We start from the raw sequence: 54771 nt of genomic DNA, 5'->3' as shown, positions 1-54771 counted from the left end.
ACGAGCTCGTCGACATGCTCGGCGCCGAAGGCGTGGCCATCGACCTCAACGCGCCGGCGCCCGTCGTCGTCATGATGGTCGGCCTGCAGGGCTCCGGCAAGACGACGACCTCGGCCAAGATCGCCAAGCGCCTGACCGAGCGCCAGAACAAGAAGGTCCTGATGGCCTCGCTCGACACGCGGCGTCCCGCCGCGCAGGAGCAGCTGCGCCAGCTCGGCGAGCAGACCAAGGTCGCCACGCTGCCGATCATCGCCGGCCAGAGCCCGGTCGACATCGCCAAGCGCGCCGTGCAGGCGGCCAGGCTCGGCGGCCATGACGTCGTCATCCTCGACACCGCCGGCCGCACCCATATCGACGAGCCGCTGATGGTCGAGATGGCCGACATCAAGAAGGTGTCGGGCCCGCATGAAATCCTGCTGGTCGCCGATTCGCTGACCGGCCAGGACGCCGTCAACCTTGCCAAGAGCTTCGACGAACGCGTCGGCATCACCGGCCTGGTGCTCACCCGCATGGATGGCGACGGCCGCGGCGGCGCGGCGCTTTCGATGCGCGCCGTCACCGGCAAGCCGATCAAGCTCATCGGCACCGGCGAAAAGATGGATGGGCTGGAGGAATTCCACCCCAAGCGCATCGCCGACCGCATCCTGGGCATGGGCGACATCGTCAGCCTTGTCGAGAAGGCCGCCGAGAACATCGACGCCGAGCAGGCGGCGGCGATGGCCAAGAAGATGCAGTCGGGCAAGTTCGATCTGAACGACCTCGCCCAGCAGCTTCAGCAGATGTCGAAAATGGGCGGCATGGGCGGCATCATGGGCATGATGCCCGGCATGGGCAAGATGAAGGACCAGCTCGCCGCCGCCGGCCTCGACGACAAGATGTTCGGCCGCCAGCTCGCCATCATCTCCTCGATGACCAAGGCCGAGCGCGCCAATCCCGATATCCTGAAGCACTCGCGCAAGAAGCGCATCGCCGCCGGCTCCGGCACCGACGCGGCCGAGATCAACAAGCTGCTCAAGATGCATCGCGGCATGGCCGACATGATGAAGGCGATGGGCGGCAAGGGCAAAGGCGGCGGGCTCATGCGCGGCATGATGGGCGGCCTCGCCTCGAAGATGGGCCTTGGCGGCATGATGCCGGGGGGCCCTGGGGGTATGATGGGAGGCGGCATGCCTGACCTCTCCAAGATGGATCCCAAGCAGCTCGAAGCCCTGCAGAAGCAGGCGCAGGCCGCCGGTCTCGGCAAGGGCCTGCCGGGCGGCTTGCCCGGTGGACTTCCCGGCGGCGGACTGCCGGGCCTGCCCGGCGGCATGAAGCTTCCTGGCCTGGGCGGTGGCGGGCTGCCCGGTTTGGGCAAGAAGAAATGATGGGCACGAAGAAAAGAGGGGGGCGATGAACGAGGAGAAAGACATGGCCGACGCACGCGCCATCCTGGCTGGCTACCGCGCTTCGATCGACAACATCGACGCCGCCCTCATCCATATGCTGGCCGAACGCTTCCGCTGCACCAAGGCGGTCGGGGTGCTGAAGGCCGAGCATGGCCTGCCGCCGGCCGACCCGGCGCGCGAGCAGCAGCAGATCGCCCGGCTTCGCCAACTGGCGAAGGATGCGAACCTCGATCCCGATTTCGCGGAGAAATTCCTCAACTTCGTCGTCCGCGAAGTGATCCGTCACCACGAACAGATCGCCGCCAACAACGGCGTGACGAAAACCGGTTGAAGTCCAACCAACAGCAATCAAACGAAATCAGAGCTTTTAGGAGAAAACAATGGCACTGAAGATCAGACTGGCCCGTGCGGGCTCGAAGAAGCGTCCTTACTATCACGTCGTCGTCGCCGACGCCCGTTCGCCGCGCGACGGCCGTTTCATCGAGTCGCTCGGCTCGTGGAATCCGCTGCTGCCGAAGGACGGCGAGCGCATCAAGGTCGATGCCGACCGCGTCAAGCATTGGCTGTCGCATGGCGCCCAGCCGACCGACCGTGTGCTGCGCTTCCTCGACGAGGCCGGCCTTGCCAAGCGCGAGGCTCGCTCGAACCCGAACAAGGCCCTGCCAGGCAAGAAGGCGCAGGAGCGCGCCGCGTTGCTGAAGAAGGCCCAGGAAGACGCGGCCGCCGCTGCCGCCGCGGCGACCGCCGCGCCGGCTGAGGCTGAAGCCGCTACCGCCGAGTAATCATCGTCCTTTTCGCATAGGGAACGGCGGGCCATGTGCCCGCCGTTTTTCTTTGGCCGGCCTGTTGCCTCAGTAGCCGGACGGGCAGCGCGCCACATAAACGCGCCCGTAGCGGTCGCGATAGCGGCACTGGCCGCTTTCGCTGGCATGGCCGATCAGCGCGCCGGCCACCGCGCCGACGGCGCCGCCGACGACCGCGCCCTGCACCGGATCGCCGGCCACCGCGGCACCGACTGCCGCGCCGCCCAGGCCGCCAACGGCCGCGCCTTTCTCCGTTTGCGAGCAGGCGCCGAGAGCCATCGTCAGCACCAGGATGGTAATTGCTTTCTTCATTGTTGGTCCTCTCTCACGCGGATCGCCGTCCTCGCCGCCATGGTCTAAACTCTCAAACGGCTAATTTGATCCCGAAGAGGATGAAGATTGGCGACTGCCGTGCCGGCGCGGGTCGCGCCGGCACTCCACGATCTCATTGAAACTACTGGCTTTTTCTACCGCTCGGTGCCGCGCTTCAGATTGTCGAGCCCAGCCTCGAAATCCTTGCCGATCAGCGTATCGAAATTCATGAACAACCCCATCAGCTTGGCGATGAAGGGCCTGGCGCCGCGCATTGCCCAGGTCACCGTCGTGCCGTCGCCGGACGGCGAGAGCGAGAAATCGACGCTGTTGTTGGCCCTGAACGGCTTCTCGAAGTCGAGCTTCAGCGACACCAGCGACGATGGCGCCGAATTGGTTATCTCCATGCGGCCCTTGCCGGCCTTGGAATTGCCTTCCCAGGCATAGGCCGCACCCTTGCCGCTCTCGGCGCCGGAAAGCGTGCGCTGCATCTGCGGATCGAGCTTTTCGAAGGGCGACCACTCGGGCCAGCGCCTGAAATCGTTGATCAGCGGGAAGATCGCTTCGGCTGGCGCCTTGATGCTGGCCGAGCGGGTGACGACGAAGTCGTTCGGCCGTGTTGCGGCATAGATCAGCACGGCGGCGACGATGATGACGATGATGACGAGAATGGTGGTGAGCATCTTTGCCTCCGGTGCTTAGCGGCTGAACGGGATCAGCGCGCGCACTCTTGCGTCGCGCAGATAAAGCCCGCCCCACAAGATAACACTGAGATAGACGCCGAACAGCGTGTGCGAGAAGAGCGGATTGCCGATCCGCACATGGGTCGAAATCGCGCCGCCCATATAGGCGGTGAGCAGGATGGCGCCGAGCACCGAGGTTCGCGGCAAGGCATAGAGCGCGGTCGAGATCAGGCCGATGATCCCGATCAGCCGCGCGGTGCCGACATCGGCCGGCCAGCCGAGCTCGGTCATCGTCTGGGTGACGATTTGCAGCGGCGGCAGCTTGATGACGCCGTCGAAGATCATGAACAGGACGACGACGGCGCTGAGCGCGCGCCCGGCCCACAAGGCGCCTTTCGAGGCAGGCTCGGCTTCGGAAATGCTCATGATGTTCCCTCCGGTTGATTAAAGGGCCGGCTTTTGCCAGCTTCGAACCAAGGACGGAGAACCACGCAGCGATCCTACAGGGTCGGGCACGCTTCTTTCAAAGGCGTGGTTCGCAGAATATGCGGAACGGAACGAAGCAACATGACCGGCGAGACCGACCTGCCAAAACTGCTCGCGTCGATGACGCCGCAACTGCTTGCCGGAACCTATGTCTTCGCCACGCTGGCGCCGGATACGCCGGTCCCGGCGAAGCTCGATCCCGTCATGCAGTTTCGCGAGCGGGAAGGCCTGACGCTGATCGTGACGGAAGACGAGGCGAAAGCCGCCGGCCTCGCCGGCACCTTCCGCTGCCGGATGATTACGCTCGACATCCATTCGTCGCTGGAGGCCGTCGGCTTCCTGGCCGCCATCACGGCTCGCCTGGCGGCAGCCGGCATGGGCGTCAATCCGGTCTCGGCCTTCTACCATGACCATCTGTTCGTGCCGGCCGACCGGGCCGAGGAAGCGCTGGCGATACTGCAACGGTTGGCGGCGGACAGCGGGAACTTCCCTTCTCTCCTTGTGGGAGAAGGTGTCGCCGAAGGCGACGGATGAGGGGTGTTCCAGGGAACGCCAACGTCTCACTCCGCTGGAACACCCCTCATCCGTCTCGGCGCTACGCGCCGATCCACCGCCCGGGGGCGAGCCACGGGTCTCGCCCCGTCCTTCGGACCCCACAAGGGGAGAAGGAAGAGCGCTCCCGGCCGAAGGCCGAGCCCGCGACTGCGGGCCGCCGGTCGTCCGGCGCGCCCGCGCAGGGCCAGCCGCGGCAGCGGCGATACGGCCCGTGAGCGAGAACTAAGCCGCCTTCTTCTTTGGCTGGATCAGGCCGCGCTCGACCAGGAGCTCGGCGATCTGCACGGCGTTCAGCGCCGCGCCCTTGCGCAGATTGTCGGAGACGACCCACATCGACAGACCGTTGTCGATGGTCGAATCCTCGCGGATGCGTGAGATGAAGGTGGCGTCCTCGCCGGCCGATTCGAGCGGCGTGATGTAGCCGCCATCCTCGCGCTTATCGAGCACCTGGCAGCCCGGCGCCTCGCGCAGGATGTCGCGCGCCTCGTCGGCGGTGATCGGCTTCTCGAACTCGATGTTGACCGCTTCCGAATGGCCGATGAACACCGGCACGCGCACACAGGTCGCCGTCAGCTTGATCTTGGGATCGAGCATCTTCTTGGTCTCGGCCACCATCTTCCACTCTTCCTTGGTGAAGCCGTCGTCGAGGAAGACGTCGATATGCGGGATGACGTTGAAGGCGATGCGCTTGGTGAACTTCTTGACGTCGACCTGGTCGGCGACGAAGACGGCGCGGGTCTGGGTAAAGAGCTCGTCCATGCCTTCCTTGCCGGCTCCGGACACCGACTGGTAGGTGGCGACGACGACGCGCTTGATGGTGGCGAAATCGTGCAGCGGCTTCAGCGCCACCACCAGCTGCGCCGTCGAGCAATTCGGATTGGCGATGATGTTCTTGCGTGTGAACAGCGAAATCGCGTCCGGGTTCACCTCCGGCACGATCAGCGGCACGTCCTGGTCGTAGCGGAAGGCCGACGAATTATCGATGACCACGCAGCCCTGCTTGCCGATCTTCGGCGACCATTCCTTGGAGACGTTCCCGCCCGCCGACATGATGCAGATGTCGGTGTCGGAAAAATCATACTGGTCGAGCGTCTTGACCTTCAGCGTACGATCGCCGAACGACACTTCGGTGCCCTGGCTGCGCCGCGAGGCCAGTGCCACCACTTCGCTTACCGGAAAGCCGCGCTCTTCCAGTATGTTGAGCATTTCGCGGCCCACATTGCCCGTGGCGCCGACTACCGCAACCTTGAAACTCATCTGATATCTCCTGTCCCTCTCCGTTTGGTTGTTGGAGAAAACCCGCCGGCCTCATGCGGGTTTCGTCCCCCGGGCCGGACCCGGGAGAGGGTGGTTAGGCCAAGGGAATCACACCGTTTTGGTGGTGGTTTTGCCGGTTTTCTTGGCCAAGAATGGGGATTTGCTGGAACGGACGGACGCGTCCAGACGCCCAGCCCAATGCTTTACATCGTGGCTGGGGGCATCGAATGCAAGAAGAGCCATCAAAAGGCCGCGCATCGAAAGACGATCCCGTTCGAAGCGGGCTTTTACGCGGTTTGGTAGAAGAGTCAATTGGCGCACCGCTCTCCCGTCTCCCACAAGGAGGGGAAGCTAAAGCCGATCCGGCTTGCGGATGAAGGCGGCGCCGAGGATCGGCCCGGGCATGCCGTCCTTGCCGACCGACTGCAGCAGCACGGCGCAGCCGCCCTTCTTGGCGATCTCGCTCATCGGCAATTCGTAGCGCTGCGCCTTGCCGTGCCACATGCCGGCGGTCTGGATATCGGAAACGGCGTTCCAGTAGGTCAGGCTGCGGCCGCTGTTCTCGCCCTGGCCGATCTTCACCATGTGCGGCGGATCGAAATAGACGATCACCACATGGGCGTCGGCCGGACCATTGCCGGCGTCGCCCGCATCGATCATGACGCGGTCGCTGGTGCGGCTCACCTTGATGCCGACCCGCATGCCCTCGCCGATCCTGTCCATCCGGGCCAGGGCCCCGTCGACGTCCTTGCGGCTGGCGCCGTTGACATGGCTGCGGCCATTGATGACGGCTTGCGGCGTGTAGACCGAGCGGCTGCCGAAGGCGCGCATGTAATCGTACTGGCGCTCGGTGTTTTCCTTGGTGCTCAGCGTGTCCTGCCAGCCGAGATAGTCCCAGTAATTGACGTGGTAAGCGAGCGCGATGATGTCGTCCTTGCCGGCGAGCTCGGCGAAGAATTCGTCGGCCGGCGGACAGGAACTGCAGCCCTGGCTGGTGAACAGTTCGACCACCCCCAAAGGCTTTTCGCTTTGCGCCGTGTCGGCCTGCGGCTTGTCGGTCACGGCCTTGTCAGGCTCGGCTGCCTGGGCCACGCCGCCCAACGCCGCAAGGGCCAGCGCCAGCGCCGCAAGCCGCAATCGTCCTTGAAATGCCATGACTTTTCCAATTCCCGCCGGTGACGCCGGCCTTGTTCTGATTGCTAAAATATGTGGCAGAAGCGACAGTCAACGGGAAGTCACGTTGCGGTGAAATTTTGCTGTTGCAACCGCAGGTAAGGCCGCAATAGGAGAGGCCATTGCATTTCACGGCGCGGTTCGATTCGGGAGCAGCATCCTCACCATGTGGCAAACTCTCCTGACCCCGGTCGATCTCTATTGCGAACGGACCGGACCTGGACTTTGGGCAGAACCGGCTAATGCTTTGAGCAACCTGGCGTTCATTGCCGCGGGACTGTGGGGCGTCTGGCAGGTGCGGCGCTACAAAACCGGCATCTTCGCCGAAGCGCTGGCCTGGTGGGTGGTGGCGATCGGCATCGGCTCGACCCTGTTCCACACCTTCGCCACCAAAGGCGCGATCTGGACCGACATCCTGCCGATCGCCGGTTTCACGCTTGCCTACACGCTGTTCAACCTGCGCCGTTTCCTCGGCATGGAATGGGGCAAGGCGATCCTCGTTTTCGTCGTCTTCTATATCGCCGCGGGCCTGATCACCTTCGCCGTGCCCGACTGGCTGCGCCAGGCCTCGAACGGCACGACGAACTATCTGCCGCCTTTCCTGGCGCTCGCCTTCTTCGGCGCGTGGGTGGCAGCCACCGGCAACCGGGCCGGATGGTACAATCTGACCGGCTCGGCGATCTTCGTTGTCTCTGTCATCTGCCGCATGATCGACCCGCTGGTCTGCGCCAGCTTCCCGCACGGCACGCATTTCCTCTGGCACGTCTTCAACGGGCTGATGCTCGCCGTGCTGCTGGCGGCGACGGCGCGGTATGGGAAGCCGAAGGTAAGTGAGTGAGTAGTGAGTATTCCTACTCACCACCGACTACTCACCACTCACTATTTCTATGCAGCCAAATCACGCAGCACGTATTGCAAAATGCCGCCGTTCTTGAAGTAGTCGAGCTCGTCCAGCGTATCGATGCGGCAGATGATCGGCACGTTCTTCACCGTGCCGTCGCCATAGGTGACCTTGGCGACCATCTTCTGGCGCGGCTTGATCGCCTCCAGCCCGTCGATCTCGACCAGTTCGTCGCCCTTCAAATTGAGGGAGGCCCATGAGGTGCCGTCCTCGAAGACGAAGGGGATGACGCCCATGCCGACCAGGTTCGAGCGATGGATACGTTCGAAGGACTGGGCGATGACCGCGCGGACCCCAAGCAGGTTGGTTCCCTTGGCCGCCCAGTCGCGCGATGAGCCGTTGCCGTATTCGACGCCGGCGAAGATGACCAGCGGCACGCCTTCCTGCTTGTATTCCATCGCCGCGTCGTAGATCGACATCTCCTCCTTCGAGGGATAGTGGATCGTGTAGCCGCCCTCGCGGCCGTTCTCGCCCAGCATGTGGTTGCGGATGCGGATGTTGGCGAAAGTGCCGCGCATCATCACCTCATGATTGCCGCGACGCGTGCCGTACTGGTTGAAATCGGCCACGCCGACGCCGTGCTCGGTGAGATATTTGCCGGCCGGCGAGGCGGCCTTGATCGAGCCCGCCGGCGAGATGTGGTCGGTGGTGATCTTGTCGCCGAACAGGCCGAGCACGCGCGCGCCCTTGATGTCGCCGATCTTGGCGAAGGAGCGCGCCATGCCGGCGAAATAGGGCGGGTTCTGCACATAGGTCGAGTTGTCGTCCCAGGCATAGGTCTGGCCCTCCGGCGCCTTGACCTTCTGCCAATAGGCGTCGCCCTTGAAGACGTCGGCATATTTGCGGGCGAACAGCTCGCGGGTGACGTTCTTCTCGATGAACTCCTGGATCTCGACCGTGGTCGGCCAGATATCCTTGAGATAGACCGGCTTGCCGTCGCTGCCCTCGCCGAGCGGCTCGGTGGTCAGGTCCCTGGTGACGGTGCCGGCCAGCGCATGCGCCACCACCAGCGGCGGCGAGGCGAGATAGTTCGCCTGCACATCCGGAGAGACGCGGCCTTCGAAGTTGCGGTTGCCGGAGAGAACCGCGGCAGCGATCAGGCCTTTATCGTTGATCGTCTTGGAGATCGGCGCCGGCAGCGGGCCGGAATTGCCGATGCAGGTGGTGCAGCCGAAGCCGACCAAATTGAAACCGATCTGGTCGAGTTCCTTCTGCAGGCCTGACTTCTCGAGATATTCGGCCACCACCTGGCTGCCGGGGGCAAGCGAGGTTTTCACCCACGGCTTCTGCTTGAGGCCGAGCCGGTTGGCGTTGCGGGCCAGCAGGCCGGCGCCGATCAAAACGCTGGGGTTGGAGGTGTTGGTGCAAGACGTGATGGCGGCGATGACGACGTCGCCATGGCCGAGATCGTAGCCGGCGCCTTCGACGGCATAGCGCTTCGAAATCTCGGCGGCCTTCTTGTATTCGGTCTCCATCGCCTTGGCGAAGCCGGCGGGAATGCCTTCCAGCGCGACGCGGCCCTCGGGCCGCTTCGGACCGGCCATCGACGGCACGACATCGCCGAGATCGAGCTCGAGCAGGTCGGTGAAGACCGGATCGGCCGAGCCGGTGTCGCGCCACAGGCCTTGCGCCTTCGAATAGGCTTCGACCAAAGCGATGCGGTTCTCTTCGCGGCCGGACATCGTCAGATAACGGATGGTCTCCGAGTCGACCGGGAAGAAGCCGCAGGTCGCGCCGTATTCCGGCGCCATGTTGCCGATGGTGGCGCGGTCGGCCAGCGTCATGTTGGAGAGGCCGGGGCCGAAGAACTCGACGAACTTGCCGACGACGCCCTTCTTGCGCAGCATCTGGGTGACGGTGAGCACGAGGTCGGTGGCGGTGACGCCTTCCTTGAGCCTGCCGGTCAGGCGGAAGCCGATGACCTCAGGCAGAAGCATGGAGACCGGCTGGCCGAGCATGGCGGCCTCGGCCTCGATGCCGCCGACGCCCCAGCCGAGCACGCCGAGGCCGTTGATCATGGTGGTGTGCGAATCGGTGCCGACGCAGGTGTCGGGATAAGCCGTGGTCTCACCGTCTTCCGAGTTGGTCCAGACCACCTGCCCAAGATATTCGAGATTGACCTGGTGGCAGATGCCGGTGCCGGGCGGCACGACGCGGAAGTTGCGGAAGGCCTGCTGGCCCCATTTCAGGAATTTGTAGCGTTCCTCGTTGCGCTCATATTCCAGCTCGACGTTGCGGGCGAAGGCCAGCGGTGTGCCGAACTCGTCGACGATGACCGAATGGTCGATGACGAGGTCGACCGGCACCAACGGATTGATCTTCTCCGGATCGCCGCCGAGCGCCTTGATGCCGTCGCGCATGGCGGCCAGATCGACAACAGCGGGAACGCCGGTGAAATCCTGCATCAGCACGCGCGCGGGGCGATAGGCGATCTCGACGCCGGCGGTGCCCTTGTCGGTCAGCCAGGCGGCGACCGCCTGGATGCTGTCCTTGGTGACGGAGCGGCCGTCTTCGTTGCGGAGCAGGTTCTCCAGCAGCACCTTCATCGAATAGGGCAGCTGGCCGATGCCGGTGAGGCCGTTCTTCTCGGCCTCGACGAGATCGAAATAGACATAGTCGGCGCCACCCGCGGTCAGGGTGCGGCGGCAATTGAAGCTGTCGAGGGATTTTGACACGTGCGATCCGTCCTTGTCTGTTCAGCCTGAAAGGGAACGGACGCCGATGGCATGCAATCACGCGCAAAGGTGCGGGTACGGCCATTTCCGCTGTCCGCTCCCAAGCAACCCGAGCCGTTCAAGGCGGCGCGTGCGCTGGTTCGGCGCTAATTCTGTTCCCGCGCCGACCGCTGGCACGGATGCACCGCATATAGAGAATTTCCTGGAATAGTTCTAGACAGTCGAAAAGCAAATTTGTGCGATGCGGCGGCGGCCGCGAAACGGTGCTTTCGGGACGGGCAAAGAATGCGGCTGATCGCCGAAAATCTGGGCGGCGAGCGCGGCGGCGAGACGGTTTTCTCCAACATCGGCTTCGCGCTCGAAAAAGGCGAGGCGCTTATCGTCACCGGGCCGAACGGCTCCGGCAAATCGACGCTGCTCAGGATCGTCGCCGGCCTGCTGCCTGCCGCAGGGGGCAAAGTGCTTGTCGAAGGCGGCGGCGAGGCTTTCCCGACGGTTGCTTCGGCCGCGCATTATCTCGGCCATCTCAACGCGATGAAGACGGCGCTCAGCGTCGAGGAGAATCTCGCCTTCTGGCGTGCGTTCCAGGGCGAGCCAGGGTTGGGCGTCGAAGAGGCGCTGGAGACGGTGGCGCTCGGCGGTCTCGGGCACCTGCCCTTCGGCTATCTGTCGACCGGGCAAAGGCGGCGGGCCTCGATCGCCAAGCTCTTGGTCGGCCGGCGGCCGGTCTGGCTGCTCGATGAGCCGACGGCAGGGCTGGACAAGGCGTCGGAGGAGCGGTTCGCGGGATTGATGCGGGGGCATCTGCAGGATGGGGGGATTTTGGTGGCGGCGACGCATCTGCCGCTGGGGTTGGGCGGGGCGAAGGCGTTGAGGATGGGGCAGGTTCTTTGATGTCGGCGCGAGGCACCCCCCTCTGCCCTGCCGGGCATCTCCCCCTCAAGGGGGGAGATCAGCAGTTTAGGCGCCCCGCAGATCTTACGATGAAGGTTGGCGAAGGCCGAGGTGACATCCAATCTCCCCCCTTGAGGGGGAGATGGCCGGCAGGCCAGAGAGGGGGGCCTGGGCGCAGGCATCTCAAGCCATGCTAGCCCTCTTCCTGCGCGATATCCGCCTTTCCATCCGCGCCGGCGGGGATGCATTGACCGGCGTCATCTTCTTCCTCGCCGTCATCGTCACCATCCCGTTCGGCGTCGGACCCGACCTCAACCTTTTGTCGCGCATCGGCCCGGCGATCCTGTGGATCGCGGCTTTGCTTGCCTGCCTGCTCGGCCTCGACCGGCTGTTCCAGGCCGATCGCGAGGACGGCTCGCTCGACCTGCTCGTGCTCGACAACGACCGTCACATGCTGGCGCTGACCGTGCTGGTGAAATGCCTGGCCCACTGGTCCGGCAGCGTGCTGCCGCTGGTGGTCGCCGCACCCCTGCTCGGCCTGTTCATGAACATGGAGCCGCTGGGCATCGGCGCCACGGCGCTGACGCTTCTCATCGGCACGCCGGCCATCACCTTCATCGGCGCCGCCGGCGCGGCGGTCGCGGTGGCTCTGCCGCGCGGCGGGCTGCTGATCTCGGTGCTGGTGCTGCCTTTGACCATTCCGGTGCTGATCTTCGGCGTCTCGGCAAGCTATGGTGCGGTGGCCGACCCGGCGCCGTTCCTGCAGCCCTTCCTCATTCTCGCCGCGCTGACGCTGTTTCTTGCCGTGCTCGGTCCCCTGGCGGCGGCATTGGCGCTGCGGCACGGGACGGATTAGGGCGGCGAAGACGTTTCTTCACTGCGGCACCGCGGCAAATTGCGGGACGCCCGGTGTAAGGGTAAGGGAAGGCATGGTCGGAAGGATTGGCATGACAGGCGTGGAGAGCGCGACCGGGGAGCGGCCGGGATGAGCGCGCACGCCCTGTTCGTCACCGCCGCCTATGCCATCACGGCCTTCGTGCTCATCGGGCTGATCGGCTGGATCCTGCTCGACCAGCGGGCGCGCAAGCGCGAGCTGGCGGCGCTGGAAGCGGCCGGCGTGCGGCGGCGCTCCGACAAGGCCGGGGCGACGAAGCCATGAGCATCGAAACCCAAACGCCGGCGCCCCGTCGCCGTCTCTTCGTACTCTTGCCGCTGCTGATTTTTTTGGGCCTGGCGGGATTGTTTCTCTCGCAGCTCCTGTCCGGCCGCGACACTTCGGAAATCCCCTCGGCCCTGATCGGGCTGCCGGCGCCGCAGACGGCTCTTCCGCCGCTCGAAGGCGTCAACCTGCAGGGGCTCGAGTCAAAAGACTTTGCCGGCAAGGTGACGCTGGTCAACGTGTTCGCGTCATGGTGCGCGCCGTGCCGCGAAGAGCATCCGGTGCTGCTCGGCCTGTCGCAGGACAAGCGCTTCACGCTTGCGGCGCTGAACTACAAGGACCAGCCGGAAAATGCCCGCCGCTTCCTTGGCGATCTCGGCAATCCGTATCAGGCCATCGGCGTCGACCCGGCCGGCCGCGCGGCGATCGACTGGGGCGTCTACGGCGTGCCCGAGACCTTCGTCATCGGCAAGGACGGCAAGATCGCCTACAAGCATGTCGGGCCGCTGACGGCCGACTCCGTGAGGGCTTTGCTGTTGCCGCAGATCGAGAAAGCGCTGGCGGCACCGGGCTGACGCGCCCTCGTCCGGTACGGATCCTTGGGTCTTCGCATCGCTACGCCCAAGGGATAACGAACGTGACAGGCCGCGCCCAGCGGCCGATCACTCAGCCGTAGATCTGCTTGTGGATCTGGTAGAGCATCTCGGAACGGTCGGCGCGCAGATCGGCGAGATCGCGGCTCGACAGGTTCTCGATTTCAGAGACGAGGCGGTTGTAGTGGCGGCGCTTGGCCATGCTGGCGCGGGCGCGGGAGACGAGGTTGTCGAACATGGTGACAGGGTTCCTTCTATGCCGCATTCACGCAGCCGGTTGTTCCTCCCTGACGATTGCCAGCATGACATAGGAATGGTGCAATGCAAAAGAAAGATGTTGCAATGCACCATTGCAACCAGCGCATAGCGGGTTAACCCAAGCCTAACAGGCCCACGCGCCGCCCGCGAAGCCCGCGCCGGCCGGGCTTCACGTAATTCTCATCCGTTTTGTCTTACAAATTGCGGGGAATCCGTCTTGCCAGATCGGTTTCGGGCTGGCTTGATCCGCCCGTCACGTGATGCCGGGAGGAATGCATGGCGGCCGCAGACTATTACGAGATTCTCGATCCGCGCTTCGCGCGCCTGTTCAACGGCAGCGCGCAGGTGGAAAAGCTGTTCACCGGATGCCGGTGGGCGGAAGGGCCGGCATGGTTCGCCGCCGGCCGCTATGTCGTCTGGTCCGACATCCCGAACAACCGCATGATGCGCTACGACGAGACCGACGGCAGCGTCAGCGTGTTCCGTCAGCCGTCCGGCAATTCCAATGGCAACACGGTCGACCGGCAGGGCCGGCTGGTGACCTGCGAGCATTCCGGCCGCCGCGTCAGCCGCACCGAGCATGACGGCTCGGTCACCACCATCGCCGACAAATGGAAAGGCAAGCGGTTCAACTCGCCCAACGACGCGGTGGTGCGCTCCGACGGCTCGATCTGGTTCACCGATCCGAGCTACGGCATCGATACCGACTATGAGGGCGACAAGGCCGAAAGCGAAATCGGCGCCTGCAACGTCTATCGCGTCGATCCGCAGACGGGCGATGTCGAGGCCGTCATCACCGATATGGTGCGGCCAAACGGGCTCGCCTTCTCGCTCGACGAAAGCCTGCTCTATGTCGTCGACACGGGCCGCACGCATGGCGAGAAGAACCCGGCGCATATGCGGGTGTTCACTATCGGCAAGCACGGCAGGAAGGTTTCGGGCGGCAAGGTCTTCGCCGACTGCACCGCCGGCTTGTTCGACGGTTTCAGGCTCGATTCGGACGGGCGCATCTGGACCAGCGCCGCCGACGGCATCCATTGCTACGACCCGGACGGCACGCTGATCGGCAAGGTGAAGGTGCCGGAAGTGACGGCGAACTGCGTGTTCGGCGGCAACAAGCTCAATTGTCTCTACATCGCCGGCACCACCTCGCTCTACATGGTGCGGCTGATGGTCAACGGGGCGAAAACCTATTGAGGCGAGACGGTTTGGAAATTCTACTCCTGCGGCCATCTGCTGGCGTTTTCTGCGCTTCCGGTGCTCACGGACCTAAATGTCCGCTCCGCTCCGGTTCTCGAAACCACCACTATATGACTCGCCGGAACGAATTTCGAAACAGTCTCCCGGCTGCGTAGCCAAATTCCAAGGGGAGGACTTCATGCCATTCGTCAACATCCGCATCGTCAAGGAAGTGATCGCCGCCGATCCGGCCGGCAAGAAGGCTGACATCGCCAAAAAGGTGACCTCGGCCATCATGGAGGCCACCGGGCTCGGCAATGACGATGTCTGGGTGGTGTTCGAGGAGGTCAACGCCCGCGACTGGTATGTCGGCAAGACCGATGTCGAGACACGGCGGAAGGGGTAGCTCCCTACCTTCTCGCCTGTGAGGAAGGGGCGCGCTGCCTCAGATCACATTCAATTCCCGGAACGCCCTTCCCTCGGCCACACGGCTGTACCCGAACGCCGTGCAGTCGACCGTGCGATAGGCGCCATGCACGATGAGCTCGGCGAGCGATTTGCCGACCGCCGGCGCCTGCTGCAGGCCGTGGCCGGAAAAGCCGTTGGCGAAGAGGAAGTTTTCGACCTCCGGATGCGGCCCGATCACCGCATTCTGGTCGAGCGTGTTGTAGTCGTAGTGCCCGACCCAGGCGCGCGTCGGCTTGATCGCCTCGAAGGCCGGGATGCGGGTGGCTAAAACCGGCCACACCACCTCTTCGAACAGCGGCCACTCGACCTCGAAATCCTTCGGATCGGGCGCATGATCGCCTTCTTCCGGCTCGGCGCCGCCGGTGAGATAGACCGAACCTTCCGGCCGTACATAGATGCCGGAGGGATCGACCAGCAGCGGCATGTCGGCATATTTTTCGCGCGCCTCGAAGACGAACACGTTGCGCTTGCGCGGCTCGACCGGCAGCGCCAGCCCGGCAAAAGCCGCCACCTTGCCGGCGTTCGGGCCGGCGGCGTTGACGATAATGCCGGCTTCCAGCGTCTCGCCATTGTCGAGGCTTACACCGGCGACGCGGTTGCCTTTGCGCGCAATGCCGGTGACCGACGCCGTGATGAAATCGATCTTCTTGTCGCGCAGCGCCTTGCGGAACAGCGTCAGCAGCGCATGCGCGTCGAACCAGCCTTCGCCGCTGCGGCCAAAGGCGCCGGCGGAAATGCCTTCGACCGACAGCCACGGGAAGCGGCGCGCCAGCTGCTCGGCGTCCTCGAGCGAGATATCGGCGCCCTCGGCGACCTGCGTCTCGTGATTGGCCTTGAGGATCGGCAGGCCGGCCTCGCCGGCAAGGATGAGATAGCCGCCCTCGCGAAAACCGATATCGGCATCGGTGCCGAAGGTTTCCTTGAGCCGCCGGAACAGTTTCAGCGTGAACTGCGACAGGCGGATGTTTTCAGGGATCGAGAATTGCTGGCGGATCGAGGCCAGGGACAGCGTCGTCGCCGCGTGGGAAAATTGCGGATCGCGCTCGACCAGCGCGATGGAGCCGGAAAATCCCTCCTCGCGCAGGTAATAGGCGACCGAGGACCCGACGATGGCTCCTCCGATGATGACGATGTCGTAGCGCATTTTTTCTCCGATCCAGGGCAATTCCAGGAAAAGTATTCAACGGTTGCGCTCGACGACTTCGTCGTAGCGATCCGTCCGGAATTGCGTAGAAAGCCGCCCGCGTCTTCACGCAACCGGCAAATCGATCTCGAAGCGCGTGCCGCGTCCGGAGTCAACCAGCCTGATCGTGCCATCATGCGCTTTCAGGAGGGCCAGCACGATGCCGAGCCCCATGCCGGTGCCGCCGGTTTCGCGCCGCGTGGTGAAGAACGGCTCGAAGATCTTGGCGCGGTTGGCGGCCGAGATGCCGTCGCCGTCGTCGCCGACATGGACCGACACGCGCTCGCCAGCGGCTGAAGCATCGATCGCCACCTGTCGAGCGCCGTGCCGTGCCGAATTGTCGATGAGATTGGCGAGCACGATGCCGAGATTCTCAGCCGAGATGCCAAGCCTGATTTCGCCGCCGCCCTCGATCCGAGCCTCCAATCTTGCGTCGACCGGCAGCAGCGCCAGCGCCGCGTCGAGCGTCGTGTTTTCACCGCTCGGCGCCAGGTTTTCGGCGCGCGCTAGGTCGAGTAGCCGGCGCACCAGGAGATTGAGCCGCCCGGCGTCGGTGACGATGTTGTTGGAAAAGCGCCGGCGCTCGGCCTCGTCCATCGCGCCGCCGGAATCGCGAAGCAGCTCGGCCGCACCCTGGATCGCCGTCAGCGGCGATTTCAGTTCATGCGAGACATGGGTGGCGAAGGTCTGGATGCTGTCGGAGCGCGCCTGCAGTTTTTGCGCCATGTCGAGGAAGGCGGCCGACAGCGCCGCCATCTCGCGCGTGCCGTGATGGTCGAGTGGCCGGATCGCCTCGCGATCGCCCGCGGCGATGCGTTTTGTCCGGTCGATCAGCGCATAGATCGGCCGGCTGACGGTGCGGATGAACACCAGCGCGACCAACAGCGTGCCGCCGAGGATGGCGATCGCCGCCAGGGTCACCTTGCCGCGCTCGCCATAGAGATGCTTGACGATGTTGTTGGGCGTTCTGGATAGATAGACGACGCCCGCGACCCGGCCGTCGACCTCGACCGGCAGGGCGACGAAGACGCGCACCTTGGTGCCGCGGCTCACCGAATAAAGCGGCGGCGTCGGCTGGTCGGGGATGCGCAATCTGAGCTCGCTGGCATAAGTGCCGGAAAGTGCGGCCCGCACCTCCTCGACCTCGCCGAGCGACAGGCCGACCTCGTCGCCGCCGGCAATCACCACGCCGTGCGGATCGAGCAGGCGGAAGCCGGCAAGCGTGGTCTTCTGCGTCTCGTCCAGAATGCCGTCGAGCCGCGCGCCTATTGCCGCGAAGGCGGGATCGGCCGTGGCCGGAACCGCCGCTGGCCGCGTCGGCATGACGTCATCGGAGGCGAGGTCGAGGCGCGGTTCGATCGGTTCATAGGGATAGTTGTTGTCCCTCGCCGGATCGGCCGAGATCGGCGAGCCCAGTCTGTCCTGGGGAATGCCGGCGGCGCGCACCTCTTGGGCATAGGCGGCGGCGACGACCGCGCCTTGCGCGATCAGCTCGCCCTCGGTCTGGCGGATCAGCTGGTTCTCATAGAGCCGGAAGAAGAACAGCCCGACCAGCGGCAGCGCCATGACCACGATCAGGATGGCGATGACGACGGTGGCGAGCCGCGGCCGCCACCTTTCCTTGCTCAACCACCGCATCGGCCGAGCCGGAAGCCGACGCCATGCACAGTCGCGATCGCATCGGCGCAGCCGACCGCCGCCAGCTTGGCCCGCACGTTGCGGATGTGGCTGTCGACCGTGCGTTCCGAGACGTGGATGTTCGAGGCATAGGCATTGGCCATCACCGCGTCGCGGCCAAGCACATGAAGCGGGCGGGCGAGAAAGCCTTTCAGGATGGCGAACTCGATCGCCGTCAGGGTGAGCGGCTTGCCGTCGAAACGCGCTTCATGGCTGGCCGGGGCAAGCATCAGCTTGCCATGCGCGAACTCCCGGTCGTCCGCTTCCGGCTCCACCGCCGCCGGACGCGCTCGCCGCAGGATGACGTTGACGCGGGCGACCAGCTCGCGCGGGCTGAACGGCTTGGTCACATAGTCGTCGCCGCCCATCTCCAGCCCGAGGATACGGTCGATTTCTTCATCCCGCGCGGACAGGAACAGCACCGGCACGTCGGATTTTTGCCGCAGCCGCCGGCAGACCTCCAGCCCGTCCATCTCCGGCATGCCGATGTCGAGCACGATGAGGTCGGGCGCGCGGCGCTCGATCGCCTTGAGCGCCGCCGCGCCGTCGGCCACGGCTGCCGTCTTCATGCCGGCCTTCTCCAGAGCGAAGCAGATGATCTCGCGGATATGCGGATCGTCGTCGGCGACCAGGATGTTGTGCGGCATGGAATCAGCGGCCCGGTTGGGTGACGGCAGGATTAGAGCAATTCGAGGAAAAGTGTGAAACGGTTTCGCTCCGAAATTGCGTCAAAACAAAGAGGTGGAATGGTTCTGCGCCTTCGTGAAACGATAAACCGCTTGAGCAGGCACGGCGCGCCTGTCGAGAGCGCGGCAAGATTGCGGAGCGCCTCATGGCCGGATCGTCCTCGGTCCGGCAATCCGGACCGCCTGCCGCGATCTCGGAACGAAGGGCAGGATGCTGCCTGTGGGACGCAGCCTCTGCGGCTCGACAAGCCACCAGCCATCGTCGAGGAGGCGCGGAGGCAGGGACCAGCGGGACTTGCGATGTGTCTGCATACTGCCTGTTTCATCGGCCGGCGCGGAAAGCGCGCGGCGGAATCCCGGAGCTTTTCAGCACAACCTTGCAGTTTTTGTGCAGGGATCCTGTCGCAGGCTAGGCAACCCTACCTCTGGAGCGACAATCGCATACGGCGGCGCGGCCGTATGCGATTGCAGCACGACGTCGCCTCATCGTGCCTTACGCTTGCCTCATCCATCTCCACCCGGCATAGATCGCCTATGGCCATCGACACCTATCGCCCGCGCCGCTCGGTGCTTTACATTCCCGCCTCCAACGACAAGGCGCTTGCCAAGATCGCCTCGCTTGCCTGCGACGCCGTCATCATCGATCTCGAGGACGCCGTCCCGCCCGCCGACAAGGCGGCGGCGCGCGACAAGATTGCCGGCATCCTGGCCGGTCCTGAACGGCGCTGCGAGATGGTGGTGCGCATCAACCCTTTAGCCAGCGAGTGGGGTAGCGACGACCTGCTGGCCGTGGCCAAGGCCGGGCCTGACGGCATTCTCCTGCCCAAGATCGGCACGCCGCGCGACATCCTCGAGGCCGGCGACCTGCTCGACGACAATTTCGCGCCGGACAGCGTGAAACTATGGGCGATGGTTGAGACGCCCAAGGCGCTGCTCAACATCGGCGCCATCGCCGAGCTCGGCCGCGACCCTGCTTCGCGCCTGGCTTGTTTCGTAGCCGGAACGAATGATCTGGTGAAGGCGACCGGCATCCTCGCCACGCCCGACCGGCGCTATCTGATGCCCTGGCTGATGCAGCTGGTGCTTGCCGCCCGCGCCGGCGGCCTCGACGTCATCGACGGCGTCGCCAATGATTTTCGCGACCTTGACGGCTTTGCCCGCGAATGCGCCGAAGGGGCGGCCATGGGCTTTGACGGCAAGTCGGTGATCCACCCCGCTCAGATCGAGCCGGCGAACCGCGCCTTTTCGCCGTCGCCCGAGAGGCTGGCCGCGGCCCGCGCGATCAGGGATGCGTTCGCGCGGCCCGAGAATGCTGGCAAGGCCGTGATTGCGCTGGACGGCCGCATGGTCGAGCGGCTGCATCTGGCCGAGGCGGAGAAACTTCTGGCGAAGGCCGCAATCATCGGCGCATGATGCGCCGGGGCTGATGCATGTCGCCCAAAAGTGCGCATCGGCTTTGGGAAAACGACATGCATAGACAGAGACAATCACGATCAGGGACGAAGAATGAAACTCTACCGCTTTCTGTCCGGTCCGGACGACGCCACCTTCTGCCACAAGGTGACGGCGGCGCTGAACAAGGGCTGGCACCTGTTCGGCTCGCCGACCTATAGCTATGACAAGACGACCAAGTCGATGCGCTGCGGCCAGGCCGTGGTGAAGGACGTCGAAGGCCAGGAATACACCCCGGATACCAAGCTGAGCGACTGGTAGGGCTCAATCCTAGGGCGGAGCAGGAGCGGAGACCTTAGGTGTTAAGAAAGCACTGTGGCGCCGCGTTCCTTCACACCCCCCTCTGGCCTGCCGGCCATCTCCCCCGCAAGGGGGGAGATTGGCAGCTTCGGCGCCTCGCTCAATCCTGTTGCGTAGGAGATTGGCGAAAGCGACCGAGCGCATGATCTCCCCCCTTGCGGGGGAGATGTCCGGCAGGACAGAGGGGGGTGCTGTCCCGCCAGCGTTTCGGATTCTGCACTGCAGCAGCGCTCTGAAATCACAGGATTCAGGGGGGCGCGTCGCTTCGCTCCTTGCTCCGCCCTAGGATGACGAGGTGACGCTAGCCCGCCGCCGCCTGCTCGGCGGCTTCCTCGATCCGCTCCATGTCGTCGTCAGACAGGCCGAAATGGTGGCCGATCTCGTGGATCAGCACATGGGTGACGATGTCGCCCATCGTCTCTTCGTTCTCGGCCCAATAGTCGAGTATGGCGCGGCGATAGAGCGTGACGCGGTTGGGGCCTTCGCCGGTCTGCGGGTTCCAGCGCTCGGCGATGCCGCGGCCCTCGAAAAGGCCGAGCAGGTCGAAGGGCGTCTCCAGCGACAGGTCGTCCATGATCTCGTCGGTCGGGAAATCGGCGATCTGGATGATGATCTCGCCGGTGAGCTTGCGGAACTCGTCCGGCAGATGGGCATAGGTCTCCAACGCCAGAAGCTCTATCTCGTCGATCGACGGCGAGAGTTGGTCGTGCCAGGTGCGTGTCTTGTAGATACGAGCCATGAAGTGTCCTTTGATCCCGGCATATAGGCTTTCGCGCCGATCGAGGCAAATGAGCCGGTTGGCCGCCCACTTTCAGGGTAAAAGCCGAAGGAATAAATTCCTTGTGACTCTGCTTGACTCTTCCGGGCGCCTCTGGAATCTATAGGGAACATAACAGGAACAATTGCTGCCGGAAGTGAACGTCATGGCGATGAACGCCGTGGCGCGGGATACTGTTTTTGCCCTGCGCCGCCAGATCGCGAAAATCGAGGGAACGCTGCCCGAGCGCCTGGAAGCGCCGGCGCGCGGCGCGCCTGGAGCAATTCCAGGAAAAGTGCAAAGCGGTGCTGCCGGACCGGGTATGGCGCCGGACATCACGATTGTCCGGCGCGGTCTCGCTGTGGCCTCGGCGGACGCCTTCCTGCACACCGGCATCGAACGCCTCGACGCAGCACTTGGCGGCGGCCTGCCCAAGGCGGCGCTCAGCGAGATCCATGGCCTGGAGACCCGCGATGCCGGTGCCGTCGCCGGCTTCGCGCTGTCGCTCGTAAGCCTGATCCTCAAGGAGAAGCGGGGCCTGCCGATCCTTTGGGTCGGGACGGCGGAAATTTTTCACGAGGCCGGCCTTCCCTATGCCAGGGGCCTTCACGCCCTGTTCGGCATCGAGCCCGAGCAATTGCTGTTTTCCGAGGCGCCGAAGCTGCTCGACGCGCTGTGGATCGCCGAGGAGGCCGCCCGCATGACGGCCTTCGCCGCCGTCATCCTCGAAATCCGCGGCAGCCCGCAGCGGCTCGACCTCACCGCCACGCGCCGCCTGCACGCCCGCGCCCAAAATGCCGGCCGTCCGGTGCTGTTGCTGCGCCAGGCCGGCGCGGCCGATCCCACCGCCGCGCCCCTGCGCCTCATCGTTTCGGCCGCACCCGCGGCAAGCCGCGAAACGGTTGCCGGCCCGCTCGCCGGCTCGATCGGCCGCCCCGCCTTCACCGTCGATATCGGCAAGAGCCGCACGGCCCTGCCCGGACAATTCACACTGGAGTGGAACCCAAATGAGCACGCTTTTGCAGAAAGAACAGAGGTACCTGTCGCTGTGGTTCCCGCATCTGGCCGCGGAGCGGATCCTGCGCCAGCGTCTGGGGCGGTCCTGGCGTTCCCGGCCCTCGCAGCACCTGCCGCTGGTGATCAGCCACCGCGACAGCAACACCCAGCGCATCGCAGCCCTCGACGAGCGGGCTGAGGCGCTCAAATTGAAGCGCGGCATGGGCATTGCCGATGCGCGCGCCATGCATCCCTCGATCGACGTGGTGGAGGCCGACGCCGAAGCCGACCGCCGCCTGCTCGAAGGCCTCGCCGACTGGTGCGACCGCTACACGCCGCTGGTGGCGATCGACGCCGAGGACGGGCTGTTCCTCGACATCACCGGCTGCGCGCATCTGTTCGGCGGCGAGCGCGCCATGCAGGACGAGATCCTCACCCGCTTCTTCCAGCAGGGTTTCGATGTCCGCGCCGGCCTCGCCTCGACGCCGGGCGCCGCCTGGGCGGCGGCGCGCTTCCATGGCGACCGCATAATTGCCGGCGGCGAGGAAGAGGCGCTTCTGGCGCCGCTGCCGCTGTCGGCGCTGCGCATCGCGCCGGAGACCCGCGCCAGCCTGGAGAGTGTCGGCCTGCGCACCGCCGGCGCGGTGATGGCCGCGCCGCGCGCGCCGCTCGCCCGCCGCTTCGGCGCCACCTTGCTTTTGCGCCTCGACCAGGCGCTCGGCCGCCTCGACGAGGCCGTGTCGCCGCGCCTTCCCGTGGCGCCGCTCTCGGTCGAGCGCCACCTTGCCGAACCGGTCATGCTCACCGACGATATCGAGCGGCTGGTGAGCCGGCTTGCCGTCGCCTTGAAGACCGACCTCGAACGCCGCGGCGAAGGCGCAAGGACGCTGGCGCTGCTTCTCTTCCGCGTCGATGGCGCCGTTAGCCGCATCGCCGTCGGCACCTCGCGCCCGATGCGCGAGCCGCGGCTGATCCAGAAACTGTTCCACGAGCGGCTCACCGCATTGGAGCAGAACATCGATGCCGGCTTCGGTTTCGACCTTGTGCGGCTGTCCGTGCTGTCGGTCGCCGCCTTCGACATGGCTCAGGGCGACCTGACCGGCGAGACGGAGGATGATGACGCCGACATCGCGCTCTTTGCCGATCGTGTCCGCGCCCGCCTTGGCGAGGCCGCCGTGCTGAAGCCGGTCGTCGTCGAAAGCCATCTGCCGGAACGCGCCGTCAAAAGCGTGCCTTTCGCGGAAGCCCCGCAACGGCGCGCGCCGGCGACCGATCGTACAGCGCCACCCCGAACAGCGCCGCCGATGACCATCTACCCGCCGGAGCGGCCGGTGCGGCTGTTCCGCTCGCCCGAGCCGATCGAGGTGCCGGCGACCGAGATCCCCGAAGGCCCGCCGATGAATTTCCGCTGGCGGCGCGCGCTTTACCGCGTCGCCCGCGCCGAGGGACCGGAGCGCATCGCCGCCGAATGGTGGCGGCAACCGCCCGGCGAGGAGGAGGCGCCGACCCACGACTATTACCGCATCGAGGACAGCGAGGGGCGCCGCTACTGGCTCTACCGCCAGGGTCTCTACAGCACCGCTCCGCAAGCCGCGCCGCCGCGCTGGTTCATGCATGGGGTGTTCGCATGAATGCGCTGACCGTCATCCCCTATGCCGAGTTCGGCATCCGGTCGAACTTCTCCTTCCTGCGCGGCGCCTCCAAGCCCGAGGAGCTGGTGGTCACGGCGAAATTCTACGGCTTTGCCTCGATCGGGCTTGCCGACCGCAACAGCGTGGCCGGCGTCGTGCGCGCCTGGCAGCAGGCCAAGGTGGAAAAACTTGCCTATCATCCCGGTTGTCGCCTGGTTTTTGGCGACGGCACGCCGGACATCCTCGCTTATCCCCGCGACCGCCAGGGCTGGGGACATCTCTGCCGCATGCTGACGCAAGCCAATCTGCGGGACGAGAACGAGAAGGGCGCGACACTGCTCGAGCTCGACGACCTGCTCGAATGGGGCGATCTGATGTCACTGGCGGTGCTGCCCGATCTGTCCGGTGGCGCGGACGACAATCTGGCGCTCATTAGCCGGCTTAAGGATCGTTTCGGCTCGACGATCAGGCTGGCCGTGGCGCCGGATTATGCCGGCAACGACCGTTTCCGCATCGAGCAGGCCGCGGCGATGGCCGAGCACGCGAGGGTCCCGCTGATGGCGACCAACGACGTGCTCTATCATGCCGCCGACCGCCGCCCGCTGCAGGACGTGCTCACCGCGATCCGCCTCAACACGCCGGTTTCCGAGGCCGGGCTGGAGCTGACGGCCAATGCCGAGCGCCATCTGAAGCCGCCGCTGGAGATGGCGCGTCTTTTCCGCCGGCATCCGGAGGCGCTGGCGGAGACGCTGCGCTTCGCCGACGAGCTCACCTTTTCGCTCAGCGACCTCGAATACAATTATCCGGACGAGCCGACCGAATCCGGCCTCGGCCCGCAGGCCGAGCTCGAACGCCTGGCGCGCGAAGGCGCGGCCGTGCGCTATCCGGCCGGTATTCCCGACCACGTCACGCAGCGGATCGGCAGCGAGCTCGCCTTGATCGAGCGCCTGAACTATGCCCGCTATTTCCTGACCGTCCACGACATCGTCAAATTCGCCCGCAGCAAGGGCATCCTTTGCCAGGGCCGCGGTTCAGCCGCCAATTCGGTCATCTGCTTCTGTATCGGCATCACCGAGATCGGCCCCGACCGGATCGACACTTTGTTCGAGCGCTTCATCTCGGAGGAACGCAACGAGCCGCCCGACATCGACGTCGATTTCGAGCATGAGCGGCGCGACGAGGTCATCGCCTATATTTATGAAAAATACAGCGCCAAGCGCACCGCTTTAGCCGCCGCCGTGATCAGCTATCGCGGCCGCTCGGCGCTGCGCGAGGTGGCCAAGGCCATGGGCCTCTCAGAGGACGTGCGCAGCGCGCTGTCGAGCACCATCTGGGGCTGGTCGACTTCCGAGCTCGGCGACCGGGAAGCCAATGCCGGCGGCCTCGACCGCACCGATCCGCTGTCGCGGCAGGTGCTGGAGCGGGCCAACGAGATCATGGGCTTTCCCCGCCACCTTTCCCAGCATGTCGGCGGCTTCGTCATCACCCGCGACCGGCTCGACGAGGTCGTGCCCATCGTCAAGACGGCGATGGAAGAACGCAAGATGGTCGAATGGGACAAGGACGATCTCGACGCGGTGAAGATCCTCAAGGTGGACGTGCTGGCACTCGGCATGCTGACCTGCCTGAAGCGCGCCTTCACCTTGCTCACCGATCATTATCCGCGGGCGCGGGATCCGTTTGGACGACCTTACGTGCTCGCCAGCCTCCCGGAAGAGGACCGTCGCGTTTACGCCATGATCCAGCGAGCCGACACGCTCGGCGTCTTCCAGATCGAGTCGCGCGCGCAGATGTCGATGCTGCCGCGTCTCAAGCCGAAGAATTTCTACGACCTCGTCATCGAGGTCGCGATCGTGCGGCCCGGCCCGATCCAGGGCGACATGGTTCATCCCTATCTGCGTAGACGGCAGGGCAAGGAAAAGGCCGAATACCCCAAGCCCGAGTTGGAAGAGATTCTCGGCAAGACGCTTGGCGTGCCCTTGTTCCAGGAACAGGCAATGAAGATCGCCATCGTCGCCGGCGGCTTCAAGCCTGGTGAGGCGGACGAGTTGCGCCGCGCCATGGCGACCTTCAAACGCACCGGCACGATTGGAAACTATGAGACGCGAATGGTCGAGGGGATGGTCAAGAAGGGCTATCCCAGAGAGTTCGCCGAGCGCTGCTTCAAGCAGATCGAGGGTTTTGGCGAATATGGCTTTCCCGAAAGCCACGCCGCCTCCTTCGCGCTGCTGGTCTACGCCTCCTGCTGGTTCAAGACCTTCTATCCCGACGTCTTCTGCGCCGCGATCCTGAACGCGCAGCCGATGGGCTTCTACCAGCCGGCGCAGCTCGTGCGCGACGCGCGCGACCATGGCGTCGAGCTGCGCGAGGTCGACATCAACCACTCCGTCTGGGACTGCACGCTGGAAGGGTCGGCCTTCGATCCGTCCCGCATCCTCGAGCGCCATGCCTCGATGCGCGGCGTCATCGAAACGGCGCATGCCGTGCGGCTCGGCTTCCGCCAGGTCAAGGGCCTGTCCGAAGAACGCATGGAAGCCGTCGTCGCCCGGCGCGGCGACGGCTATCGGTCGGTCCGGGATGTCTGGCTGCGGTCGGGCCTCAATGTCGGCGAGATCGAAAGACTGGCTGAGGCCGACGCCTTCCGCTCGATCGGCCTCGACCGCCGCTCAGCGCTCTGGGAAGTGCGCGCGCTCGACGGCAAGAGCGCCGCCGAAAAGCTGCCGCTGTTCGACCGGCCGTCATTGGGTGGCCTGCGCGAGCTGGAGCCGGAAACGAAACTGCCGAAGATGCCGCTCGGCGAGCATGTCGTGCATGACTACCGCTCGCTCGGCCTGTCGCTGAAGGAGCATCCCGTCGCCTTCCTGCGCGAGCGCCTCGACCTCGCCGGCATCACCCCCAATGCCCGCCTGCCGTCGGTGCGCGACGGCCGCCGCGTCTCCGTCGCCGGCCTCGTGCTGGTGCGCCAGCGTCCGGGCAAGGGCAATGCGATCTTCCTCACCCTGGAGGACGAAAAGTCGATCGCCAACGTCATCATCTGGCCGCGGGTCTTCGACCGCTTCCGCTCCATCGTCATGGGCGCCCGCTTCATCCGCGTCACCGGCAAGCTGCAGCATGAATCGGACGTCATCCACATCGTCGCCGACCGGATCGAGGACCTGACGTCATGGCTGAGCGTGCTGCTGGAGTCCGCCAATCCGCCGGTCATCGAGCATCAGCCGGATGGCGATGCCAACCGGACCGCCCCGGCGAACCGCGGCCTGCCGGTCTGCCAGGACAGCGAGGCGCTGTCGGGCACCGCGCAACAGGTCATGCCCAGGGGGCGCAATTTTCAGTAGGGCGATACGCCGCCATGCAGAAACTTCGACGTCGGCGGGACAGCGCCCCCCTCTGTCCTGCCGGACATCTCCCCCTCTAGTGGGGAGATCGGTAGCTTCAGTCGCGGCGCCATTCCTGCAATGGTGGAAAATTGGCGAAAGCCGGGGTGACGTCTGATCTCCCCCCTAGAGGGGGAGATGGCCGGCAGGCCAGAGGGGGGGCGCGAAGGATCGCCAGCATACGGGTCTTTTCTACGTCGCTGCGACGCTTCCCGCCTACGAAGGCCCGCTCAGCCGCGGCGGCGGGGTCAGCATGTCTTCGGCCGAGATGGTGCGCGCCTCCGAAGGCAGCATGATCGGGATGCCGTCGCGCACCGGATAGGCAAGCTTGGCCACGCGCGAAACCAGCTCGCCGCGCTCGGGGTCCCAGGTCAGCGGCCCCTTGGTCAGCGGGCAGGCCAGCAATTCCAGAAGCTTCGGGTCGACCTCGGCCTTGCGCCCGTCACGTCCATCCGCTGCCATGGCACTTTCCATCGTCCAATCGCCCGGCCCTAAAGTGTGTTGAGATTCAGGTCAGGCCGGCTTTACCTGAATATCGATACACTTACTGCAGGCTTGACCCAAACTCGTCATCCTCGCGCGCCAGCGTCATTTCGGTGATGGCGATCAGCGTTTCGGCGCGCGTCTTCAGGTCCGGCGCTTCCAGCAGCGCCTGCTTCTCGGCCGGTCCGTAAGGCGCCATCATCGACAGCGCGTTGACCAGCATGCCGTTTTCGGCGCGGCTGACGCTCTCCCAGTCGGCCTCGAGGTCGTTGGCCTGCAGATAGGAGCGAAAAGCCTTGAGCAGCGCTGGCCGGTCGACCTCGGCGCCGGCCGGGTCTTCCTCGAGGTCGGCCAGAAACGGCGCGATCCGGCAGTGCCGGAACGGCGCTTTGGCCGTGAGCTCCTGCGTTATGCGAAACCGGCAAACACCCTGCAGCGAGATCAGATAGCGCCCGTCGCCCGTCTCGGCGAGCGAGATGATGCGCCCGGCGCAGCCGACGCTGCACAGCTCCGGCTCGCCGTCATCGCGCAATGCGCCGTCGAGGCTGGGCTGGATCATGCCGATCAGCCGCGAGCCCGCCATTGCCTGGTCGATCATCTGCAGGTAGCGCGGCTCGAAAACGTTGAGCGGCATGCGGCCGCCCGGCAGAAGCAGCGCTCCGGCGAGCGGGAACACCGGGATCGCCGACGGCAGATCCTTGGCAAGCCGGTAGAGTGCGTTACCGACGCGCACCGCAACCCTCCCAAAGCAACGCCGGTAAGCGCATCAACCCGCAATCTCCTCTCGCACCGGCAACCCGTCTCCGATCGGCGACGGACCGCCAGTCTGCCCCTTATCTGGCGCTGACGCTCCGTTGCTCAAGCCTGCCGGCCACGACAGCCGGCAAAAAACTTCAGGACAATTCCAGGAAAACTGCGTCGCGGCTTTCCGTCCGGAATTGCGCAAGAACAAACTTAGAGCGGTTCGCGCTTCTGTGAAACGCCTAGAGCCGGATGATTTCAGGTCTGTTCGACCTGAAATCTGAATCCGGCTCTAAATCAAAGAGATGGAGCATGATGTCGTCCGAGAACCGCTTCACACTTTTCGGCATCATGCTCTAACGGCTCTACGAGAACAGCAGCGACGAGAGCTTGCGCCGCGCCGCGAGCGTCGCTTCGTCGGTCATCCCCCAGGCCTCGAAGAGCTTCAACAGCTGCGCCCTGGCGCCGTCGTCGTTCCAGGTCCGGTCGGCCTTGATGATCGCCAGCAGATTGTCGGCGGCCTGCGTTCGCTCGCCGCGCGCGTTCTGGATCATCGCCAGGTCGAAGCGCGCCTGGTGGTCGGCCGGATTGGCAGCGAGCCGGCGCTCGAACTCGGCCGGATTGCCCAGCGCCGCAGCTTCCGCCGCCAGCGTCATCTTGGCGCGCAGCGCGGCCAGCGCCGGCGCGTCCTTCTTGTCCTCGGGCACCCGCGCCAGAACCGCTTCGGCGCCTTCCGCATCCCCGGCATCGAACAGGATCTCGCCGAGGCCCGCGATCGCCTCGAGCGTCTCCGGGGCCTGCTCCAGGATCGCTTCGTAAATGTCCGCCGCGGTCTGGACGTCGCCGGCCGTGCGCGCCTCGGCCGCCGCGGCAAGCGCATCCGCGACCTGCGGCGCGCCGCCGCCCTTGCCGCCGACCTTCTCGATGAACTGGACGATCTGGCTTTCCGGGATCGCGCCCATGAAGCCGTCGACCGGCTGGCCGTCCTTGAAGGCGATAACCGCGGGAATCGACTGGATGCCGAGCTGGCCGGCGATCGAGGGATGGTCGTCGATGTTCATCTTGACCAGCTTGACCTTGCCGCCGGCGGCGCTCACCGCCTTTTCGAGCTGCGGCGTCAGCTGCTTGCAGGGCCCGCACCATGGCGCCCAGAAGTCGACCAGCACCGGCTGCCGGCGCGATTCCTGGATGACGTCGGTGGCGAAAGTTGCGGTTGTCGTGTCCTTGATCAGGTCGGCGGCCGCCGGCGCGTCGCCCAGCGAGACCTTGGCGCGGTCACCGCCGCCATATTGCACTGTCTGGGCGTACTGGCCGCCATTGCCGCCAAACGAGCTGCTATACGGATTGTTGTCACTCATCGTGTCGCCCTTTCGGTCGCGCTCCTGGCCTTGGCGCCCGGCGCGTCATTGTCGGATTTCGGAACCGCCTTCCATGTGGCGATCAGCCCCTGAGTTTCAAGGTAATGAGACTTTCAGGATAACAGGATCATGGCCGGTTGCCTCGACGAATCTGATCAGGTCGGCGGCGGCGATCGAGGTCGTCGCCTCATTCGTCAGTGGATGGCCGTTGATGACGTCGTGGCTCATCAACTCCTGGTCGAGCACCACCTTGACCTTGCCTTCCGCGTCGTTGATCAGGCCGAAGACGGTGACCGCTCCGGGGATGACGCCGAGCAGTTCCATCAGCATCTCGGGCTTGCCGAAGGAGACGCGGCCAGAAGCGCCGATCAACTGGTGGATCTGCTTCAGGTCGACCACCGCCTCCTCGCCGACGGTGACCAGGAAATAATTGTCCTTCTTGTCCTTGAGGAACAGGTTCTTGGTGTGGCCGCCATGGATTTCGCCGCGCAGGGCCTGCGAATCGGCGACCGTGAACAAGGGCGGATGCCGCACCGTCGAGACGGCGATGCCGAGATCGGCAAGAAAGGCGTTGAGCTCAGCTTCTGTCTTCGGCATCGGTCCTCACGCAGTCCAACTGGGGTGATGCCGTTTACGGCCAATGGTGGCTTTGGGGCAAGGCTGCCGGCGCAATTCCACGAAAGTGCGCTGTGGTTTTCAGTCGGCAATTGCAGCGAACAAGAGCGCTATTCCAGGAGATGCATGGCGGATTTGCGCGCGCCATTGCGATCGGCCAGGTTTCGGGCCATCCCGCTTCCATGCTTCCGAAGCGAAGTCCGCCGCCGGAAGAACCAACTCCAAAAGACAGTCATTTCCCTGTTGCAATCGCCGCGCTCTTCGGCCATATAGGCGCGGCTTGCGGCCGAGGCCGCGCGAGCGGGTGTAGCTCAGGGGTAGAGCACAACCTTGCCAAGGTTGGGGTCGAGCGTTCGAATCGCTTCACCCGCTCCAGTTTCCTCTTCGAGGATCAAGCAAACGAAAAGCCGCGGACCCCCGCGGCTTTTTCGCGTTTGGCAAATCTCCGGAGGGCGCTCGGACTATCGGGGAGGCGCCGATATCCTGCCTTGCCAGACAGCGGCCGTCGTCCGCAAATGTCGGCAGCTCATCAGACTTGGGTCGCATGCCAAAGGGACTGTAGAGCCTCTTTTGCCGGGCCCCCGACAACTGTACTGTTCGGTGGAAGTGCTGGAGGCAATCCAGCCGGGCAGTCCTGCCGGGAGCGTTTCCCGCAAGTCGTTACGTTGGGGCATAACTAGATCAAAGAACGTCGGCCATGAGGTTCACAGCCTTACAGGATCCGTGCGGCCAATGGATGGTGTATGATCTGCGGTCGGATTTCCCCGCGCAGACACCGCACATGTCGTTGCTTGGGCTGACGCGAGGCCAAGCAGAGCGGCTCAGCGGCCAGGCGAATGAATTTTCCCCGAACCGGGCGACGCCGCTTTCTCGATATCTCTCTCATTCATCGATATTTTGCCCGTCGGCGCGGGAACAATCTGGCTTCATCGGCAATTTGGGTGTGCTGAAACAGGGAGCGCCCATGCGGTTCGCGGCAATGCAGGATCCATGCGACCACTGGCTTGTCTGTGATCTGGTTTCCGATCTGCCGGCGGAGATAGAAGGCCGGCTGCTGATCGGGCTTACGCGAAGCGAGGCCGAGGAACTTGCCGAGCAGGCCAATGCCGGAATTATCGGGCAGGCCATCAATTGGCCGATCCCGCTCGCCAGCGTCGCCTGAGGACGCCTGGCTCCTGATGCATGTCGCCCAAAAGTGCGCAGCGGTTTTGGGGGAACGACATGCATCGAAATAAGGATCTAAAGCGCGTCAGCTGAATTCGTTTCAGCGCGACGCGCTTTAGGCGGACCGCCTCACCCGTTTCACATGCAGCCGTGATTCAACCTGCGATCACATTGGGTAACATTTGCGTTCTACCTCCATTTCAATGCCCGGGTGGACCTCTATATGTCGTCCGTGGGCCGAGAACCGCCGGCGATGGATGGCCTGCATCGCGACACGACGTGACCAGACGGCCCTTTCGGAAAAGCGGTTTTACCGCTTCGATCTAGGGAGATGTGATCATGCGCTCTTTCATGCCAAAAATAATCGTAGCCGCGTCGATCCTCGCGGCCATACCGCTTTCGAGCGCCTATGCGGCGCACCGCCACCACAGGGCACAGGTCGACACCATGACCACCGCGTCGGTGCCGGCGGATCCGGGCACGAGGGCGGCAATGCACCAGTTGCTGGGCGTAAAGCAGGGTATCCGTACGGCCAGGCAGGTCGGCAAGATCACAGAGGATCAGGCCCGCGACCTGATGCGGCAGGCGGATGCCATCAAGCCCAGCGGAGATCGTTCGGTGTTCGGGCAGATCAACGATCTGGATCAGCGGCTTCAGAGTGCCACCGGCCAGGGAACCTATATAGGTAGCGGTGGGGACGGCGGTTATTATCCGAACGGCTGACCAACATGCGCCCTTCGCAAAGCGGCTGCCGGTGTGATCAAGCCTTTCATGGCCCCACACCGGCGCCATGTCATGCAGGGCTCGCCGGCCACCCATTCTAATTGTACATTACGCTAGTCGCGCTCTTGTCGTCCTGGGCGTCGCCAGCAAAAGACTGGTTTCGCTGCCCGTTATGCCGGGGATCAGCCGGATGCGGCGCAGCACCGCATCGAAGTCGGTGAGCGAAGCGGTGCCGAGCTCCACCACCAGGTCCCAGCGCCCGTTGGTGGTGTGGATGGTCGAAACCTCGGGAAAGCCGCCAAGCGCCCGGATAACGCGGTCCGCGGCATGGCCCTCGATCTCGATCATCATGACGCCGCGAATGCGTTGATCGACCGCGTCGGCGCGCAGGACCACCGTGTAGCCGATGATCTCGCCGGATTTCTCCAGCCGCTCCATGCGCGACCTGACCGTGGCGCGTGATACGCCGAGGTCGATGGCGATGTCGGATACGCTGCGCCGCGCATCGTGCCTCAGCAGCGTCACCAGCTTTTCGTCGAGAGCGTCCATGTCTTTCCATTTCGATCAATGTATCTGTCCAATATGATAGATTAGTCTTTTCGAAATGCCAATTTTCGCTGTTCAAACCGCCAGCCGGCAGTGATCCAATCCCGCGATAATCATGAAGGGCTAGTAGAATCATGCGCTGCAGGATCGTCGGCGCGCCGGTACAGGACGGCGCGGGCAGGATGGGATGCGAAATGGGGCCGAGCGCGCTGCGCACGGCAGGGCTGGTCTCGGTGCTGGCCGAGCTCGGCCATGACGTCGAGGACTGGGGCGCGGTCGAGAAGGCTCAGGCGCGCACCGTCGTCCATGGCAATCTCGCGCTGAAGGCGCTGCCGGAGATTTCGGCCTGGACGGCGGCGATCGCCGAGACCGCCTACGCGGCTTCGCGGGACGCCATGCCGATCTTCCTCGGCGGCGACCACTCGATCTCCGCCGGCACCGTCTCCGGCGTGGCGCGCCGCGCCGCCGAGCGCCGCCGTCCGCTCTTCGTGCTGTGGCTCGACGCGCACCCGGATTTCCACACCCTCGACACCACCACCAGCGGCAATCTGCACGGCGTGCCGCTCGCCTATGCCAGCGGCCGGCCGGGCTTTTCGGGCTATTTCCCCGATCTGCCGCAAGCGGTCGACCCGGCTCGAATCTGCACCATGGGCCTGCGAAGCGTCGATCTGGCCGAGCGCCGGGCGCTGAACGAAGCCGGCGTCACCGTGCACGACATGCGCGCCATCGACGAGCATGGCGTCGCCCCGCTGCTACGCGCCTTCCTCGCCCGCGTCGAGAAGGAGAACGGCCTCTTGCATGTCAGCCTCGACGTCGACTTCCTCGACCCGTCGATCGCGCCGGCCGTCGGCACCACCGTTCCCGGCGGCGCCACTTTCCGCGAGGCACATCTGGTGATGGAGATGCTGTCCGACAGCGGCCTGGTCTCCAGCCTCGACCTGGTCGAGCTGAACCCGTTCCTCGACGAGCGCGGCCGCACCGCCACATTGATGGTCGACCTCACCGCCAGCCTGATGGGCCGCCGCATCATGGACCGCCCGACCCGCAGCCATTCCGGGAGCCTCTGACGATGACCCAGCCTTCGCGCCTTGCCATCGTCCCCTTTGTCAGCGTCGACCGCATGATGAAGCTGGTGCTCGCCATCGGCGTCGAGCGCTTCCTCACCGAGCTCGCCGCCTATATCGAGGAGGATTTCCGCCGCTGGGAGCTGTTCGACAAGACGCCGCGCATAGCCTCGCACAGCCATGACGGCGTCATCGAGCTGATGCCGACCAGCGACGGAAAGATGTACGGCTTCAAATATGTCAATGGCCATCCCAAGAACATGCGCGAGGGCCGCCAGACGGTCACCGCCTTCGGCGTGCTCGCCGATGTCGGCTCCGGCTATCCGATGCTGTTGACCGAGATGACCATCCTGACGGCGCTGCGCACCGCCGCCACCTCGGCCGTCGCCGCCAAATATCTGGCGCCCAAGGGTTCGCGCGCCATGGCCATCATCGGCAACGGCGCCCAGTCCGAATTCCAGGCCGTCGCCTTCAAGGCGCTGCTCGGCATCGACCGCCTGCGGCTCTACGACATCGACCGTTCAGCCTCGGAAAAATGCGCGCGCAACCTTGCCGGCAAGGGTTTCGACATCACCATTTGCTCGACTGGGCAGGACGCGGTCGAAGGCGTCGACATCATCACCACGGTGACCGCCGACAAGCAATGCGCCACCATCCTCACCGACAACATGGTCGGCTCCGGCGTCCACATCAACGCGGTCGGCGGCGACTGCCCCGGCAAGACGGAGCTGCATCGCGACATCCTGCTGCGCTCCGACATCTTCGTCGAGTTCCCGCCGCAGACGCGCATCGAAGGCGAGATCCAGCAGCTCGATGCCGATCATCCGGTGACCGAGCTATGGCAGGTGATGACCGGCCAGGCGCCGGGCCGCAAGGCGCCGGAGCAGATCACGCTGTTCGATTCCGTCGGTTTCGCAACGGAAGATTTTTCAGCGCTGCGCTACGTCCGCGACCAGCTGCAGGCCACCGGCCTCTATGAAGAGCTCGACCTGCTCGCCGACCCCGACGAGCCGCGCGACCTGTTCGGCATGCTGCTGAGGGCCGCGCTGCAGCCGGCGGCTTGAGGGAATCTCCCCCTTGCGGGGAGAGGCGATCGCATATGGATTTTTACGAAGAGGACCCCCACCCTAACCCTCCCCACAGGGGGGAGGGAACGCTGCCGCATGCCATCCTTTTGGTGTCGAAAGATCGGCGGTTTGCGGAGATCAGCGCCTACCAAGTCCCCCTCCCCCTTGTGGGGAGGGGTTAGGGGTGGGGGTCCTCTTCGTAAAAATCCATATGCGATCGCCCTGCCTTCGGGAGATTACGCGCTACTGCCGCACCGCCGCGCAGCTCTCCCGCTCCACCAGCACCGGCGCCAGCACCTCGCGCCTTGACGGCGCGGCTGGCTCGCCTAGCCGCTCGAGCAGCAGGCTCACCGCCCGCGTGCCGATCTTTTCGACCGGCTGCGCGATCGTCGTCAGCGGCGGCCAGGTGGTGACGGCATAGGGGATGTCGTCGAAGCCGACCATCGAGATGTCGTCGGGAACCCGCAAGCCGCGCGAGCGCAGCACCGTCAGCGCGCCCATCGCCATCAAATCGTTGCAGGCAAACAGCGCCGTGATGTCCGGCGCCTGCGCCATCAGCTGTTCCATCGCCAGCCGGCCACCGGCGAAATGATAGTCGGAATCGACGATCGAGGACGGCGGCAGGTCAATGCCTGCTTCGCCGAGCGCGCGCACAAACCCGCGCAGGCGGGCCGGGCTGGAGCTGGAATCGCGCGGGCCGCCGATGACGCCGATCTTGCGATGCCCGAGCCCGGCCAGGTATCTGCCGGCGAGATAGCCGCCATGGTCGTGGTCGACCAGAACGGTATCGACATTGACCGACTGGATCTCGCGGTCGAGCAGCACAGCCGGCACGCTGGGCAAGAGGCGGGCGAAGACCCGCGCATGGTCGGACGAGCCGGCGAAGATCAGCCCGTCGATCTGCTTGGCCATCAGCACCGAGAGATAGCGTTCCTCCTTCTCGGCGTTGCCGTCGGAGTTGCAGAGGATCACCGTGTAGCCGGAAACAAAGCCGGCATCCTCGATCTGCCGCGCGACGCTGGCGAAGAACGGGTTGGAATTGTCGGGCAAAAGCAGGCCGATGGTCTTGGTTTCGCCGCGCCTGAGACTCCGCGCCACCGAGTTCGGGCTGTAACGCAGCGCCGCGATCGCGGCGCGCACGCGCCCGGCCGTTTCCGGCTCGACATGGCGCGTATGGTTCATCACATGCGAGACCGTTGCGACGGACACCCCCGCATGGCGTGCGACATCGGCAATCGTTGTCATGGTCCCTGCGATTCCACTTATGGCAATCGGTTACGCAACCGATTACGCAGGAGACTAGATGTGCTGATTTGGAAAGTGTCAATATCAGCGCATTCTTCCTTCTCCCCTTGCGGGTCCGAAGGACGGGGCGAGACCCGTGGCTCGCCCCCGGGCGGTGGATCGGCGCGCAGCGCCGAGACGCCTTCGGCGACACCTTCTCCCACAAGGGGAGAAGGAAGAACGAGGCGCATCACCCCTACCGCCAGCCTAGCGCCGGCGCGACGTGCTTCAGGATCGACTCGATGACATGGGCATTGTAGTCGACGCCAAGCTGGTTGGGCACGGTCAAGAGCAGTGTGTCGGCCTCGGCGATTGCCTGGTCTTCCCTGAGCTGCTCGATGAGCACGTCCGGCTCGGCGGCATAGGTGCGGCCGAACACGGCGCGCTTTTCCGGCTCGATATAGCCGAAGTGGTCCTCGCCCTCGCTGCCGCCGAAATAGGCGCGGTCCATGTCGTTGACGAGAGCAAAAATGCTGCGGCTGACCGAGACGCGCGGCTCCCTCGTGTGGCCGGCTTCGTTCCAGGCGGCGCGGTAGGCTCTTATTTGCTCGGCCTGCTGGATGTGCAGCGGCTGGCCGCCCTCGTCGAATTTCAGCGTCGAGCTCTGCAGGTTCATGCCGAGCTTGGCCGCCCACACGGCGGTGGCGTTGGTGGCGGCGCCCCACCAGATGCGGTCGCGCAATCCGGCCGAGAACGGCTCCAGCCTGAGCAGGCCGGGCGGATTGGGGAACATCGGCCGCGGGTTGGGCTGGGCAAAGCCTTCGCCGCGCAACAGGTCGAGGAAGATCTCCGAATGCCGGCGCGCCATGTCGGCGTCGCTCTTGCCCTCTTCCGGCACATAGCCGAAATGACGCCAGCCATCGATCACCTGCTCGGGCGAGCCGCGGCTGATTCCCAACTGCAAGCGCCCGCCAGCGATGAGGTCGGCAGCGCCCGCGTCCTCGGCCATATAGAGCGGGTTCTCGTAGCGCATGTCGATGACGGCGGTGCCGAGCTCGATACGCCGGGTTTTCGCGCCGGCCGCGGCCAGCAGCGGGAAGGGCGACGCGAGCTGCCGGGCAAAATGATGGACGCGATAATAGGCACCGTCAGCGCCGAGCTCCTCGGCCGCGACCGCAAGGTCGATCGATTGCAGCAACGCGTCGGCGCCCGAGCGCGTGCCCGATTGCGGCGAGGGCGACCAATGCCCGAAGGACAGAAACCCGATCTTCTTCATGTGCTCCGTTCCTGCTGGAGTGGCCCGTTGGCCGCTCAAACTCATTGTTGCTCCAGCAGATAGCCAGGGCGGTGCCGCGATACAACGGACACGGAACGGATACAGACCGTCAATCAGTTCTTTGAAAGTGCGGTGCCGCCGCGCATAAGTCGGAAACCAAATCATGGCGGGTACGGTGCCGCGGCATATCCGTGCCAGCGCGATCGGTCTCGCGATCGGAAAGCGTCGCCGGCATTCCCGCTGCCGCCGGAGCGCTGTATCGTTCTCGCCAACCGATGATTCAGGACGAAGCCTTCATGCATGGCCTGACACCCATACTTTCCACCGTGACGGCCTCTTTCCTGGCGTCCTTCGTCGAAGTGGTCGAAGCCTTCACCATCGTGCTTGCCGTCGGCGTGACGCGCAGCTGGCGCCCGGCGCTGACCGGCGCCGCCCTGGCGCTCGCCTTCCTTGCGGCGCTGGTGCTCATTTTCGGACCGCTGCTGGCGCTCGTTCCCATCACCGTCCTGCAATTCGTCGTCGGTGTGCTCCTGATCCTGTTCGGCATGCGCTGGCTGAGAAAAGCGATCCTGCGCGGCGCCGGCGTCATTGCCTTGCGCGACGAGGAAAAGGCCTTTTCCAGGGAAACCGCCGCCTTGCAGCGGCAGGCCGACGATCGCCGCGCGGACTATCTGGCGGCCGTCGCGTCGTTCAAGGCGGTGCTGCTCGAAGGTGTCGAAGTGGTGTTCATCGTCATTGCCGTCGGCGCCGCGCATGGGCAGACGTTTTATGCCGGCCTTGGCGCGCTGGCGGCCTTCGTGCTGGTGATGCTGATCGGCCTTGCCGTGCATCGTCCCTTGGCGCGCGTGCCCGAGAATGCGCTGAAATTCGTCGTTGGGCTGATGCTGACCAGCTTCGGCGTGTTCTGGACCGGCGAAGGCCTCGGCGCCGAATGGCCGGGCGCCGACCTCGCTTTGCTCGCCATCTTCGCCATCATTGCCGTGGCGTCCCTCGCCATCGTGCGCTGGCTGCGCGGCGCTTACCCGGCAGCCGCCGAAGGAGTTGCCCGATGACCGTGGTCCGTCTGGTCTTGATCGAGCTTGTCGGCATGTTCGTCGACGATGGCAGCCTGGCGCTGCTGGCGCTGATCCTAATCGCGCTGGTCACCGCCGCGGTGAAGCTGTTGGCGCTGCCGCCGCTCATCGGCGGCTTGCTGCTTCTCATCGGCTGCCTGGCAATTCTCCTGGACAGCGCGCGCCGCGCCGCCCGCGGCAAGGCGCGCTGAACAAAGAGCAGTTCCGTGAAATCAGCGCAAACGCTGGAAACTGGCTACAGCCTCTCAACCTCGTCATCCACGGGCGGAGCGACGCGAAATCAGCGCAAACGCTGGAGATTGACGGAAGCCCCTCAACCTCGTCATTCTATGGCGGAGCAAGGAGCGAAGCGACGCGCGCAGACCATAGAATCCATGCCGTTACTTCGAAGCGTCACAACGGTGCAGGATTCTGCTCCGCTGCATTCCACGGCTTAGGTAACGGCATGGATTCCAGGGTCTCCGCGACGCCGCTTCGCGGCTGCTCCGCCCTGGAATGACGAGGTTGAGGGGCTTCAGCCAATCTCCAAGCATGCCGCCTGCCAATGCAGACAAAGCGGCTGTGCCGGCAAACTAATAAACCGTGAAAAGCGTCGGCAGGTCGCCGCTGAGGCGGAAATACTCGACCGCCTCGATGACCGGGAACAGCGCCAGGAAATAGAGCCCGTCGCGGAACGTGTTGCGCAGCGCGCGCGTCGAAAACAGCCACTGGTCCTCGTCGCGGTAAAGCAGCGGGTTCGGCCAGAAGCGCGGCGTGCGTTCGGCATAGGCCGCATGGACGGCGCCGAACTTGCCGGACAAGAACTCGGCCTCCTTGCGCGCGGTGAACCGGAAGACGAGGAAGCCTGCCAGGCCGAGCATCGCGGCCGCCAGCACCGAGCCGAACATCAGCCCGATACCGGCCGCGCCGACGGTCGAGAAGAAATAGAGCGGGTTCTGGGTCATCGAGAACGGGCCGGACACGATCAGCTCGTCGTTCTTCCTGCCGCCGACGAAGAGGATGCTCCACAGCCGGCCAAGGAAGCAGGCCAGCACCATGACAAACCCGATCGTCTCGACGATTTCGTGCCCGTCCGATCCTTCGGCCAGCGCCGGCTTGCTGAACAGGAGCAGGATGACGGCAAGCATGGCGGCCACCTGCACGACGATCAGGCGCTTGTGCTGGTCGAACGCCTTCGGCGCCGATTTGAGGGACGTGTAAGCCATTCTTTCTCATCGCTTCGGCCCCGAGAGGGGACGCCAGGCTTCTCTAACCCTTCCGCCGGGCGATGACGAGGCCCGGCGGATGTTTTTGGCCAACCTTACGAATTTGTAAGGGAGCGGACAGGCTGCGGTGAGTTCGCCTGCATACACCTGACGATCGACGGCAGCTGGTCGCCGCACAAACCGCAGATGGGCATCGCCATGATCTCTCAAGTCGACGACCTTAACCGGGTCCCGGACGTCACCATTGATTTCTGGCTGATCAAGATCATGGCGGTGACCATGGGCGAAACCGCGGCCGACTATCTGGCCGTCAATCTCGGCCTCGGCCTCACCCTCACATCCTTGATCATGAGCGGTGTCCTCATTGTCGCGCTCATCCTGCAGTTCGCGCAGAAACGCTACGTGCCCTGGGCCTACTGGCTGGCGGTTGTGCTGATCAGCATCGTCGGCACCTTGGTCACCGACAACCTCGTCGACAATTTCGGCGTGCGGCTGGAGACGACGACGATCGTCTTCTCGCTTCTGCTGGCGCTGACTTTCGTGGCCTGGTACGCGAGCGAAAAGACGCTCTCGATCCACACCATCTTCACCACTAGGCGCGAGATCTTCTACTGGCTGGCGATCCTCTTCACCTTCTCGCTCGGCACGGCCGCCGGCGACCTGGTCGCCGAGCGCTTCGACCTGGGTTATCTCACCACCGGCCTCATCTTCGGCGGCTTGATCGCGGCGATAGCGCTTGCCTGGTTCTTCCTCGGCCTGAACGGCATCCTCGCCTTCTGGCTCGCCTATATCCTGACCCGGCCGTTCGGCGCCTCTTTCGGCGACCTGCTCTCGAAGCCGGTGGAATATGGCGGCATGGGCTTCGGCGCCACCGTCACCAGCCTGGTCTTCCTCGGTTGCATCGTGGTCATCGTTCTTCACATGACGCTGAGAAGCCTGATCGACGAAGACGAACTGGCCCTGCTCGATTAGAGCACCGCACAGGGATTTTGACCGATCGGCTCTGTTTGCGTTGGCAGGTTGCATGCTTTGGAGATTGGCCGAAACGCTCACCGCGATCGTCATTCTAGGGCGGAACAGGAGCGAAGCAGTGCAAACGTTGGAGATTAGCCGAAGCCTGCGAACTTCGTCATCCACGGGCGGAGCGACGCGAAGCGGAGCGTAGACCAGAGGATCCATTCCGTTACCTTGACCATCGAATGCAGCGGAGCAGAATCCTGCACCGTGGCAACGCTTTCGAAGTCACGCCATGGATTCTATGGTCTGCGCCGCGTCGCTTCGCTCCTTGCTCCGCCATAGAATGACGAGGCGACGGGGAACTGGGAACGCCGAAAGCGTGGAATGGGCTTCGGTCCGCGTCGTGCTTGTCGCTAAACCGCCTCTCGCAAAAATGTGTAGCAGTCTTCGGTCCGCAGACGCGTAAACAAATAGATAGGCAACCAGCCAAGAAAAAGCCGCAGCCGGCGCTACCATGCCGGCGAGGCCGAGGCGGCGAGGACAGCGCGGGGCGATGCGACTTCTGCTTGTTGAGGACGATCCGAGAACCGCCGACTATATCGTCCGCGGACTGGCCGAGGCCGGCCATGTCTGCGATTTGCTGCGCGACGGCCATGACGGTCTCTTCGCCGCGACCCGCAACGCCTATGACGTGATCGTCGCCGACCGCATGGTCCCCGGCCTCGACGGCCTGTCGATGATCAAGGCGGTGCGCGCCGCCGGCATCCGCACGCCGGCCATCTTCCTGACCTCGATCGGCGGCGTCGACGACCGCGTCGAGGGCCTGGAAGCGGGCGGCGACGACTATCTGGTCAAGCCCTTCGCCTTTTCCGAGCTGCTTGCCCGCATCCATGCGCTCGGCCGCCGGCCGGCGGCGCAGGAGCAGAAGACGGCACTGCGCGTCGCCGACCTCGAAATGGACCTGATCCAGCGCCGCGTGACCCGGCAGGGCCAGCCGATCGACCTGCAGCCGCGCGAGTTCAGCCTGCTCGAAGTGCTGATGCGCGGCGAAGGCCGCGTCATCACCCGCACCATGCTGCTGGAGCGCGTCTGGGATTTTCATTTCGACCCCAAGACCAGCGTCGTCGAGACGCATATCAGCCGGCTGCGGGCCAAGGTCGACAGGCCGTTCGACGTGCCGCTGATCCACACCGTGCGCAACACCGGCTACAGCCTGCATGTTCCGGCCTGATCTTGCGTCCGCAATTGCGGGACCCGCATGAGCGCGACACGCTCCAGCCTGCTGCGCAGCACGCCGTTCCGGTTGGCGCTGGCCTTCGCCTTCCTGTTCCTGCTGGCTTTCATCCTGTCCGGCGCGATCGTCTATCAATTGATGAGCGCCTCGCTCGCCAGGCAGCTCGATCAATCGATCAAGGAGACTTACTCCCTGATCGCCGCGACCTATACCGAGAGCGACGAAGAGGATCTCGTCGCCACGGTCAGGGACCATGCCCAGTTCAGCCAGGATAAGGACCAGATCTTTTCCCTCACCGACCGCGACGGCAACCGCCTTGCCGGGGATTTCACCGCCTCCAGCCTGCCGGATGGCTTTTCCATGTTCGCCGCCAATCTGCCGGGTGTGCCGCCCGGCACCGAATATCGCGCCTATTCAGGCGCGGTCGGCGGCAACAGCCTGACGGTTGCCTTCTCGCTCTCGGAAACCGAGGATCTCGAAAGGATCGTGTTGATGAGTTTCGGCTGGGCGACGCTCTTCATCACCGGCCTTGCCGTCGCCGGCGGCGCCGTGCTTGCCTCGCGCGTCCAGCGGCGCCTCGACGGCATCGCCAGCACCATGGTCGACGTCTCGCATGGGCGGCTCGATGCGCGCATTCCGCTGATCGGCAGCGGCGACGACATCGACGCCGTGTCGGCCCAGGTGAATGCCGCGCTCGAGCGTCTGTCGGCCCTGGTCGACGGCATGCGCGAAGTGAGCGCCAACATCGCCCATGATCTCAAGACGCCGCTCAACCGGCTGCAGATGATCCTGGAATCGGCCGCCGACAAGACGGCGTCGGGTGACGATGTCTCGGCCGAGCTGACCGACGCCCGCACTGAGAGCCAGCAGATCAACAGCACCTTCGACGCGCTTCTGCGCATCGCGCAGATCGAAGCCGGCGCCCGCAAGGCGCGCTTCGTCGATCTCGACGTCGGTCCGGTGGTCGAGACCATCGGCGAGGTCTATGCCGACGTCGCCGAGGATGACGGCAAGTCGTTGGTCACAAAGATCAATCCGGATACGAAATGGTATATTCATGGTGACCGGGACCTGCTGATGCAGATGCTCGCCAATCTGGTCGAGAACGCGCTCAGGCATTGCCCGCCGGGCACCGCGATCGAGCTTTCGGTGACAGGGGAAGGCAGCCACGTCCTCATCCATGTCCGCGACAATGGTCCCGGCATTCCCGCCGGGGAGCGCGAGAAAGTGTTCCGCCGGCTCTACCGGCTGGATACGAGCCGCACGACGCCCGGCAGCGGCCTGGGCTTGAGCCTGGTCAAGGCGGTGGCCGACCTGCACGGCGCGGCAATCGTGCTGGAGGATCGCAATCCGGGTCTCGGCGTGACCGTCAGCTTTCCGGCTGTAAGGCCCACTTGAACGATCGCTTCCGATCGTTACCGCGCAGCGCCCGCCCGGCGAAAATCCGAAGGCGACATGCCGGCGAGCTTGCGGAACGACTTGTTGAAGGCGCTGAGCGAGCCGAAGCCCGATTCCATGGCGACCCTCAGCACATTGGCGTCCTCATGCATCAGCAGCGCCTGCGCGTAGCTCAGCCGCAGCAGATTGACATATTCGTTGAGCGTCATGCCGGTCGATTTCTTGAACAGGCTCATCGCGTATTTGGGGTGGATGTCGGCGGCCGCGGCGATGGTCACGCAGTCGATGTCGTAGAGGAAATTCTCGGCGATGAAATCGCACATGCGCCCGACATTGCGCGAGGACTGCTGGTCGAAGGGGCTGCCGGCTCCGTGTCCGGACGCGGTTTCCGGCACCAGCCGGTACGCCTCGAACCGCACCCGCTCGAGCCGGAGCAGCAGCTCGTTGACGGCGTGCTCGGTCTTCGCCGCATCGCCCGAGCGCGCATATTCGTTCCAGCGCTTGAAATTGTCGTTGTCGGACTGGTCGGTGGCATTCGTCACCAGCGTTGCCCCGGTCATCAGCCGGTGGCGTATGTCGGCCGGCAGGTGCAAGCGGAAGAAATGCACCAGCGGCAGATGCGCGCCGGCATAGATCGTATCGTCGGTGAGATCGTCCATCTGGTGCGGCAGCCCGCCCCAGAACAGGCACATCTCGCCGGCCGACAGCGAAATCTCGTGTTCGGCCATGCGGTAATGCACCGAGCCCTGCACGATGAAGTTCACCTCGACCTGGGCATGCCAGTGCGGCTTCAGCATCACCAGCGGGTGATTGTGGAACATCTGCAGGACAAGCGGCAGGCCTTCGACGCTGCTCGCGCCGGGCTGGTAGAACGGACGCATCGGCACCTTACTTTCCGGCAACTTCTTATTCCCTTTGACGGGGACAAGCCTTCCGCGTCGCATAGTCTAGCCACGCTCACAGTGAGAGAGCAAATGAAATGGGAGGATTTCAATGCGCACTACACTCACCTGCGCCGCGCTTATGCTTGCCCTGGGCTCCGGCCCAGCCCTGGCGCAGTCCGGCGAAATCACCATCTGGAGCTGGAACATCGCCGCCTCGTCGCTGAAGGCGACGGTCGAGGGCTTCAACAAGAAGTATCCCGACATCAAGGTCACGGTCCAGGACCTCGGCAACCAGCCGACCTATGACAAATCGATCGCCGGCTGCGCCGCCGGCGGCGTCGGCCTGCCCGACATCGTCTCGATCGAGAACGGCGAGGCGGAAAACTACTGGAGCCAGTTCCCGGACTGCTTCGTCGACCTGCACACGCTCGGTTATAGCGCCGAGGACCAGAAGAAATTCCCCGATTTCAAGCGCACCGAGCTCGAGGTCGGCGACAAGGCCTATGCCATGCCCTGGGACTCCGGCCCGGTCGCCGTCTTCTACCGCCGCGACTTCTATGAGAAGGCCGCCGTCGATCCGGCCTCGATCAAGACCTGGGACGATTTCATCGCCGCCGGCAAGAAGATCCAGGCCGCCAATCCGGGCGTCACCATGACCAATGCCGATTTCAACGGCGACACCGAATTCTTCCGCATGATCTCCAACGAGCAGGGCTGCGCCTATTTCGCCGAGGACGGCCAGTCGATCACCGTGGCCGAGCCGAAATGCGTCGACGCCCTGACCAAGGTCAAGGAGATGAAGGACGCCGGCATCGTGTCGTCGGCCGACTGGGGCACCAAGATCACCAACAACACCGCCGGCACCGTCGCCACCCAGGTCTATGGCGGCTGGTACGAGGGCACGATCCGCACCGAATCGCCGAAGGAGAGCGGCAAATGGGGCGTCTATCTGATGCCGAGCCTGACCGCCGACGGCCCGCGCGCCGCCAATCTCGGCGGCTCGTCTCTGGCCATCACCTCGGCCTCGAAGAACAAGGAAGCCGCCTACGCCTATTTGAAATACACGCTGGGGACCAATGAAGGCCAGATCACCATGCTGAAGGAGTTCGGCCTGGTGCCCTCGCTGATCTCGGCGCTCGACGATCCCTACGTCTCGCAAGGCCTGGACTACTGGGGCGGCCAGGCGGTGTGGAAGGACATCCTTGGCACCTTGCCGAAGGTCGTGCCGAGCCGCGGCACGCAATTCCAGAGCGACGCCGAGATCATCCTGCGCGCCGTGCAGACCAAATATCTGGCCAACGGCTATCCCGACGCCAAGGCGGCACTCGACGACGCCGCCAAGCAGATCGCGGCGGCCACCGGCCTGCCGGTCAAGGAGTAAGCGCCGCCTCCCCTTCTCCCCTTGTGGGAGAAGGTGGATTGGCGCGCAGCGCCAAGACGGATGAGGGGTATTGGACGGATTGCCGTCGTTGCCAAGCTGGAACACCCCTCATCCGGCCGCTTCGCGGCCACCTTCTCCCACAGGGGGAGAAGGGAAAGACAGGGAAAGGAGGAGGACGATGCGCACCCAGAACGCCACCGCGTACCGCTTCCTCACGCCTTACCTTTTGATCTTCGCCATCTTCTGGATCTGGCCGATCATCTCCTCGTTCCTGATCTCCTTCCAGGCGACGCGCACCGTGCCCTGGCGCTTTGCGCCGACCTTCAACTGGGGCCGCCTGATCGGCGACCCCGCCTTCTACAATGCGCTGAAGAACACGCTGCTCATCCTGGTCATCCAGGTGCCGGTGATGATCTCGCTGGCGATCGTCATGGCGGTGCTTTTGAATTCGCCGCTGCTGAAGGCGCGCGGCCTCTACCGCTTTGCCTTCTTCGCCCCGGTGGTGGTCGGCGAGGTCGCCTATTCGGCCGTCTTCCGCCTGATGTTCAGCCTCGATTTCGGCATCATCAACAAGCTGCTCAACAGCGTCGGTATCCCCAAGGTCGACTGGTTCTCCAACGTCACGCCGGCCATGGCGCTGATCATGATCGCCGTGACCTGGCGCTGGGCCGGCTACAACGCCATCATCATCCTCGCCGGCCTGCAGTCCATCCCGGAGGACGTCTACGAGGCGGCGACGCTCGATCGTGTCAGCAGGCTGAGGCAGTTCTTCCATATCACCTTGCCGCTCTTGAAGCCGGTCATCGTCTTTTGCGCCGTGCTGTCGATCATCGGCACCATGCAGCTCTTTACCGAGCCGTTCCTGATCACCGAGCGCGGCGGCCCGGGCGGCGGCACCGAGACGCTTGGCCTGCTGCTCTACCGCCAGGGCTTCCGCTCGCTCAACTTCGGCTACGCTTCGGCCGTCGCCTACACCATGGCCGGGCTCGCCATTGCCATCACCCTGGTGCAGCTCTGGCTGACGAGAGACCCGAAATGACCTCGCGCTCACAAGCAAAGCTCGGGCGCAGCATCCTGCTGCATCTTGCCCTGACGCCGCTGGCGCTGATCTGGCTGTTCCCGCTGTGGATGATGGTGGTGTTTTCCACCATGCCCGACAACGGCATCTTCAGCCCCGGCATCGAGCTTCTGCCGCACGACAATTTCCTCGACAACGTCGCCAACCTACAGCGCGACACCAATTTCATCGGCGCCATCGGCATCTCGGTCTCGGTGGCGGTGACCTACACGATCCTTTCGGTGCTGCTCACCTCGATGGCCGGCTGGGCGCTGGCGCGTTACGAATTCCACGGCAAGGGCGCGGTGGTGGCGATCATCTTCGGCACCATCACGCTTCCCTACGCGGTTGTGCTGATCCCGCAATTCATCATGGTGGCGCGCGACTTCGCCTTGGCCAACACCTGGATCGCGCTGATCGTGCCGCCGCTGTTCAATTCGCTCGGCGTGCTGTTCATGCGCCAGGCTTTCTCGATGATGCCGGCCGAGCTGTTCGACGCCGCGCGGGTGGAAGGCGTCAAGGAATGGCGCATCTTCCTGTTCGTGGCGCTGCCGCTGGCGCGCCCGATGCTGGCGGCCCTGGCGATCATCCTCTTCCTCGCCTCGTGGAACAATTATCTCTGGCCGCTGCTGATCAACAGCCAGCCCGGCGCGATGACGGCGCCGGTGGCGCTTGGCACGCTGATCGGCCTGACCAAGGTGTCGTGGGGCGGCATCATGGCCGGCGCCGTGATGCTGACGGTGCCGATGCTCATCGTCTTCGTGCTGTTGCAGCGTCATTTCATCGCCGGCATCGCCGCCGGCGCGGTCAAGTAGGTCAGGAGCGAGATGGCTGCCGTCACCCTCACCAATGTCGTCAAGCGCTTCGGCGTCTACGAAGTCGTCCATGGCGCCGACATCGACATCGCCGACGGCGAGTTCGTCGTCTTCGTCGGTCCGTCCGGCTGCGGCAAGTCCACGCTCTTGCGGATGATCGCCGGGCTGGAGGATATCAGCGGCGGCAAGATCGCCATCGGCGGCAAGGTGGTCAACGACGTCGAGCCTGCCGACCGCGGCATCGCCATGGTCTTCCAGTCCTACGCGCTCTACCCGCATATGACGGTGGAACAGAACCTTTCCTTCGGGCTCAGGATGAACGGCAACCCGAAGGCCGATACCGAGCGCCGGGTGAAGCGCGCCGCCGAGATCCTGCGCATCGACGAATTGATGCAGCGGCGCCCGAAGCAACTGTCCGGCGGCCAGCGCCAGCGCGTCGCCATCGGCCGCGCCATCGTGCGCGAGCCGCAGGTCTTCCTGTTCGACGAGCCGCTGTCGAACCTCGACGCAGAGCTAAGGGTCCAGATGCGGGTCGAGATCTCGCGCCTGCACAAGGAGCTCGGCGTCACCATGGTCTATGTGACGCATGACCAGACCGAGGCGATGACGCTGGCCGACCGCATCGTCGTGCTCAAGGCCGGCAATGTTGAGCAGATCGGCGCGCCGCTCGACCTCTATGACGATCCGGCCAACCGTTTCGTAGCCGGCTTCATCGGTTCGCCGAAGATGAACTTCCTTGGCGCCAAGGTGGTCGAGACATCGAACAGCGCCGCGATCATCGAGCTCGTCAATCATGGCGGCGTCAAATTGCACAAGCCGCTCCGCGAAGCTTTTCCGGCCGTCGGCGCCGAGGTCGTGCTCGGCGTCAGGCCGGAACATTTCTTCGAGGCCGGCGAGGGCGATTGCGACATTCCCGTCAAGGCCGACGTCGCCGAGCATCTCGGCTCGGTCAGCTACGTCTACGCCAATGCCGGACCCGAGGAACTGATCGTCGAGCGCGAGGCCTCACGCCAGCGCGCCAGCGGCGACCATTTCACGGTCTCGATCAAGGCGGAACGCTCGCTGCTCTTCGACAAGGCGGGCGCAAGGATCCGCTGACTTTTCGTTCCCGCCCGATCGCCAAGGCGTGGCGGCGACCTATGGAGAATTCGACATGACATCCGCATCCAAGAAAATCCGCTGGGGCATCCTCGGACCTGGCAGCATCGCCAAATCCTTTGCCGGCGGCGTCGCGCAGTCGCGCACTGGCGAACTGGTCGCGCTCGGCGCCCGCAACCCTGCCAAGCCCGGCCTTGCCGAGACTTTTCCCGGCGCGCGCATCCTCGACGGCTATGACGCGCTGCTCGCCGATCCGAACGTCGACGCCGTCTACATCGCGATACCGCATTCCGGCCATGCCGAATGGGCGATCAAGGCCGCGGAAGCCGGCAAGCATGTGCTGTGCGAAAAGCCGCTGGCGCTGACCGCCTTCGAGGCCGACGCCATGATGCATGCGGCGCGCAAGGCGGGCACGTTCCTCGGCGAGGCCTTCATGTACCGGCTGCATCCGCAGACGCTGCAACTGGTCGAGCTGGTCAAGTCGGGCGCCATCGGCGAAGTGCGCATGATCAAGTCGAGCTTCGGCTTCGCCATGCCCGGCTTCATGCCGGAGCACCGGCTTTACGCCAACGAGCTCGCCGGCGGCGGCATCCTCGATGTCGGCGGCTATCCGGTGTCGATGGCCAGGCTGATCGCCGGCGCGGCGGCGGGACAGCCTTTCCTGGAACCCGACAAGGTTGTGGGCGCGGCCCATCTCGGCCAGTCCGGCGTCGACGAATGGGCCTCGGCATTGCTAACCTTCGCCAACGGCATCGTCGCCGAAATCTCCTGCAGCATCTCGCTCAACCAGGACAATGTCCTGCGCATCGTCGGCACCAAGGGCCAGATCGAGGTGCCGGATTTCTGGTTCGCCGGTGGCAACCGCGACGTCGGACCGGGCCGGATCGAGGTGATCCGGTCCGGGGCCGCGCGTGAGGTGATCAGCCTCGACGAGACCCGCGATCTCTATTCCTTCGAAGTCGATGCCGCCGGCGAGGCGATCCTCGCCGGACGCCAGGAATTTGCCTGGCCGGGCATGTCCTGGGCCGACAGCCTCGGCACGCTGCGCGTGCTCGACAAATGGCGCGCCGCCGTCGGTCTCGAATATGAGATCGAGAAGCCGGCTAAGCGCGCCCACACCATATCCGGCCGGCCGCTGCGCACCGATGGCAAGGCCATCGGCAAGCGCGCCATTCCCGGCCTGCCGAAACCGGTCTCGCTTCTGGCGCTCGGCTTCGAGGATTTCCGCACCTTCTCCTCCGGCTCGATCCTGCTCGACGCCTATTTCGAGGCAGGCGGCAACCTGTTCGACACCGGCTTTGTCTATGGCGGCGGCTACACCGAGACGCTGCTCGGCCAGTGGCTGGCCAATCGCGGCGTGCGCGAGCAATCGGTGATCATCGCCAAGGGCGCGCATTCTCCGCTCTGCTATCCCGATGTGATCGCCAAGCAGCTCGCCCAGTCGCTCGACCGGCTACGGACCGACCATGTCGACATCTATTTCATGCACCGCGACAATCCCGACGTGCCGGTCGGCGAGTTCGTCGACGCGATGGACGCAGAGGCCAAGGCCGGCCGCATCCGCGGCCTGTTCGGCGGCTCCAACTGGACGATGGAGCGGATGGACGCGGCGATTGCCTATGCCGAGAAGAACGGCAAGCAGAAGCCCGGCGCGCTCTCCAACAATTTCTCGCTGGCCGAGATGCTGGAGCCGATCTGGGCGGGCTGCGTGACCTCGTCCACCGATGCCTGGAAAGCCTGGCTGGCGGCAAGGCAGATGCCGAACTTCGCCTGGTCGAGCCAGGGCCGCGGCTTCTTCACCGAGCGCGCCGGGCGCGACCGGACCGACAATGAGGAGCTGGTGCGGGTCTGGTATTCCGAAAAGAATTTCGGCCGCCGCGACCGCGCGATCGAGCTGGCGCGAAAGCTCGGCAAGAGCCCGATCCATGTCGCGCTGGCCTACGTGCTGGCGCAGCCATTCCCCTCGGTGCCGCTGATCGGCCCGCGCACGCTGGACGAACTGGAAGACAGCCTGAAGGCGTTGGATATCAAGCTGACGGCGGAGGATGTGGCGTGGCTGGACGAGGGGGCGCAGCGGCAGCGGGCGTAGGGAGAAAACCAGAGGCGTCGCATTCCTTCGCCCCCCTCTCTGCCCTGCCGGGCATCTCCCCCTCAAGGGGGGAGATCAGATGTCACGCCGGCTTTCGCCAATCACCAATGTTGCAGAAAAGGTGCCGGCGTTGAAGCTGCCAATCTCCCCCCTCGAGGGGGAGATGTCCGGCAGGACAGAGAGGGGGGCCTCGCGCCACCATCTCGACAGTTTCACCGATCCACCCGCGTTGACAAAATAATCGACGACGACGTCCGCTCCACCCCGTCCATCGCCCCGATCCGGTCGAGCAGCGCGTCGAGGTCCCGGATCGAGGGCGCATCGACGATGACGATCATGTCGAAATTGCCGCTCACCGAATGCACAGTCCGGACCGGCGGCATCGCCTCCAGGCTGCGCACCACCTTGTCGGCGAGTTTCGGCGTGACGGTGAGCAGCACATGCGCCTTGACCAGGCCTTGCTCATAATCGGGCGACAGCCTGACCCCATAGCCGGCGATGACGCCGCGCTGCTCCAGCCGCTCGATGCGGCTCTGCACCGTGGTGCGCGACACACCGAGCCGGCGCGCCAGCTCGGCGGTCGAGGCGCGGGCGTTGGCGCGCAGCAGTGTAAGCAGGGCCTGTTCTGCTTCAGTGATCATTTCGACGAAACCTTTCGGCAAATCGCATAATGTTCAGCGTCATATTGCCAGATTCCACGCTTTCTTTCGACAGGCAAGCTGCGATGATCCCCATCAATTCAAATTGGCAGGGGTATTGATCATGAAGAACATCGTTGTCGTCGGCGCCGGCAAGATCGGCTCGACCATTGCAGAAATGCTGAGCGCCACCGGCGACTACCGCGTCACGCTCGTCGACCGCTCGGCCGCCCAGTTGGCCGCCGCCGAACTGCCAGCCGGCGTCGAAACGCGCGAGCTCGACATTGCCGCCGCGGGTGAGCTTGAGAACGTGCTTTCCGGCAAGTTCGCCGTGCTGAGCGCCGCGCCCTTCCACCTCACCACCCGCATCGCCGAGGCAGCCGCCGCGACCGGCGTGCACTATCTCGACCTCACCGAGGACGTCGTCTCGACCCGCCGGGTCAAGGAGCTGGCGCGCGACGCCAGGAGCGCCTTCATTCCGCAATGCGGCCTGGCGCCGGGCTTCATCTCGATCGTCGCCAACGACCTCGCCAGCCGCTTCGACACGCTGGAAAGCGTGCGCATGCGCGTCGGCGCGCTGCCGCAATATCCGTCCAACGCGCTGAACTACAACCTCACCTGGAGCACCGACGGCGTCATCAACGAATATTGCGAGCCCTGCGAGGCGATCGTCGAGGGCGAGCTGATCGAGGTGCCGCCGCTGGAGGAGCGCGAGGAGTTCTCGCTCGACGGCGTCACCTACGAGGCCTTCAACACCTCCGGCGGCCTCGGCACTTTGGCCGAGACGCTGAAGGGCAAGGTGCGCACGCTGAACTACCGCACCATCCGCTATCCCGGCCACGCCGCGATCATGAAGGCGCTGCTCAACGACTTAGGCCTGCGCCATCGCCGCGACGTTTTGAAGGACATCTTCGAAAGCGCGCTGCCGGCGACGCTGCAGGACGTGGTCATCGTCTTCGTCACCGTCTCTGGCCGCCGCAACGGCCGCCTGCTGCAGGAAACCTACGCCAACAAGATCTATTCCCAGCGCGTCGGCAATGTCGTGCGCAGCGCCATCCAGATCACCACCGCCTCCGGCATCTGCGCCGTGCTCGACATGCTGGCCGACGGCAGCCTGCCGTCGAGGGGTTTTGTCAAGCAGGAAGACATCGCCCTCGACGCCTTCCTCGCCAACCGCTTCGGCCGCGCCTACGCCCAGCACGAGATGGTGAGCCGGCTAGCGAGCTGAGGAGCGCCCTTCCTCTCCCCCGTCGACCGGGGGAGAGGAAGGGAGCCAGCTGGAATCGCTTCGCGGATCGACCCGGGCCCACAAGAGAGGGTAAGTATCCGCTACTTGCGCAGGAACATAGGACGACCCGACAGGAACCGGATGAGATTTCCCAAGGTCCGCGACGCCTTGGCTGATCTTCTCGCGGGTGACGGCGGCTGCTCCTTTCGAACAGGCGCTTGCCGTTTCGCCTCGCTGCCTGGCCGCCCCACCGTGAAGGACGGCGTCTCGATCGGCTTGCCTCTGAGAACGTTGGCGGCATTGTTGTCATGAACGACAATGCACCACTGGGCGCCGTAGGCCGTCGCAAAGACGGTGTTGTAGCGGGTTGCCATCTTTTGATGATGGTCGCTGTAAACGCCATTCATCGTCGGCGATCGCTTCTCGACCAAGGTGCCGAAAGCCGAGGTGGCGTAGTCGTGCCGCGTGTAACGCCCGGTGGCCGTGTCGAAATTCTGGCCGTTCGGAAAAGCGATGTAGAGAGGTTGTTCGTCGACCGCTCCCTTCTCGATCTCCCTTCGCGCGGAATGATCAACCCGCTCCATGAAGCTTGGCGCCAACGCATCGTCGCTGTCGAGCCGGGTCAGCGCCACGAATTCGGCATCCGTATCACCTTGCACGAACGCATTGAAGCTGGCGCCATGGCTGCCGCCGGCTTCGACCAGCACCGGCCTGATATCGATGCCCTTGGCGCATTCGCAGACGGTACGGACATAGTTCTCGTGGGTCTCTGCGTCGAAGGCGACCAAAACGACGAAATCCTTCAGCGACTGTGCTTCGAGCGAAGGAGCGCAGTAATTGTCAAACAACGTCAGCCTTTCGACGAGCCAGACGGGGTCGAGATTCACCCGTCCTTTGCCGTTCCATTGACTCGGTTTGAAGGCAGCTGCGGTATTATAGCGGATCGTAATGTATTTCTTCAGTTGCATGCTGATATGCCGGCGGTAAGTCGCGGACACAGGCCATAGCAACAACGAGCATGAAGCGCCAGCCTCGGGGAGCATGGATGCGGCAGAGGAAAGGAGCCTGTGGCAATAAGTTCGCGCCCTTCCTCTCCCCCGTCGGATCGGGGGAGAGGAAAGGCTCCCCTAGATATGCAGCGCGTGGCCCAGCGCCTTCAGCGCCGCTTCCTGGAATCCTTCGCCCTGCGTCGGATGCGCATGGATGGTGCCGGCGATATCCTCCAGCCGCGCGCCCATTTCGAGCGCCAGGCCAAACGCCGCCGACAGTTCCGACACGCCTTGTCCGACCGCCTGGATGCCGAGCACCAGATGATTGTCGGCGCGGGCGACCACCCGGACAAAGCCATCCTCGCCCTGTTTGGTCATGGCGCGGCCGTTGGCGGCAAACGGGAACTGCCCGATCTTGATCTCGCCGGCGAGCGCCTTCGCTTCTTCCGGTGACAGGCCGGCGGTGACCAGTTCCGGATCGGTGAAGCAGATCGCGGGAATAGCGCGCTTGTCCCAGCTTCTTTTGTGGCCGGCGGCGATCTCGGCCACCATCTCGCCCTGCGCCATGGCGCGGTGCGCCAGCATCGGCTCGCCGGTGACGTCGCCGATGGCATAGATGCCGCGCATCGAGGTGCGGCACTGGTCGTCGATGCGGATGAACTTTCCCGCCCTGTCGAGGTCGATCTGCTCCAGCCCCCAGCCCTCGGTCAGCGGCTTTCGCCCCACCGTGACCAGGATCTTGTCGGCGGCGACCTTGGCGTTCTTGCCGTCCGCCGTCTCGACCAGCAGCGCGTCGCCCTTGGTCGAAAGACCTTTGGCCTTCGCACCGGTCATGACCTCGACGCCGAGCTCACCGAGCCGCTTGAGCACCGGCCTCGTCAGCTCGGCGTCGTATTGCGCCAGCACGCGCGGCAGCGCTTCGACCACGGTGACCTTGGCGCCCATCTTGGCGAACGCCATGCCGAGCTCGAGCCCGATATAGCCGCCCCCGACGACCGCGAGCTTCTTCGGAACTTCGCTCTGCGCCAGCGCCTCGGTGGACGAGATGACCGGCCCGCCGAACGGCAGGAACGGCAGCTCGACCGGCGCTGAGCCGGTGGCGATCACGACCGTCTCGGCCCGGATCACCTGCGTGCCGGTCTCGGTCTCGACCTCGACCGTCTTGCCGTCGCGAAATTTCGCCCAGCCGTGCACGGTCTTGACCCCGGCCTTCTTTAGCAGCCCGGCGACGCCGCTGTTGAGCCGACTAACGATACCGTCTTTCCAGCCGACGGTCCGCGCCAGGTCGAGCGTCGGCGCGGCGACCTTGATGCCGAGCGGGTCCTTGCCGCTAGCCATATGCGCTATTTTCTCGAACTCCTCCGCGGCATGGATCAGCGCCTTGGACGGGATGCAGCCGACATTGAGGCAGGTGCCGCCGGGCTTGCCGGCTTCGACGATGACCGTGTCGACGCCAAGCTGGCCGGCGCGGATGGCGCAGACATAACCGCCGGGCCCGGCGCCGATGACAAGCAGCTTGCAGGAGATTTCTTTCATGGGGTCACGCTCTTCTTGATGGCGAAGGCGGCCGCGCGCCTTCTCCTTCTCCCCTTGTGGGAGAAGGTGGATCGGCGCGATAGCGCCGAGA

Annotated in this window: 54 protein-coding genes and 1 tRNA gene (1 of these 55 only partly in view); 32 read left to right on the top strand and 23 right to left on the bottom strand. The window is 64.7% G+C overall.

The genetic code is table 11. The annotated features are described in order from the left end of the window. The 3 genes in view from ffh to rpsP are tightly spaced (at most 49 nt apart) and all read left to right on the top strand, a layout consistent with a single transcriptional unit that may run on beyond the window. Positions 1–1364 carry the 3' portion of a signal recognition particle protein gene (gene ffh, locus YU3_RS0130030; protein WP_027169689.1) on the top strand. Its footprint begins 238 nt before the window's first position, so the window shows 1364 of its 1602 coding nt (coding positions 239–1602); its start codon lies off the left edge, out of view; the stop codon is at positions 1362–1364. Positions 1365–1389: 25 nt separating this feature from the next. Next, positions 1390–1716 (top strand): chorismate mutase, encoded by a 327-nt coding sequence (locus YU3_RS0130025; RefSeq protein ID WP_027169688.1) that lies wholly within the window; start codon positions 1390–1392, stop codon positions 1714–1716. 49 nt (positions 1717–1765) lie between these two features. Continuing rightward, on the top strand, positions 1766–2167 hold the full coding sequence (rpsP, locus tag YU3_RS0130020) for a 30S ribosomal protein S16 (RefSeq protein ID WP_027169687.1): 402 nt from the start codon (positions 1766–1768) through the stop codon (positions 2165–2167). 69 nt (positions 2168–2236) lie between these two features. Here rpsP and YU3_RS0130015 read toward each other — a convergent pair whose 3' ends face one another. The 3 genes from YU3_RS0130015 to YU3_RS0130005 form a co-directional block, all read right to left on the bottom strand. Beyond that, positions 2237–2500, bottom strand: coding sequence for a YMGG-like glycine zipper-containing protein (locus YU3_RS0130015; protein ID WP_027169686.1), 264 nt, complete (start codon positions 2498–2500; stop codon positions 2237–2239). Between the two features lie 155 nt (positions 2501–2655). Beyond that, positions 2656–3183, bottom strand: a complete 528-nt coding sequence (locus tag YU3_RS0130010; protein ID WP_027169685.1) for an SRPBCC family protein — start codon at positions 3181–3183, stop codon at positions 2656–2658. A gap of 15 nt (positions 3184–3198) precedes the next feature. Then, on the bottom strand, positions 3199–3609 hold the full coding sequence (locus tag YU3_RS0130005) for a DoxX family protein (protein WP_027169684.1): 411 nt from the start codon (positions 3607–3609) through the stop codon (positions 3199–3201). A 141-nt stretch (positions 3610–3750) separates the two neighbouring features. On the opposite strand from YU3_RS0130005, the gene YU3_RS37755 reads away from it, so the two are divergent. Further along, positions 3751–4203 (top strand): ACT domain-containing protein, encoded by a 453-nt coding sequence (locus YU3_RS37755; protein WP_051334139.1) that lies wholly within the window; start codon positions 3751–3753, stop codon positions 4201–4203. Between the two features lie 243 nt (positions 4204–4446). Here YU3_RS37755 and YU3_RS0129995 read toward each other — a convergent pair whose 3' ends face one another. Both YU3_RS0129995 and YU3_RS0129985 read right to left on the bottom strand, forming a co-directional pair. Beyond that, positions 4447–5481, bottom strand: coding sequence for an aspartate-semialdehyde dehydrogenase (locus YU3_RS0129995; RefSeq protein WP_027169683.1), 1035 nt, complete (start codon positions 5479–5481; stop codon positions 4447–4449). 351 nt (positions 5482–5832) lie between these two features. Further along, complete coding sequence (locus tag YU3_RS0129985; RefSeq protein ID WP_027169682.1) at positions 5833–6636, bottom strand: thioredoxin family protein; 804 nt, start codon at positions 6634–6636, stop codon at positions 5833–5835. A 184-nt stretch (positions 6637–6820) separates the two neighbouring features. Between YU3_RS0129985 and YU3_RS0129980 the strand changes: the two genes are divergently transcribed. Then, positions 6821–7492 carry a ceramidase domain-containing protein gene (locus tag YU3_RS0129980; RefSeq protein ID WP_027169681.1) on the top strand — a complete coding sequence of 224 codons (672 nt, stop codon included), beginning with the start codon at positions 6821–6823 and terminating at the stop codon, positions 7490–7492. 47 nt (positions 7493–7539) lie between these two features. Here the strand turns inward: YU3_RS0129980 and acnA are convergent, their stop codons facing one another. Beyond that, complete coding sequence (gene acnA / locus YU3_RS0129975; protein WP_027169680.1) at positions 7540–10230, bottom strand: aconitate hydratase AcnA; 2691 nt, start codon at positions 10228–10230, stop codon at positions 7540–7542. A gap of 285 nt (positions 10231–10515) precedes the next feature. Between acnA and ccmA the strand changes: the two genes are divergently transcribed. From ccmA to YU3_RS0129955, 4 genes are all read left to right on the top strand, one after another. After that, positions 10516–11124, top strand: a complete 609-nt coding sequence (gene ccmA, locus YU3_RS0129970) for a heme ABC exporter ATP-binding protein CcmA (protein WP_027169679.1) — start codon at positions 10516–10518, stop codon at positions 11122–11124. Positions 11125–11314: 190 nt separating this feature from the next. Then, positions 11315–11980 carry a heme exporter protein CcmB gene (gene ccmB / locus YU3_RS0129965; RefSeq protein ID WP_027169678.1) on the top strand — a complete coding sequence of 222 codons (666 nt, stop codon included), beginning with the start codon at positions 11315–11317 and terminating at the stop codon, positions 11978–11980. A gap of 129 nt (positions 11981–12109) precedes the next feature. Next, complete coding sequence (gene ccmD / locus YU3_RS0129960) at positions 12110–12283, top strand: heme exporter protein CcmD (protein ID WP_027169677.1); 174 nt, start codon at positions 12110–12112, stop codon at positions 12281–12283. Next, the gene (locus YU3_RS0129955) at positions 12280–12858 is read left to right on the top strand and encodes a DsbE family thiol:disulfide interchange protein (RefSeq protein ID WP_027169676.1); all 579 of its coding nucleotides are present in this window, start codon (positions 12280–12282) and stop codon (positions 12856–12858) included. Before ccmD ends, YU3_RS0129955 begins: the two co-directional genes overlap by 4 nt. Before the next feature lie 91 nt (positions 12859–12949). Here YU3_RS0129955 and YU3_RS40895 read toward each other — a convergent pair whose 3' ends face one another. Next, positions 12950–13114 carry a hypothetical protein gene (locus tag YU3_RS40895; RefSeq protein ID WP_156913641.1) on the bottom strand — a complete coding sequence of 55 codons (165 nt, stop codon included), beginning with the start codon at positions 13112–13114 and terminating at the stop codon, positions 12950–12952. Positions 13115–13410: 296 nt separating this feature from the next. Here YU3_RS40895 and YU3_RS0129945 point away from each other — a divergent pair, with 296 nt between their 5' ends. Then, positions 13411–14331, top strand: a complete 921-nt coding sequence (locus YU3_RS0129945) for an SMP-30/gluconolactonase/LRE family protein (RefSeq protein WP_027169674.1) — start codon at positions 13411–13413, stop codon at positions 14329–14331. Positions 14332–14512: 181 nt separating this feature from the next. Further along, positions 14513–14719: a 4-oxalocrotonate tautomerase family protein gene (locus tag YU3_RS0129940; RefSeq protein ID WP_027169673.1), complete on the top strand. Its 207-nt coding sequence runs from the start codon at positions 14513–14515 to the stop codon at positions 14717–14719. 39 nt (positions 14720–14758) lie between these two features. Here YU3_RS0129940 and YU3_RS0129935 read toward each other — a convergent pair whose 3' ends face one another. From YU3_RS0129935 to YU3_RS0129925, 3 genes are all read right to left on the bottom strand, one after another. Beyond that, entirely contained in the window at positions 14759–15925 is a 1167-nt protein-coding gene (locus YU3_RS0129935) for an FAD-binding oxidoreductase (RefSeq protein WP_027169672.1), read from the bottom strand. Positions 15926–16030: 105 nt separating this feature from the next. Next, on the bottom strand, positions 16031–17602 hold the full coding sequence (locus YU3_RS0129930) for a HAMP domain-containing sensor histidine kinase (RefSeq protein ID WP_027169671.1): 1572 nt from the start codon (positions 17600–17602) through the stop codon (positions 16031–16033). Continuing rightward, entirely contained in the window at positions 17590–18288 is a 699-nt protein-coding gene (locus YU3_RS0129925) for a response regulator transcription factor (RefSeq protein ID WP_027169670.1), read from the bottom strand. The genes YU3_RS0129930 and YU3_RS0129925 overlap by 13 nt, the downstream gene beginning before the upstream one ends. A 573-nt stretch (positions 18289–18861) precedes the next feature. Here YU3_RS0129925 and YU3_RS0129920 point away from each other — a divergent pair. Continuing rightward, entirely contained in the window at positions 18862–19740 is an 879-nt protein-coding gene (locus YU3_RS0129920) for a CoA ester lyase (protein WP_027169669.1), read from the top strand. Between the two features lie 93 nt (positions 19741–19833). Next, entirely contained in the window at positions 19834–20040 is a 207-nt protein-coding gene (locus tag YU3_RS0129915; RefSeq protein WP_027169668.1) for a DUF1737 domain-containing protein, read from the top strand. A 340-nt stretch (positions 20041–20380) separates the two neighbouring features. On the opposite strand, the gene YU3_RS0129910 is transcribed toward YU3_RS0129915, so the two are convergent. Beyond that, entirely contained in the window at positions 20381–20818 is a 438-nt protein-coding gene (locus YU3_RS0129910; RefSeq protein WP_027169667.1) for a metallopeptidase family protein, read from the bottom strand. A gap of 184 nt (positions 20819–21002) precedes the next feature. Between YU3_RS0129910 and YU3_RS41895 the strand changes: the two genes are divergently transcribed. From YU3_RS41895 to YU3_RS0129895, 3 genes are read left to right on the top strand one after another with little or no spacing between them, the layout of a single operon-like run. Next, entirely contained in the window at positions 21003–22031 is a 1029-nt protein-coding gene (locus YU3_RS41895) for a hypothetical protein (protein WP_027169666.1), read from the top strand. Next, the gene (locus YU3_RS0129900; RefSeq protein WP_027169665.1) at positions 21973–23463 is read left to right on the top strand and encodes a DUF6504 family protein; all 1491 of its coding nucleotides are present in this window, start codon (positions 21973–21975) and stop codon (positions 23461–23463) included. The genes YU3_RS41895 and YU3_RS0129900 overlap by 59 nt, the downstream gene beginning before the upstream one ends. Further along, positions 23460–26798: an error-prone DNA polymerase gene (locus YU3_RS0129895; protein WP_027169664.1), complete on the top strand. Its 3339-nt coding sequence runs from the start codon at positions 23460–23462 to the stop codon at positions 26796–26798. Before YU3_RS0129900 ends, YU3_RS0129895 begins: the two co-directional genes overlap by 4 nt. A 255-nt stretch (positions 26799–27053) precedes the next feature. Here the strand turns inward: YU3_RS0129895 and YU3_RS0129890 are convergent, their stop codons facing one another. The 4 genes from YU3_RS0129890 to YU3_RS0129870 form a co-directional block, all read right to left on the bottom strand. Further along, positions 27054–27299, bottom strand: coding sequence for a Trm112 family protein (locus tag YU3_RS0129890; protein ID WP_027169663.1), 246 nt, complete (start codon positions 27297–27299; stop codon positions 27054–27056). Positions 27300–27381: 82 nt separating this feature from the next. Beyond that, on the bottom strand, positions 27382–28053 hold the full coding sequence (locus tag YU3_RS0129885) for an LON peptidase substrate-binding domain-containing protein (protein ID WP_027169662.1): 672 nt from the start codon (positions 28051–28053) through the stop codon (positions 27382–27384). A gap of 373 nt (positions 28054–28426) precedes the next feature. Then, the gene (trxA, locus tag YU3_RS0129875; protein ID WP_027169661.1) at positions 28427–29419 is read right to left on the bottom strand and encodes a thioredoxin; all 993 of its coding nucleotides are present in this window, start codon (positions 29417–29419) and stop codon (positions 28427–28429) included. A gap of 96 nt (positions 29420–29515) precedes the next feature. Continuing rightward, on the bottom strand, positions 29516–30016 hold the full coding sequence (locus tag YU3_RS0129870) for a prolyl-tRNA synthetase associated domain-containing protein (protein ID WP_027169660.1): 501 nt from the start codon (positions 30014–30016) through the stop codon (positions 29516–29518). A 318-nt stretch (positions 30017–30334) separates the two neighbouring features. On the opposite strand from YU3_RS0129870, the gene YU3_RS0129865 reads away from it, so the two are divergent. The 3 genes from YU3_RS0129865 to YU3_RS0129855 all read left to right on the top strand — a co-directional run bounded on the left by YU3_RS0129865 (position 30335) and on the right by YU3_RS0129855 (position 31921). Next, a tRNA-Gly gene (locus YU3_RS0129865) sits at positions 30335–30409 on the top strand. Positions 30410–30770: 361 nt separating this feature from the next. Next, entirely contained in the window at positions 30771–31196 is a 426-nt protein-coding gene (locus YU3_RS40890; protein ID WP_156913639.1) for a hypothetical protein, read from the top strand. A 341-nt stretch (positions 31197–31537) separates the two neighbouring features. Further along, positions 31538–31921, top strand: a complete 384-nt coding sequence (locus YU3_RS0129855; protein ID WP_036259875.1) for a hypothetical protein — start codon at positions 31538–31540, stop codon at positions 31919–31921. A 108-nt stretch (positions 31922–32029) separates the two neighbouring features. On the opposite strand, the gene YU3_RS0129850 is transcribed toward YU3_RS0129855, so the two are convergent. Beyond that, on the bottom strand, positions 32030–32470 hold the full coding sequence (locus YU3_RS0129850) for an Lrp/AsnC family transcriptional regulator (protein WP_027169658.1): 441 nt from the start codon (positions 32468–32470) through the stop codon (positions 32030–32032). 131 nt (positions 32471–32601) lie between these two features. Here YU3_RS0129850 and rocF point away from each other — a divergent pair, with 131 nt between their 5' ends. Next, the gene (rocF, locus tag YU3_RS0129845; protein ID WP_027169657.1) at positions 32602–33534 is read left to right on the top strand and encodes an arginase; all 933 of its coding nucleotides are present in this window, start codon (positions 32602–32604) and stop codon (positions 33532–33534) included. 2 nt (positions 33535–33536) lie between these two features. Beyond that, complete coding sequence (locus YU3_RS0129840; RefSeq protein WP_027169656.1) at positions 33537–34595, top strand: ornithine cyclodeaminase; 1059 nt, start codon at positions 33537–33539, stop codon at positions 34593–34595. A 246-nt stretch (positions 34596–34841) separates the two neighbouring features. Here YU3_RS0129840 and YU3_RS0129830 read toward each other — a convergent pair whose 3' ends face one another. Then, positions 34842–35843: a substrate-binding domain-containing protein gene (locus tag YU3_RS0129830; protein ID WP_027169654.1), complete on the bottom strand. Its 1002-nt coding sequence runs from the start codon at positions 35841–35843 to the stop codon at positions 34842–34844. A 235-nt stretch (positions 35844–36078) separates the two neighbouring features. Next, the gene (locus YU3_RS0129825; protein WP_027169653.1) at positions 36079–37098 is read right to left on the bottom strand and encodes an LLM class flavin-dependent oxidoreductase; all 1020 of its coding nucleotides are present in this window, start codon (positions 37096–37098) and stop codon (positions 36079–36081) included. Positions 37099–37394: 296 nt separating this feature from the next. Between YU3_RS0129825 and YU3_RS0129820 the strand changes: the two genes are divergently transcribed. Both YU3_RS0129820 and YU3_RS0129815 read left to right on the top strand, forming a co-directional pair. Next, a complete protein-coding gene (locus YU3_RS0129820; protein ID WP_027169652.1) occupies positions 37395–38150 on the top strand; it encodes a COG4280 domain-containing protein in 756 nt (251 codons plus the stop codon). Further along, complete coding sequence (locus YU3_RS0129815; RefSeq protein WP_027169651.1) at positions 38147–38362, top strand: hypothetical protein; 216 nt, start codon at positions 38147–38149, stop codon at positions 38360–38362. Before YU3_RS0129820 ends, YU3_RS0129815 begins: the two co-directional genes overlap by 4 nt. Before the next feature lie 381 nt (positions 38363–38743). Here YU3_RS0129815 and YU3_RS0129810 read toward each other — a convergent pair whose 3' ends face one another. Further along, positions 38744–39376 carry an isoprenylcysteine carboxylmethyltransferase family protein gene (locus YU3_RS0129810; RefSeq protein ID WP_027169650.1) on the bottom strand — a complete coding sequence of 211 codons (633 nt, stop codon included), beginning with the start codon at positions 39374–39376 and terminating at the stop codon, positions 38744–38746. A gap of 198 nt (positions 39377–39574) precedes the next feature. Between YU3_RS0129810 and YU3_RS37740 the strand changes: the two genes are divergently transcribed. From YU3_RS37740 to YU3_RS0129790, 3 genes are all read left to right on the top strand, one after another. Then, entirely contained in the window at positions 39575–40348 is a 774-nt protein-coding gene (locus YU3_RS37740) for a membrane protein (protein ID WP_036259890.1), read from the top strand. Positions 40349–40886: 538 nt separating this feature from the next. Then, complete coding sequence (locus YU3_RS0129795) at positions 40887–41564, top strand: winged helix-turn-helix domain-containing protein (protein WP_027169649.1); 678 nt, start codon at positions 40887–40889, stop codon at positions 41562–41564. 27 nt (positions 41565–41591) lie between these two features. After that, positions 41592–42965: a HAMP domain-containing sensor histidine kinase gene (locus tag YU3_RS0129790; RefSeq protein WP_027169648.1), complete on the top strand. Its 1374-nt coding sequence runs from the start codon at positions 41592–41594 to the stop codon at positions 42963–42965. Positions 42966–42982: 17 nt separating this feature from the next. Here YU3_RS0129790 and YU3_RS0129785 read toward each other — a convergent pair whose 3' ends face one another. Beyond that, a complete protein-coding gene (locus YU3_RS0129785; protein ID WP_245273699.1) occupies positions 42983–43909 on the bottom strand; it encodes a helix-turn-helix domain-containing protein in 927 nt (308 codons plus the stop codon). Between the two features lie 49 nt (positions 43910–43958). Between YU3_RS0129785 and YU3_RS0129780 the strand changes: the two genes are divergently transcribed. The 5 genes from YU3_RS0129780 (at position 43959) to YU3_RS0129760 (ending at position 50289) form a co-directional block, all read left to right on the top strand. Beyond that, positions 43959–45230 (top strand): ABC transporter substrate-binding protein, encoded by a 1272-nt coding sequence (locus YU3_RS0129780; protein ID WP_027169646.1) that lies wholly within the window; start codon positions 43959–43961, stop codon positions 45228–45230. Between the two features lie 178 nt (positions 45231–45408). Further along, entirely contained in the window at positions 45409–46269 is an 861-nt protein-coding gene (locus tag YU3_RS0129775) for a sugar ABC transporter permease (RefSeq protein WP_027169645.1), read from the top strand. Then, positions 46266–47102 carry a carbohydrate ABC transporter permease gene (locus YU3_RS0129770; RefSeq protein ID WP_027169644.1) on the top strand — a complete coding sequence of 279 codons (837 nt, stop codon included), beginning with the start codon at positions 46266–46268 and terminating at the stop codon, positions 47100–47102. Before YU3_RS0129775 ends, YU3_RS0129770 begins: the two co-directional genes overlap by 4 nt. A gap of 12 nt (positions 47103–47114) precedes the next feature. After that, a complete protein-coding gene (ugpC, locus tag YU3_RS0129765) occupies positions 47115–48200 on the top strand; it encodes a sn-glycerol-3-phosphate ABC transporter ATP-binding protein UgpC (protein ID WP_027169643.1) in 1086 nt (361 codons plus the stop codon). A 55-nt stretch (positions 48201–48255) separates the two neighbouring features. Continuing rightward, positions 48256–50289: an aldo/keto reductase gene (locus tag YU3_RS0129760; RefSeq protein ID WP_027169642.1), complete on the top strand. Its 2034-nt coding sequence runs from the start codon at positions 48256–48258 to the stop codon at positions 50287–50289. Between the two features lie 212 nt (positions 50290–50501). On the opposite strand, the gene YU3_RS0129755 is transcribed toward YU3_RS0129760, so the two are convergent. Then, a complete protein-coding gene (locus YU3_RS0129755; RefSeq protein ID WP_027169641.1) occupies positions 50502–50930 on the bottom strand; it encodes an Lrp/AsnC family transcriptional regulator in 429 nt (142 codons plus the stop codon). Between the two features lie 121 nt (positions 50931–51051). Here YU3_RS0129755 and YU3_RS0129750 point away from each other — a divergent pair, with 121 nt between their 5' ends. Next, positions 51052–52155, top strand: coding sequence for a saccharopine dehydrogenase family protein (locus YU3_RS0129750; RefSeq protein WP_027169640.1), 1104 nt, complete (start codon positions 51052–51054; stop codon positions 52153–52155). 101 nt (positions 52156–52256) lie between these two features. On the opposite strand, the gene YU3_RS0129745 is transcribed toward YU3_RS0129750, so the two are convergent. Together YU3_RS0129745 and lpdA are read right to left on the bottom strand one after the other, a co-directional pair. Beyond that, positions 52257–53123 (bottom strand): glycosyltransferase, encoded by an 867-nt coding sequence (locus YU3_RS0129745; protein ID WP_036259873.1) that lies wholly within the window; start codon positions 53121–53123, stop codon positions 52257–52259. Between the two features lie 159 nt (positions 53124–53282). Then, positions 53283–54680 (bottom strand): dihydrolipoyl dehydrogenase, encoded by a 1398-nt coding sequence (gene lpdA, locus YU3_RS0129740; protein ID WP_027169638.1) that lies wholly within the window; start codon positions 54678–54680, stop codon positions 53283–53285. Positions 54681–54771: the final 91 nt, after the last annotated feature.

The organism is Mesorhizobium sp. WSM3224 (assembly GCF_000427725.1).
GTDB lineage: Bacteria > Pseudomonadota > Alphaproteobacteria > Rhizobiales > Rhizobiaceae > Mesorhizobium.
Note: the sequence above shows the minus strand (reverse complement) of the source record. Positions and strands in the feature narration are given on the sequence as shown.

Bases quoted from the DNA above. Each gene is read 5' to 3' on its own strand.
- YU3_RS0130025 (WP_027169688.1), top strand. From the start codon at position 1,390: ATGAACGAGGAGAAAGACATGGCCGACGCACGCGCCATCCTGGCTGGC.
- rpsP (WP_027169687.1), top strand. From the start codon at position 1,766: ATGGCACTGAAGATCAGACTGGCCCGTGCGGGCTCGAAGAAGCGTCCT.
- YU3_RS0130015 (WP_027169686.1), bottom strand. From the start codon at position 2,500: ATGAAGAAAGCAATTACCATCCTGGTGCTGACGATGGCTCTCGGCGCC.
- YU3_RS0130010 (WP_027169685.1), bottom strand. From the start codon at position 3,183: ATGCTCACCACCATTCTCGTCATCATCGTCATCATCGTCGCCGCCGTG.
- YU3_RS0130005 (WP_027169684.1), bottom strand. From the start codon at position 3,609: ATGAGCATTTCCGAAGCCGAGCCTGCCTCGAAAGGCGCCTTGTGGGCC.
- YU3_RS37755 (WP_051334139.1), top strand. From the start codon at position 3,751: ATGACCGGCGAGACCGACCTGCCAAAACTGCTCGCGTCGATGACGCCG.
- YU3_RS0129995 (WP_027169683.1), bottom strand. From the start codon at position 5,481: ATGAGTTTCAAGGTTGCGGTAGTCGGCGCCACGGGCAATGTGGGCCGC.
- YU3_RS0129985 (WP_027169682.1), bottom strand. From the start codon at position 6,636: ATGGCATTTCAAGGACGATTGCGGCTTGCGGCGCTGGCGCTGGCCCTT.
- YU3_RS0129980 (WP_027169681.1), top strand. From the start codon at position 6,821: ATGTGGCAAACTCTCCTGACCCCGGTCGATCTCTATTGCGAACGGACC.
- ccmA (WP_027169679.1), top strand. From the start codon at position 10,516: ATGCGGCTGATCGCCGAAAATCTGGGCGGCGAGCGCGGCGGCGAGACG.
- ccmB (WP_027169678.1), top strand. From the start codon at position 11,315: ATGCTAGCCCTCTTCCTGCGCGATATCCGCCTTTCCATCCGCGCCGGC.
- ccmD (WP_027169677.1), top strand. From the start codon at position 12,110: ATGAGCGCGCACGCCCTGTTCGTCACCGCCGCCTATGCCATCACGGCC.
- YU3_RS0129955 (WP_027169676.1), top strand. From the start codon at position 12,280: ATGAGCATCGAAACCCAAACGCCGGCGCCCCGTCGCCGTCTCTTCGTA.
- YU3_RS40895 (WP_156913641.1), bottom strand. From the start codon at position 13,114: ATGTTCGACAACCTCGTCTCCCGCGCCCGCGCCAGCATGGCCAAGCGC.
- YU3_RS0129945 (WP_027169674.1), top strand. From the start codon at position 13,411: ATGGCGGCCGCAGACTATTACGAGATTCTCGATCCGCGCTTCGCGCGC.
- YU3_RS0129940 (WP_027169673.1), top strand. From the start codon at position 14,513: ATGCCATTCGTCAACATCCGCATCGTCAAGGAAGTGATCGCCGCCGAT.
- YU3_RS0129935 (WP_027169672.1), bottom strand. From the start codon at position 15,925: ATGCGCTACGACATCGTCATCATCGGAGGAGCCATCGTCGGGTCCTCG.
- YU3_RS0129930 (WP_027169671.1), bottom strand. From the start codon at position 17,602: ATGCGGTGGTTGAGCAAGGAAAGGTGGCGGCCGCGGCTCGCCACCGTC.
- YU3_RS0129925 (WP_027169670.1), bottom strand. From the start codon at position 18,288: ATGCCGCACAACATCCTGGTCGCCGACGACGATCCGCATATCCGCGAG.
- YU3_RS0129920 (WP_027169669.1), top strand. From the start codon at position 18,862: ATGGCCATCGACACCTATCGCCCGCGCCGCTCGGTGCTTTACATTCCC.
- YU3_RS0129915 (WP_027169668.1), top strand. From the start codon at position 19,834: ATGAAACTCTACCGCTTTCTGTCCGGTCCGGACGACGCCACCTTCTGC.
- YU3_RS0129910 (WP_027169667.1), bottom strand. From the start codon at position 20,818: ATGGCTCGTATCTACAAGACACGCACCTGGCACGACCAACTCTCGCCG.
- YU3_RS41895 (WP_027169666.1), top strand. From the start codon at position 21,003: ATGGCGATGAACGCCGTGGCGCGGGATACTGTTTTTGCCCTGCGCCGC.
- YU3_RS0129895 (WP_027169664.1), top strand. From the start codon at position 23,460: ATGAATGCGCTGACCGTCATCCCCTATGCCGAGTTCGGCATCCGGTCG.
- YU3_RS0129890 (WP_027169663.1), bottom strand. From the start codon at position 27,299: ATGGCAGCGGATGGACGTGACGGGCGCAAGGCCGAGGTCGACCCGAAG.
- trxA (WP_027169661.1), bottom strand. From the start codon at position 29,419: ATGAGTGACAACAATCCGTATAGCAGCTCGTTTGGCGGCAATGGCGGC.
- YU3_RS0129870 (WP_027169660.1), bottom strand. From the start codon at position 30,016: ATGCCGAAGACAGAAGCTGAGCTCAACGCCTTTCTTGCCGATCTCGGC.
- YU3_RS40890 (WP_156913639.1), top strand. From the start codon at position 30,771: ATGGTGTATGATCTGCGGTCGGATTTCCCCGCGCAGACACCGCACATG.
- YU3_RS0129855 (WP_036259875.1), top strand. From the start codon at position 31,538: ATGCGCTCTTTCATGCCAAAAATAATCGTAGCCGCGTCGATCCTCGCG.
- YU3_RS0129850 (WP_027169658.1), bottom strand. From the start codon at position 32,470: ATGGACGCTCTCGACGAAAAGCTGGTGACGCTGCTGAGGCACGATGCG.
- rocF (WP_027169657.1), top strand. From the start codon at position 32,602: ATGCGCTGCAGGATCGTCGGCGCGCCGGTACAGGACGGCGCGGGCAGG.
- YU3_RS0129840 (WP_027169656.1), top strand. From the start codon at position 33,537: ATGACCCAGCCTTCGCGCCTTGCCATCGTCCCCTTTGTCAGCGTCGAC.
- YU3_RS0129830 (WP_027169654.1), bottom strand. From the start codon at position 35,843: ATGACAACGATTGCCGATGTCGCACGCCATGCGGGGGTGTCCGTCGCA.
- YU3_RS0129825 (WP_027169653.1), bottom strand. From the start codon at position 37,098: ATGAAGAAGATCGGGTTTCTGTCCTTCGGGCATTGGTCGCCCTCGCCG.
- YU3_RS0129820 (WP_027169652.1), top strand. From the start codon at position 37,395: ATGCATGGCCTGACACCCATACTTTCCACCGTGACGGCCTCTTTCCTG.
- YU3_RS0129815 (WP_027169651.1), top strand. From the start codon at position 38,147: ATGACCGTGGTCCGTCTGGTCTTGATCGAGCTTGTCGGCATGTTCGTC.
- YU3_RS0129810 (WP_027169650.1), bottom strand. From the start codon at position 39,376: ATGGCTTACACGTCCCTCAAATCGGCGCCGAAGGCGTTCGACCAGCAC.
- YU3_RS37740 (WP_036259890.1), top strand. From the start codon at position 39,575: ATGATCTCTCAAGTCGACGACCTTAACCGGGTCCCGGACGTCACCATT.
- YU3_RS0129795 (WP_027169649.1), top strand. From the start codon at position 40,887: ATGCGACTTCTGCTTGTTGAGGACGATCCGAGAACCGCCGACTATATC.
- YU3_RS0129790 (WP_027169648.1), top strand. From the start codon at position 41,592: ATGAGCGCGACACGCTCCAGCCTGCTGCGCAGCACGCCGTTCCGGTTG.
- YU3_RS0129785 (WP_245273699.1), bottom strand. From the start codon at position 43,909: ATGCGACGCGGAAGGCTTGTCCCCGTCAAAGGGAATAAGAAGTTGCCG.
- YU3_RS0129780 (WP_027169646.1), top strand. From the start codon at position 43,959: ATGCGCACTACACTCACCTGCGCCGCGCTTATGCTTGCCCTGGGCTCC.
- YU3_RS0129775 (WP_027169645.1), top strand. From the start codon at position 45,409: ATGCGCACCCAGAACGCCACCGCGTACCGCTTCCTCACGCCTTACCTT.
- YU3_RS0129770 (WP_027169644.1), top strand. From the start codon at position 46,266: ATGACCTCGCGCTCACAAGCAAAGCTCGGGCGCAGCATCCTGCTGCAT.
- ugpC (WP_027169643.1), top strand. From the start codon at position 47,115: ATGGCTGCCGTCACCCTCACCAATGTCGTCAAGCGCTTCGGCGTCTAC.
- YU3_RS0129760 (WP_027169642.1), top strand. From the start codon at position 48,256: ATGACATCCGCATCCAAGAAAATCCGCTGGGGCATCCTCGGACCTGGC.
- YU3_RS0129755 (WP_027169641.1), bottom strand. From the start codon at position 50,930: ATGATCACTGAAGCAGAACAGGCCCTGCTTACACTGCTGCGCGCCAAC.
- YU3_RS0129750 (WP_027169640.1), top strand. From the start codon at position 51,052: ATGAAGAACATCGTTGTCGTCGGCGCCGGCAAGATCGGCTCGACCATT.
- YU3_RS0129745 (WP_036259873.1), bottom strand. From the start codon at position 53,123: ATGCAACTGAAGAAATACATTACGATCCGCTATAATACCGCAGCTGCC.
- lpdA (WP_027169638.1), bottom strand. From the start codon at position 54,680: ATGAAAGAAATCTCCTGCAAGCTGCTTGTCATCGGCGCCGGGCCCGGC.